General features: G+C 73.2%; 52 protein-coding genes (2 of these 52 cut by a window edge). 25 read left to right on the forward strand and 27 right to left on the reverse strand.

The features are described from left to right. The 4 genes from ACH4C6_RS17955 to ACH4C6_RS17970 form a co-directional block, all read right to left on the reverse strand. Positions 1-2,197, reverse strand: the 5' portion of a protein-coding gene (locus ACH4C6_RS17955) for an SNF2-related protein (RefSeq protein WP_398109533.1). Its footprint begins 641 nt before the window's first position; only the first 2,197 of its 2,838 coding nucleotides appear in the window; it begins with the start codon at positions 2,195-2,197; the stop codon falls past the left edge of the window. Positions 2,198-2,385: 188 nt separating this feature from the next. Continuing rightward, positions 2,386-2,967 carry a sugar kinase gene (locus tag ACH4C6_RS17960; protein WP_398109534.1) on the reverse strand — a complete coding sequence of 194 codons (582 nt, stop codon included), beginning with the start codon at positions 2,965-2,967 and terminating at the stop codon, positions 2,386-2,388. Further along, positions 2,964-4,112 (reverse strand): ROK family glucokinase, encoded by a 1,149-nt coding sequence (locus ACH4C6_RS17965; RefSeq protein ID WP_398109535.1) that lies wholly within the window; start codon positions 4,110-4,112, stop codon positions 2,964-2,966. Before ACH4C6_RS17965 ends, ACH4C6_RS17960 begins: the two co-directional genes overlap by 4 nt. A 108-nt stretch (positions 4,113-4,220) precedes the next feature. Then, positions 4,221-4,958 (reverse strand): GntR family transcriptional regulator, encoded by a 738-nt coding sequence (locus ACH4C6_RS17970; RefSeq protein WP_398109925.1) that lies wholly within the window; start codon positions 4,956-4,958, stop codon positions 4,221-4,223. A gap of 128 nt (positions 4,959-5,086) precedes the next feature. Here ACH4C6_RS17970 and ACH4C6_RS17975 point away from each other — a divergent pair, with 128 nt between their 5' ends. Then, complete coding sequence (locus tag ACH4C6_RS17975; RefSeq protein WP_398109536.1) at positions 5,087-6,094, forward strand: Gfo/Idh/MocA family oxidoreductase; 1,008 nt, start codon at positions 5,087-5,089, stop codon at positions 6,092-6,094. Positions 6,095-6,214: 120 nt separating this feature from the next. Here the strand turns inward: ACH4C6_RS17975 and ACH4C6_RS17980 are convergent, their stop codons facing one another. Further along, complete coding sequence (locus ACH4C6_RS17980) at positions 6,215-6,610, reverse strand: ribonuclease domain-containing protein (RefSeq protein ID WP_398109537.1); 396 nt, start codon at positions 6,608-6,610, stop codon at positions 6,215-6,217. 87 nt (positions 6,611-6,697) lie between these two features. Continuing rightward, positions 6,698-7,324, reverse strand: a complete 627-nt coding sequence (locus tag ACH4C6_RS17985) for a dihydrofolate reductase family protein (RefSeq protein WP_398109538.1) — start codon at positions 7,322-7,324, stop codon at positions 6,698-6,700. A 155-nt stretch (positions 7,325-7,479) separates the two neighbouring features. Between ACH4C6_RS17985 and ACH4C6_RS17990 the strand changes: the two genes are divergently transcribed. Beyond that, complete coding sequence (locus ACH4C6_RS17990; RefSeq protein WP_398109539.1) at positions 7,480-8,223, forward strand: SDR family oxidoreductase; 744 nt, start codon at positions 7,480-7,482, stop codon at positions 8,221-8,223. A gap of 482 nt (positions 8,224-8,705) precedes the next feature. Here ACH4C6_RS17990 and alc read toward each other — a convergent pair whose 3' ends face one another. Then, positions 8,706-9,821: an allantoicase gene (gene alc / locus ACH4C6_RS17995; RefSeq protein WP_398109540.1), complete on the reverse strand. Its 1,116-nt coding sequence runs from the start codon at positions 9,819-9,821 to the stop codon at positions 8,706-8,708. Positions 9,822-9,860: 39 nt separating this feature from the next. Further along, positions 9,861-11,201: an allantoinase AllB gene (gene allB, locus ACH4C6_RS18000; protein ID WP_398109541.1), complete on the reverse strand. Its 1,341-nt coding sequence runs from the start codon at positions 11,199-11,201 to the stop codon at positions 9,861-9,863. Between the two features lie 247 nt (positions 11,202-11,448). On the opposite strand from allB, the gene ACH4C6_RS18005 reads away from it, so the two are divergent. Both ACH4C6_RS18005 and ACH4C6_RS18010 read left to right on the forward strand, forming a co-directional pair. Further along, positions 11,449-12,246: an IclR family transcriptional regulator gene (locus tag ACH4C6_RS18005; protein WP_398109542.1), complete on the forward strand. Its 798-nt coding sequence runs from the start codon at positions 11,449-11,451 to the stop codon at positions 12,244-12,246. Continuing rightward, positions 12,243-12,920, forward strand: a complete 678-nt coding sequence (locus tag ACH4C6_RS18010; RefSeq protein WP_398109543.1) for a DUF6304 family protein — start codon at positions 12,243-12,245, stop codon at positions 12,918-12,920. Before ACH4C6_RS18005 ends, ACH4C6_RS18010 begins: the two co-directional genes overlap by 4 nt. Positions 12,921-12,936: 16 nt before the next feature. Here ACH4C6_RS18010 and ACH4C6_RS18015 read toward each other — a convergent pair whose 3' ends face one another. Next, positions 12,937-13,233, reverse strand: coding sequence for a DUF5955 family protein (locus ACH4C6_RS18015; RefSeq protein ID WP_398109926.1), 297 nt, complete (start codon positions 13,231-13,233; stop codon positions 12,937-12,939). A 337-nt stretch (positions 13,234-13,570) separates the two neighbouring features. On the opposite strand from ACH4C6_RS18015, the gene ACH4C6_RS18020 reads away from it, so the two are divergent. Beyond that, positions 13,571-14,185, forward strand: a complete 615-nt coding sequence (locus ACH4C6_RS18020; RefSeq protein ID WP_398109544.1) for an NTP transferase domain-containing protein — start codon at positions 13,571-13,573, stop codon at positions 14,183-14,185. Positions 14,186-14,390: 205 nt separating this feature from the next. Continuing rightward, a complete protein-coding gene (gene aceB / locus ACH4C6_RS18025; RefSeq protein WP_398109545.1) occupies positions 14,391-16,016 on the forward strand; it encodes a malate synthase A in 1,626 nt (541 codons plus the stop codon). A 10-nt stretch (positions 16,017-16,026) separates the two neighbouring features. Here the strand turns inward: aceB and ACH4C6_RS18030 are convergent, their stop codons facing one another. Both ACH4C6_RS18030 and ACH4C6_RS18035 read right to left on the reverse strand, forming a co-directional pair. Beyond that, positions 16,027-16,296: a SelT/SelW/SelH family protein gene (locus ACH4C6_RS18030; RefSeq protein WP_030242193.1), complete on the reverse strand. Its 270-nt coding sequence runs from the start codon at positions 16,294-16,296 to the stop codon at positions 16,027-16,029. After that, a complete protein-coding gene (locus ACH4C6_RS18035) occupies positions 16,293-17,207 on the reverse strand; it encodes a HipA family kinase (RefSeq protein ID WP_398109546.1) in 915 nt (304 codons plus the stop codon). The genes ACH4C6_RS18030 and ACH4C6_RS18035 overlap by 4 nt, the downstream gene beginning before the upstream one ends. A gap of 183 nt (positions 17,208-17,390) precedes the next feature. On the opposite strand from ACH4C6_RS18035, the gene ACH4C6_RS18040 reads away from it, so the two are divergent. From ACH4C6_RS18040 to ACH4C6_RS18065, 6 genes are all read left to right on the forward strand, one after another. Continuing rightward, positions 17,391-17,954, forward strand: a complete 564-nt coding sequence (locus ACH4C6_RS18040; RefSeq protein WP_398109547.1) for an MSMEG_1061 family FMN-dependent PPOX-type flavoprotein — start codon at positions 17,391-17,393, stop codon at positions 17,952-17,954. 56 nt (positions 17,955-18,010) lie between these two features. Further along, entirely contained in the window at positions 18,011-18,880 is an 870-nt protein-coding gene (locus ACH4C6_RS18045) for an ABC transporter ATP-binding protein (protein ID WP_398109548.1), read from the forward strand. Then, positions 18,877-19,860 carry an ABC transporter substrate-binding protein gene (locus ACH4C6_RS18050; RefSeq protein WP_398109549.1) on the forward strand — a complete coding sequence of 328 codons (984 nt, stop codon included), beginning with the start codon at positions 18,877-18,879 and terminating at the stop codon, positions 19,858-19,860. The genes ACH4C6_RS18045 and ACH4C6_RS18050 overlap by 4 nt, the downstream gene beginning before the upstream one ends. An 8-nt stretch (positions 19,861-19,868) precedes the next feature. After that, entirely contained in the window at positions 19,869-21,941 is a 2,073-nt protein-coding gene (locus tag ACH4C6_RS18055) for an iron ABC transporter permease (protein WP_398109550.1), read from the forward strand. A gap of 80 nt (positions 21,942-22,021) precedes the next feature. Continuing rightward, on the forward strand, positions 22,022-23,521 hold the full coding sequence (locus ACH4C6_RS18060) for an APC family permease (protein ID WP_398109551.1): 1,500 nt from the start codon (positions 22,022-22,024) through the stop codon (positions 23,519-23,521). 2 nt (positions 23,522-23,523) lie between these two features. Then, on the forward strand, positions 23,524-23,940 hold the full coding sequence (locus tag ACH4C6_RS18065; RefSeq protein WP_398109552.1) for a universal stress protein: 417 nt from the start codon (positions 23,524-23,526) through the stop codon (positions 23,938-23,940). A 34-nt stretch (positions 23,941-23,974) separates the two neighbouring features. Here ACH4C6_RS18065 and ACH4C6_RS18070 read toward each other — a convergent pair whose 3' ends face one another. Beyond that, positions 23,975-25,522 (reverse strand): IucA/IucC family protein, encoded by a 1,548-nt coding sequence (locus ACH4C6_RS18070; protein ID WP_398109553.1) that lies wholly within the window; start codon positions 25,520-25,522, stop codon positions 23,975-23,977. Between the two features lie 100 nt (positions 25,523-25,622). Between ACH4C6_RS18070 and ACH4C6_RS18075 the strand changes: the two genes are divergently transcribed. The 3 genes from ACH4C6_RS18075 to ACH4C6_RS18085 are packed head-to-tail and all read left to right on the forward strand — an operon-like array spanning position 25,623 to position 29,217. Next, positions 25,623-27,116: an IucA/IucC family protein gene (locus tag ACH4C6_RS18075; protein WP_398109554.1), complete on the forward strand. Its 1,494-nt coding sequence runs from the start codon at positions 25,623-25,625 to the stop codon at positions 27,114-27,116. A gap of 44 nt (positions 27,117-27,160) precedes the next feature. Further along, a complete protein-coding gene (locus tag ACH4C6_RS18080; RefSeq protein ID WP_398109555.1) occupies positions 27,161-28,426 on the forward strand; it encodes a VWA domain-containing protein in 1,266 nt (421 codons plus the stop codon). Further along, positions 28,426-29,217 (forward strand): hypothetical protein, encoded by a 792-nt coding sequence (locus tag ACH4C6_RS18085; RefSeq protein ID WP_398109556.1) that lies wholly within the window; start codon positions 28,426-28,428, stop codon positions 29,215-29,217. Before ACH4C6_RS18080 ends, ACH4C6_RS18085 begins: the two co-directional genes overlap by 1 nt. A gap of 63 nt (positions 29,218-29,280) precedes the next feature. Here the strand turns inward: ACH4C6_RS18085 and ACH4C6_RS18090 are convergent, their stop codons facing one another. Beyond that, on the reverse strand, positions 29,281-29,907 hold the full coding sequence (locus ACH4C6_RS18090) for a winged helix-turn-helix transcriptional regulator (protein ID WP_398109557.1): 627 nt from the start codon (positions 29,905-29,907) through the stop codon (positions 29,281-29,283). An 87-nt stretch (positions 29,908-29,994) separates the two neighbouring features. On the opposite strand from ACH4C6_RS18090, the gene ACH4C6_RS18095 reads away from it, so the two are divergent. The 3 genes from ACH4C6_RS18095 (at position 29,995) to ACH4C6_RS18105 (ending at position 32,416) form a co-directional block, all read left to right on the forward strand. Beyond that, entirely contained in the window at positions 29,995-31,203 is a 1,209-nt protein-coding gene (locus ACH4C6_RS18095) for a pyridoxal phosphate-dependent aminotransferase (RefSeq protein WP_398109558.1), read from the forward strand. A gap of 101 nt (positions 31,204-31,304) precedes the next feature. Further along, on the forward strand, positions 31,305-31,934 hold the full coding sequence (locus ACH4C6_RS18100) for a hypothetical protein (RefSeq protein WP_398109559.1): 630 nt from the start codon (positions 31,305-31,307) through the stop codon (positions 31,932-31,934). Positions 31,935-31,993: 59 nt separating this feature from the next. Continuing rightward, positions 31,994-32,416, forward strand: a complete 423-nt coding sequence (locus ACH4C6_RS18105; protein ID WP_398109560.1) for an acyl-CoA thioesterase — start codon at positions 31,994-31,996, stop codon at positions 32,414-32,416. A gap of 77 nt (positions 32,417-32,493) precedes the next feature. Here ACH4C6_RS18105 and ACH4C6_RS18110 read toward each other — a convergent pair whose 3' ends face one another. The 7 genes from ACH4C6_RS18110 to ACH4C6_RS18140 all read right to left on the reverse strand — a co-directional run bounded on the left by ACH4C6_RS18110 (position 32,494) and on the right by ACH4C6_RS18140 (position 38,243). Then, positions 32,494-33,882, reverse strand: a complete 1,389-nt coding sequence (locus ACH4C6_RS18110) for a nucleobase:cation symporter-2 family protein (protein WP_398109561.1) — start codon at positions 33,880-33,882, stop codon at positions 32,494-32,496. Between the two features lie 219 nt (positions 33,883-34,101). Further along, positions 34,102-35,481 (reverse strand): 8-oxoguanine deaminase, encoded by a 1,380-nt coding sequence (locus ACH4C6_RS18115; protein ID WP_398109562.1) that lies wholly within the window; start codon positions 35,479-35,481, stop codon positions 34,102-34,104. Between the two features lie 121 nt (positions 35,482-35,602). After that, positions 35,603-36,574, reverse strand: coding sequence for a factor-independent urate hydroxylase (gene pucL / locus ACH4C6_RS18120; RefSeq protein ID WP_398109563.1), 972 nt, complete (start codon positions 36,572-36,574; stop codon positions 35,603-35,605). 6 nt (positions 36,575-36,580) lie between these two features. After that, entirely contained in the window at positions 36,581-36,976 is a 396-nt protein-coding gene (uraH, locus tag ACH4C6_RS18125) for a hydroxyisourate hydrolase (RefSeq protein ID WP_398109564.1), read from the reverse strand. A gap of 7 nt (positions 36,977-36,983) precedes the next feature. Beyond that, positions 36,984-37,493: a 2-oxo-4-hydroxy-4-carboxy-5-ureidoimidazoline decarboxylase gene (gene uraD / locus ACH4C6_RS18130; protein WP_398109565.1), complete on the reverse strand. Its 510-nt coding sequence runs from the start codon at positions 37,491-37,493 to the stop codon at positions 36,984-36,986. Positions 37,494-37,626: 133 nt separating this feature from the next. Beyond that, on the reverse strand, positions 37,627-37,995 hold the full coding sequence (locus tag ACH4C6_RS18135; RefSeq protein ID WP_398109566.1) for a helix-turn-helix domain-containing protein: 369 nt from the start codon (positions 37,993-37,995) through the stop codon (positions 37,627-37,629). Beyond that, entirely contained in the window at positions 37,992-38,243 is a 252-nt protein-coding gene (locus ACH4C6_RS18140) for a hypothetical protein (RefSeq protein WP_369195127.1), read from the reverse strand. Before ACH4C6_RS18140 ends, ACH4C6_RS18135 begins: the two co-directional genes overlap by 4 nt. Positions 38,244-38,387: 144 nt before the next feature. Here ACH4C6_RS18140 and ACH4C6_RS18145 point away from each other — a divergent pair, with 144 nt between their 5' ends. The 4 genes from ACH4C6_RS18145 (at position 38,388) to ACH4C6_RS18160 (ending at position 42,336) form a co-directional block, all read left to right on the forward strand. Next, positions 38,388-39,209 carry a TIM barrel protein gene (locus ACH4C6_RS18145; RefSeq protein WP_398109567.1) on the forward strand — a complete coding sequence of 274 codons (822 nt, stop codon included), beginning with the start codon at positions 38,388-38,390 and terminating at the stop codon, positions 39,207-39,209. Positions 39,210-39,234: 25 nt separating this feature from the next. Next, a complete protein-coding gene (locus ACH4C6_RS18150) occupies positions 39,235-40,128 on the forward strand; it encodes a 2-hydroxy-3-oxopropionate reductase (RefSeq protein ID WP_398109568.1) in 894 nt (297 codons plus the stop codon). Between the two features lie 195 nt (positions 40,129-40,323). Beyond that, positions 40,324-41,781 (forward strand): catalase, encoded by a 1,458-nt coding sequence (locus ACH4C6_RS18155; RefSeq protein ID WP_398109569.1) that lies wholly within the window; start codon positions 40,324-40,326, stop codon positions 41,779-41,781. 318 nt (positions 41,782-42,099) lie between these two features. Next, positions 42,100-42,336 (forward strand): hypothetical protein, encoded by a 237-nt coding sequence (locus tag ACH4C6_RS18160; RefSeq protein WP_398109570.1) that lies wholly within the window; start codon positions 42,100-42,102, stop codon positions 42,334-42,336. A gap of 311 nt (positions 42,337-42,647) precedes the next feature. On the opposite strand, the gene gcl is transcribed toward ACH4C6_RS18160, so the two are convergent. Then, positions 42,648-44,432, reverse strand: a complete 1,785-nt coding sequence (gene gcl / locus ACH4C6_RS18165; RefSeq protein ID WP_398109571.1) for a glyoxylate carboligase — start codon at positions 44,430-44,432, stop codon at positions 42,648-42,650. 182 nt (positions 44,433-44,614) lie between these two features. On the opposite strand from gcl, the gene ACH4C6_RS18170 reads away from it, so the two are divergent. Continuing rightward, positions 44,615-45,295, forward strand: a complete 681-nt coding sequence (locus ACH4C6_RS18170) for a hypothetical protein (protein ID WP_398109572.1) — start codon at positions 44,615-44,617, stop codon at positions 45,293-45,295. 62 nt (positions 45,296-45,357) lie between these two features. Here ACH4C6_RS18170 and ACH4C6_RS18175 read toward each other — a convergent pair whose 3' ends face one another. The 6 genes from ACH4C6_RS18175 to ACH4C6_RS18200 form a co-directional block, all read right to left on the reverse strand. After that, entirely contained in the window at positions 45,358-46,440 is a 1,083-nt protein-coding gene (locus tag ACH4C6_RS18175; protein ID WP_398109573.1) for a lytic polysaccharide monooxygenase, read from the reverse strand. Between the two features lie 55 nt (positions 46,441-46,495). Then, a complete protein-coding gene (locus tag ACH4C6_RS18180; RefSeq protein ID WP_398109574.1) occupies positions 46,496-48,718 on the reverse strand; it encodes a glycoside hydrolase family 6 protein in 2,223 nt (740 codons plus the stop codon). Positions 48,719-49,274: 556 nt separating this feature from the next. Then, a complete protein-coding gene (locus ACH4C6_RS18185; protein ID WP_398109575.1) occupies positions 49,275-50,405 on the reverse strand; it encodes a cellulose binding domain-containing protein in 1,131 nt (376 codons plus the stop codon). Between the two features lie 293 nt (positions 50,406-50,698). Then, entirely contained in the window at positions 50,699-51,724 is a 1,026-nt protein-coding gene (locus ACH4C6_RS18190; RefSeq protein WP_398109576.1) for a LacI family DNA-binding transcriptional regulator, read from the reverse strand. A 69-nt stretch (positions 51,725-51,793) separates the two neighbouring features. Beyond that, complete coding sequence (locus ACH4C6_RS18195) at positions 51,794-53,377, reverse strand: AMP-binding protein (protein ID WP_398109577.1); 1,584 nt, start codon at positions 53,375-53,377, stop codon at positions 51,794-51,796. Beyond that, a complete protein-coding gene (locus tag ACH4C6_RS18200; protein WP_398109578.1) occupies positions 53,374-55,053 on the reverse strand; it encodes an AMP-binding protein in 1,680 nt (559 codons plus the stop codon). Before ACH4C6_RS18200 ends, ACH4C6_RS18195 begins: the two co-directional genes overlap by 4 nt. Before the next feature lie 125 nt (positions 55,054-55,178). Between ACH4C6_RS18200 and ACH4C6_RS18205 the strand changes: the two genes are divergently transcribed. Together ACH4C6_RS18205 and ACH4C6_RS18210 are read left to right on the forward strand one after the other, a co-directional pair. Further along, positions 55,179-55,997: a response regulator transcription factor gene (locus tag ACH4C6_RS18205; protein WP_398109579.1), complete on the forward strand. Its 819-nt coding sequence runs from the start codon at positions 55,179-55,181 to the stop codon at positions 55,995-55,997. A gap of 202 nt (positions 55,998-56,199) precedes the next feature. Continuing rightward, on the forward strand, positions 56,200-56,401 hold the start of the coding sequence (locus ACH4C6_RS18210; protein ID WP_398109580.1) for an AAA family ATPase. The gene runs 2,651 nt beyond the window's last position; only the first 202 of its 2,853 coding nucleotides appear in the window; the start codon lies at positions 56,200-56,202; its stop codon lies beyond the right edge, outside the window.

A 56,401-nucleotide genomic window follows, 5' to 3' on the forward strand; every position in this document is an offset into this window, starting at 1 on the left:
TGCCCTCCGCCGTCTCGATCGCGAGCATCGACTCGCGCACCACCGCCTCGTACAGCGCCGCCTGTTCCCGGGTGAGCGGCACCGGGTGGTCGGTCTCGGTCTTGGGCGGCAGCTCGGGCACGATCCCCGGGTCGGACTTCTTGCGGCGCAGCAGGAAGGGCCGCACCAGGCGGGCGAGGCGCTGGACGGCCTCCTCGTCCTCGCCGGTCTCGACGGCCCGGGCGTGCCGGGCACGGAAGGACTTGAGGGGGCCGAGCAGGCCGGGGGTCGTCCAGTCGAGCAGGGCCCACAGCTCCGACAGGTTGTTCTCCACGGGGGTGCCGGTGAGGGCGACCCGCGCGGGGGACGCGAGGGTGCGCAGCGCCTTGGCGGTGGCGGAGTAGGGGTTCTTGACGTGCTGGGCCTCGTCGGCGACGACCATGCCCCAGTCCCGGTCGGCCAGGGCGGGGGCCGCCGAGCGCATCGTGCCGTACGTGGTGAGGACGAAACCGCCGTCGAGGCCGTCCAGGGTGCGGTCGGGGCCGTGGTAGCGGCGTACGGGCACGCCGGGGGCGAAGCGGGTGATCTCGCGCTGCCAGTTGCCGAGCAGCGAGGCGGGGCAGACCACGAGGGTCGGCTCGGGGCGGGCCCGCTTGAGGTGCAGCGCGATGAGCGTGACGGTCTTGCCGAGGCCCATGTCGTCGGCGAGGCAGCCGCCGAGGCCGAGGGAGGTCATCAGGTCGAGCCAGGCCAGGCCGCGCAGCTGGTAGTCGCGCAGGGTGGCGTGCAGGCCGGGGGGCGGCTCGGCGGGGTCGATCCCGGCGGTCAGGCGGTCGCGCAGGGCGGCGAGGGCACCGGCCGGTACCGCCTCGACCGTCTCGCCGTCCACCTCCGCGGTGCCCGTGAGGGCGACGGACAGCGCGTCGACCGGGTCGAGCAGGCCGAGGTCCCGTTTGCGGGCCTTGCGCACCAGCGCGGGATCGACCAGCACCCACTGGTCGCGCAGCCGGACGACGGGGCGGTGGGCCTCGGCGAGGGCGTCCATCTCGGCGTCCGTGAGCGGGTCGCCGCCGAGCGCCAGTTGCCAGCGGAACGCGAGCAGGTCCTCGCTCTCGAAGAAGCCGGTGCCATCGGTCGCCGAGCCGGGCGCGGGACGCACCACCGCGGCCGCGGACAGGTCCTGGGCGAGGTCCCTCGGCCAGTGCACGGCGACCCCGGCAGCGGCGAGCCGGGTGGCCGCGACGCCGAGCAGGTCGCTCAGTTCGTCCTCGCTCAGGGCCAGCACGTCCGGGACGTCCTGGTCGGAGAGCCGGTCCAGCGGGGGCCAGATGCGCGCCGCCCGGCGCACGGCGAGGGCGGCGTCCACGCGGGCGCGGGGGCCGAAGGCGTCGCCGGCCTCCCCCGCCCACAGGGCCGCCGCGTCGGTCACGAGGGTGGGGTCGGCGAGGCTGTGCACCTGGACGATCGCCGCCCCGGCGCTGCGCCCGCCGCCGTCGGGGGTGTCGTCGAACAGGTCGTACGCCGAGAGGTCCAGGCGGAGCGAGATCCGCACGCCGGCGTCCATGCCGGCGGCGACCTCGGCGGCCCAGTCGTGGGCGGCGGGGAGGTGCTGGGCCTCGCGGGCGGCGAAGGGCCGGCCGGTGGTGTGGGGGGCGGCCGGGGTGCGGGGCAGGGTGTCGGCGACGGCGTCCAGGAAGGCGCGGACCAGGGCCTCGGGTTCGGGCAGCTGGAGGGGGCCGGGGCCGGGCAGGGGGACGGCGTGCCCCTCGGGGGGCAGGGCGGCGGCCACGGCGCGCAGGTGGGCGATGTCGTCCGGGTCGAGAGGGCCGGCGCGCCAGGCGTCGTGCCCGGTGGCTGTGAGCCCGGGCAGCAGCCGGCCGCGGGCGGTGAGCCGCAGGGCGTGCAGGGCGGCGGCGCCCCAGCAGGCGGTGGCGGGGTGGGCCGCCGGGTCGTGCCGGGCGCGCACGAGCAAGGGCAGGGCGGCCTCGACGGGAAGGGACAGCGCGGGGACGGTCCGCCGCCGCACGCCCGTGCCGTGCCGGCGTACGACGGTCAGCTCGGTGCCGGGGCCGGGGCCGGGCAGGGGCTCGCCCTCGGGGTCCCAGAAGGCCACGCGTCCGTCGCGAGGGAGGGGCGCGGGCAGGAAGACGGCCGGGAGCCGCACCGGAACCACCTCGTCCGCTGCCCGCTCCGTCTGCGTCACGGCCGTGTCGCCCATACGTCCTGTCACCTCCCGCCCCGGCGTCGGATCACTCGTCTCCGACTCTACGGGCGGGGTCTGACAAACGGCTCCGGGGACCGGCAGTGCTCGGGCGACCGACGGCCAACGGCTCCGTGGACCGGCAGCGCCCGGGCGACCGACGGCCAACGGCTCCGGCGACCGGGCCCCACGGGCTCGGCCCTGGGTCAGGGAACCGTGCGGGCGACGACGTAGACCCAGGGGTAGGCCGGGTTGGACAGGTCCACGACCACGTCGTGCGTGGGGGCGGGGTTCTCCTGGCGGTGGACGAAGCCGTACCAGCCGTCGCCGCCGGGGAAGCGCCAGCCGGTGATCCTGCGGTCGCGGGCGCCGATGGCGACCTCGCCCTGCTCGAGGTCCTCGCGGGTCAGGCCGAGCCCCGTGAGGTAGGCGTCCAGTCCGGCCGCGTTCGTCTCGAACTGGGCGTAGAGCCGGCTGGTCTTCCAGTTGTTGGTCTCGTAGTAGGCCACGTGCCAGGCGGGGTGCGGGATGGGCACCTGGTAGATGCGGCGCTGGAGCTTGGAGGGCCAGCCCGCGGTCAGCCCCGTCGCCGAGTACTTCGCCTCCTTGTCCTTGCCGCTGTCGCGGCTCTGGTTCGCGGAGATCACCAGGTAGCCGGCCGGGATGCCGATGAGCAGCACGATGGTCAGCAGCGTGAGCGCCCTGCGGCGGATCCGGTGGCGGCGGTCCTCGGCCGGGCGCTCCTGGCCGTCCGGCCAGGTGCCCTGGTGCGGCAGGGAGGCGGTCACAGGGTCTCCTGGCTGCTGCGGAGCGACTGCGTGTACCGCTCGTAGCGCTCGTGGCGCTCCACGCGGCGGCGCTTGGCGCGGCGGAAGCGGCGGGCGACGAGCCGGGCGAGGTCGGCGGCGCCGACCATGCCGGCCTCGGGGCCGAGCTGGGCCCGGACGATGCGGGCCTCGGGGCGGTAGCCGCGGCCGGTGAGGTGTCGCTTGAAGGCGTCGCGGGCCGGGCCGATCAGCAGGTCGTCGGCGGCCGAGACGCCGCCGCCGATCACGAAGCAGGAGGGATCGAGGGCGGCGGCGAGGTTGGCGATGCCGACGCCGAGCCACTGGCCGATGTCCTGGAGCAGCTCGATGCACATGGCGTCGCCGTCGCGGGCCAGCTCGGTGATCATCGGGCCGGTGATGTCGCCGATGCTGCCCTTGACGTGCTCGATGATGCCGTAGGCGACCGGCGAGTCGGCCGCGGCCAGCTCCCGGGCCTCGCGGACCAGGGCGTTGCCGGAGCTGTACTGCTCCCAGCAGCCGCGGTTGCCGCAGGGGCAGCGGTGGCCGCCGGGCACGACCTGCATGTGGCCGAACTCGCCGGCGACCCCGTACTTGCCGCGCTTGACCTGGCCGTCCTCCAGGATCGCGCCGCCGATCCCGGTGCCCAGCGTGATCATCACGAGGTGGTCCTCGCCGCTGCCGGCGCCGAAGCGCCACTCCGCCCAGGCGGCGGTGTTGGCGTCGTTGTCGACGAGCACCGGGACGGACAGCCGGCTGGCGAGGCGGTCGCGCAGCGGTTCGTTGCGCCAGGACAGGTGCGGGGCGAAGAGCACGCGGTTGCGGTCGGCGTCGACCCAGCCGGCGGCACCGATGCCGACGGCGTGCACGTCGTGCCGGTCGGAGAGGTCCAGGACCAGCTCGGCGATGGTGTCCTCGACGACCTTGGGGCTCTTGGACTTGTCCGGGGTCTCCGTGCGGAGCTTCTCCAGGATGTTGCCGTCGGCGTCGACGACGCCCGCCATCACCTTGGTGCCGCCGATGTCGATGCCGACCGTCGGCACCCGGGGTGCCGTCAGGTGCGAGCGGCGCTCCCGGGTGCCGACGGTGCGGAGCGCCGTGGCACGGCGGGAGCCGATGGGGGCGGTGAGGTCGCGGTAGGTGCTCATCGCCGCCGATTCTGCCTCACGGGGAGGCAGCGTGCGGAGCACAGGGGTGGTGCGGATCATCGCCGAGTGCGGGCCGGTGGGGGCTCGTCGCGCAGTTCCCCGCGCCCCCTAAGTACGCACGAGCAACTGGAATTCGAAGGAATAGCGCGTCGGGCGGTAGGTGTGCGTGCCGTACTCGACGGCGCGGCCCGTGTCGTCGAACGTGACGCGTTGCATGGTGAGCAGCGGGGCGCCCGGCTCCTCGGACAGCCGCTCGGCCTCCTCCGGGGTCGCCGCCCGGGCCCCGATGGACTGGCGGGCGCTGTGCAGGGTGATGCCGCCCGCGCGCATCAGGCGGTACAGGCCCGTGGACTGCAGCTGGCCGGTGTCGAGATCGATGAGGCCGGGTGGCAGGAAGTTGCACAGGTGGGCCATGGGCTCGCCGTGGGCGAGGCGGAGGCGTTCCACGCGGTGGACCTCGCTGTCCTCGGCGACGCCCAGGGCCGCGGCGACCTCGGCGGAGGCGGGGACGACGGTGTTGACGAGGACCTCGGTCGCCGGCCGCTGACCGGCCGCCTCCAGGTCGTCGTAGAGGCTGCTGAGTTCCAGGGGGCGCTTGACCTGGCTGTGCACGACCTGGGTGCCGACGCCGCGGCGGCGGACCAGCAGGCCCTTGTCGACGAGCGACTGGATGGCCTGGCGGACGGTCGGCCGGGACAGGCCGAGCCGGGCGGCGAGCTCGATCTCGTTGCCCAGGAGGCTGCCGGGGGTCAGCGTGCCGTGCTCGATCGCGGCCTCCAGCTGCTGGGACAGCTGGAAGTACAACGGCACGGGTGAGCTGCGGTCCACGCTCAGCTCGAGCTGCACGGTCGGGTCCACTTCTGGTTTCGGCACGGGCCGAGCGTAGCTCCGCGCGTTGTTGACGGGAAGTCGTGTAGTCAGATTGTCCGGACATACGGATTGACAGGGGCGGCCGGTGGCCGCACTTTGTTCCCATGCGCATCGGCGTCATCGGTACGGGCCGCATCGGCACCATCCACGCGAAGACCCTGAGCAGGAATCGCGACGTGGGCTCCCTGATCCTCACGGACGCGGATCCCGCCCGGGCCCAGGAACTGGCGCACCGGCTGGGCGAGACGGCGGCCCCCGGGGTGGAGGAGATCTTCCGCTGGGGGGTCGACGCCGTGGTGATCACGACGGCCACGTCCGCGCACGCCGAACTGATCGGCCGTGCGGCGCGCTCGGGGCTGCCGGTGTTCTGCGAGAAGCCGATAGCGCTGGACCTGCCGGGGTCCCTGAGCGCGATCGCCGAGGTGGAGGCGGCCGGGACGGTGCTGCAGATGGGTTTCCAGCGCCGCTTCGACGCCGGGTACACGGGGGCGCGCGAGGCCGTACGCTCGGGTCGGCTGGGGCGGCTGCACACCGTGCGGGCGCTGACCAGCGACGAGCAGCCGCCGGCGGCGGCCTGGCTGCCGCTGTCGGGCGGGCTGTACCGGGACACCCTGATCCACGACTTCGACGTACTGCGCTGGGTCACCGGCCGGGAGGTCGTGGACGTGTACGCGGCCGGGTCGGACGCGGGGCCGGCGATGTTCCGGGAGGCCGGTGACGTGGACACCGGCGCCGCCCTGCTCACGCTGAACGACGGCACGCTGGCCACGGTCACCGCGACCCGGCTGAACGGGGCCGGGTACGACGTGCGCATGGAACTCGCCGGTGAGCGGGACCAGATCGTGGTCGGCCTGGACGACCGCACACCGATCGCGTCGACCGAGCCGACCGGGCCGCCGGCCGCGGACAAGCCCTGGGCGGGCTTCCTGGAGCGGTTCGGCCCCGCCTACGAGGCGGAGCTGAACGCGTTCGTCGACGTGGTGCGGGGCGAGCGGGCCAACCCGTGCGACGGACGCGAGGCCCTGCAGGCGCTGCGCGTCGCCGAGGCGTGCGAGCTGTCCCGGCGCGAGCGCCGGCCGGTCCGCCTCACCGAGATCGCCGGCGGGGCGTGAGCGGCGGGAGCGGGACGTCGGGGACCACGCATGCACCGACCGGAAGGGGGCGCCGGGAGCCGGAAGTCCGTCTGAGAACGGCGACGGACCTCCGGCCGGGGCGGCCCGGGCGGGCCCGGTTCAGCAGCCGTGGTCGACGAGGTCGAACGACTCGTAGTGGTCGGCCGTGTAGTAGTCCTCCTGGCTCCGCTCACCGGTGACGATGCGGCGTGCGCCGCGGGTGTCGGAGCCGGGGGTGATGACGGTGTACTCGTGGTAGTAGCCAGACGACTGGCCGGGCAGGATGCCCTCCCGGTTCTGGAAGACGGTGCCGTCCTGCTCGAACGGGTACGGGCCGCCCTGCTCGATCAGGTCGAGCGTGTCGTGCGCCTGCGAGGGCAGGGCGCTGTAGCAGATGTCGCCGACGGCGGTGGGGGTGGCGCCGGCCGTGCCGGTGGAGACGGTCGTGCCGATGACGAGGGCGGTCAGGAGGGCGGCTGCTGCGCCGAGCCGCGAGGCGTGTGGGGGGAAGTTCATGGCGCTCATGATGACGCGCGTAGAGAGTGGCATGTCAATGACAAGCCAGGCGAATTTCCTGTGAAGCCCCGTGCGTTCCCGAGGAGTTCACGCGTCCTCCGGCAGGCCGAACTCGCCGTACTCCGGGCGTCCCTTCAGGTCGTACGTCTGGATCGAGACCCCGGCCCCGGTGACGCTGCCGCCGGTGTGCTCGAACGCCGTCGGCACGGCGCCCTCCGGGAACAGCCGGAACCCGGAGCCGAGCACGACCGGGAAGGTCAGCAGATGGAGGGTGTCGAGCAGGTCCAGCGCGAGCAGGGACCGGACCAGGGCTCCGCTGCCGTGCACCTGGATCTCGCCGTCGGTGCCTCCCTTGAGCGCGGTGACCTCCCCGGCGAGATCGCCGCGGAGCACGGTGGTGCCCGCCCACGCCGGGTCGTCCAGGGTCGAGGAGGGGACGTACTTGGGCAGCCCGTTGAGCTTGGAGGCGACGGGGTCGCCGGGGTCGGTCACCTTCGGCCAGTAGGAGGCGAAGATGTCGTACGTCCGCCGGCCCAGCAGGAAGGCGGCCGGGCGGGCGAAGACCTCGTTGACGAACCGGCCGAAGTCCTCCTCGGCGTAGGGGAAGCTCCAGCCGCCGTGGGTGAAGCCCCCGCGGGTGTCCTCCCGGGGGCCGCCGGGGGCCTGGTAGACGCCGTCGAGCGTGACGAAGAGGGTGGAGACGAGCTTGCCCATGGCGGGTGCCTTCCCTTCGGGTGGGTCGTGGGGCCTGGTTGCCATGGGTGCAGACCGCGCCGGCATGCGCAACTCGTCGCTGGGCCGTGAGGCGGCCGGAGTTCGGCGTCCGTTGCCCGCCGGTGCCCGGGCCGGCCGGCCGCTGGAATGGGGGCATGACAGCTCGAGGAACTCTGGACGGCAAGGTGGCTCTCGTGACCGGCGGGAGCCGTGGCATCGGCGCGGCGACGGCCCTGCGACTGGCGCGGGAGGGTGCGGACGTGGCCGTCGGGTACGTCGGCGGCGAGGAGGCGGCCCGGGCCGTCGTACGGGAGGTGGAGGCGCTGGGCCGCCGGGCGGTGGCACTGCGCGCGGACGCGGCGGACGCCGCCGAGGCGGTCGAGGTGGTGGACGCGGCGGCCGAGGCACTGGGCCGGCTGGACATCCTGGTGAACAACGCGGGTGTGGGAGTGCTCGGTCCGCTGGAGAGCCTGTCGCTCGCGGACGTCGACCGCGTGCTCGCCGTCAACGTGCGCGCGGTGTTCCTGGCCTCGCAGGCGGCCGCCGCGAGGATGCGGGAGGGCGGGCGGATCGTCACGATCGGCAGTTGCATGGCGCAGCGGGTGCCGGGGCCGGGTGGCACGCTCTACGCCATGAGCAAGGCGGCCCTGATCGGCCTGACCAGGGCACTGGCCCGGGAGCTGGGCGCTCGCGGCATCACCGCCAACGTCGTGCACCCCGGCCCGATCGACACCGACATGAACCCGGCGGACGGGCCGTACGCACCCGGCCAGGCGGCGCTGACCGCGCTGGGCCGGTTCGGCACGGCGGACGAGGTGGCCTCGACGGTGGCGTACCTGGCGGGGGCGACGTATGTGACGGGGGCGGAGTTCGCGGTGGACGGCGGCCACGCGGCGTAGCGGGCCGAGGCCCCTCCGGGGGCGAGTTTCCTCGGCGGGCCCGGGCCCGCCGCCGGGCTGCCACCCGGGAGCGGTGCGGCGACGCACCGACCGGCGGGACCGGCCACCGACCCTGCGGCGGGACCGCCTCCGGCCGGCCGCCGGACGGCCCGGCGCGGCCGCCGGCCGCTTCACCGGCGGCGCCACGCCATCCGGCGTCGAAGACCGCCCCGGCCGCCGCTTCCGGCGACCCGGCTACGCCCCGGGCGGCCCCCGGGTGACGCCGAGGGAGCAGGACCGGAAAGCCCACGGTCCTGCAACCCGGCGTCACCGACGGCGTGCAAGGAACCCGGCGTTCACCCCGGACGCCCGGTCGGGGCCACCGGAACCACCCCGCCTTCCCCGCGGGGACCGGAAAGCCCGGGGCACGGACGGCACGCTGGGAAGCCCGGCGTGCCGCCGGTGCGGGCGGTCGGCCGACCGGCCGCACCGGGGCGGGCGGGTCAGCCGCCGAGTTCCTGGTGGCGGGCCGCGAGGCGGCTCGTGCCCTCCTGGGTCAGGGAGCCGAAGAGGCGCAGGCGGGAGATGCCGCCGTCCGGGAAGATGTCGAGGCGCGCGTGCGTGCCCACGACCGGCTCCGGCAGGACGAAGCGATGGTTCGTGTCGGGCTGGAGGCGGGTGCGGGGCAGCACCTCCCGCCAGTCGCCGTCCTCGCCGTCCCTGACCGAGACCGACGCCCAGCCGGCGCTGTTGCCCTTGAGGTAGGCGGTGTCGATCTCCAGCGCGCGGATCTGCGCCTGGGCCGTCAGCCGGTAGCGGATCCAGTCGTGGCCCCGGTCGCGGCGGCGGCGGGTCTCCCAGCCGTCGTCCATCTTGTGGGAGCGGCCCGGCTGGATGGTGTGGGAGGCGGGCGAGTAGAAGAGGTCCGACGCGTCCTCGACCAGGCCGCCGTTCTCCAGGGCGACGACGTCGAACGTGCCGAGCGCTCCCAGCCAGACCGGATCCGGCACGACCTCGCCGTGCACGCGCAGGCGGGCGACACCGCCGTCGGGGTGCTGCCGGATCCGCAGGTGGGTGAAGCACTGCTCGGCGGCGACGGCGAAACCGTTCGCCGCGTGCCCGCCCACCGGGGTGCGCGGGACGAGGGTCGTCCACTTCACGTCGTCACCGAGGAGCTCGGCGGGCGACGGGGAGCCCGGCACGGCGGTGCCCTCGACGGACACGGCCTGCGGGTAGTTGCCGCGGAAGTGGGCCGTGTCGACGACGATCCCGCGGATCACGCCCGGGGCGCCGAGCCGGACCAGGGCCCAGTCGTGGTCCTCGTCGGCCGGCCAGGGGTGCTCGGCGGAGACGCCCCGGCGGCGCCGCGTCTCCCAGCCGTCCATGATCTTGCCCTTGTGTCCGAAGTGCTCGGGGTCGAACACGGCGCGCTCCGGCACCAGCAGGTTCTCGCGCTGGGCGAAGAACTCGTCGTTGGCGGCGATGACACCGGCCCCCAGCCGCCGGTCGGCGAGGTTGGCGTACGAGGTGAAGGGGAAGTCGGCGGTGCGGTAGTCCGCGTACGGGTCGCCGCCGGAGTAGGGGTTCGCGTCGCCGGTGAAGCTGGGGATCGCCGTCACGATGATCAGGTCTTCCTTTCGGGTGTCCGGGATGGGAGGTCAGTCGGTCCGGGTGAGGAGCTGCCCCTTCGGCTCGGTGAACTCGCCGTCCGCCATGATCTTCCGGCCTCGCAGCCAGGTGGCCTTCACGACGCCCTGCAGGGTCCGGCCCGCGTAGGCCGTGACGCGGTTGCGGTGCTGGAGGGCGACAGGGTCGACGGTGAAGGTCTCGTCGGGGGCGAGGACGGCGAAGTCGGCGTCGTGGCCGGGCGCGATGGCGCCCTTGCGGCCGTCCAGTCCGACCAGTGCGGACGTCCGCGCCGACATCCAGCGCACGACGTCCTCCAGGCCGTGCCCGCGCCTGCGTGCCTCGGTCCACACGGCGGACAGGCTCAGCTGGAGTCCGGAGATGCCGCCCCAGGCCGTCGCGAAGTCGTCGGTCTTGAGGTCGGCGGTGGACGGGGAGTGGTCGGTGACGACGCAGTCGATGGTGCCGTCGGCCAGCGCCTGCCAGAGCAGGTCCTGGTTGGCGGCCTCGCGGATCGGCGGGCAGCACTTGAACTCGCTGGCGCCGTCGGGGACTTCCTCGGCGGTGAGGGTCAGGTAGTGGGGGCAGGTCTCCACGGTGATGCGCACGCCCTCGGAGCGCGCCTCGGCGATCATCGGCAGGGCGTCGCTGGAGGACAGGTGCAGCACGTGCACCCGGGCGTCGAGGGCCCGGGCCTCGCGGATGAGCTGGGCGATGGCGGTGTCCTCGGCGTCCCGGGGACGGGAGGCGAGGAAGTCCGCGTAGCGGGGGCCGGGCTGCTGCGGGGCGGTGGCGAGCAGGCGCGGGTCCTCGGCGTGCACGATGAGCAGTCCGCCGAAGGCGGCGATCTCGGCCATGGAGCGGGAGAGCGCCTCCCGGTCCAGGTGCGGGAACTCGTCCACGCCGGACGGCGACAGGAACGCCTTGAAGCCGAAGACGCCGGCCTCGTGCAGCGGGCGCAGGTCCTTGACGTTGCCGGGCAGGGCCCCGCCCCAGAAGCCGACGTCGATGTGCGCCTTGTCGGCGGCAACCTGCTGCTTGGTCCGCAGGTGCGCGACGGTGGTGGTCGGCGGCAGGGAGTTGAGGGGCATGTCGACGAGGGTGGTGATGCCGCCGGCGGCCGCGGCCCGGGTGGCGGTCCAGAAGCCCTCCCACTCGGTGCGGCCGGGGTCGTTGACGTGCACGTGGGTGTCGACCAGGCCGGGCAGCAGGACGTGGTCGCCCAGGTCCTCCAGGCGGGCGGCGTCCGGCACGGGCGCGTCGTACGGGAGGACCGCGGTGATCGTGCCGCCGGCGACGGCCACCGAGGCGGGGCGCGTCCCCTCGGGCGTCAGGACACGCGTCGAGCGGAGCACCAGTTCAGCGTCGGACACCCGGACCCCTTACGTTTCACACGCTTCCGCGTACCGGAATTCAACTTTCTGTTGAAGGAGTCTTCACGCCCGCTCCGGCCCCGTCAAGGGCAGACTGGCCACGACGCCCGCCTCGGACCCACCTCTGGACGTTTCCACAAGGCGGAATTACACTTCCGGGAAGCAGAACGTAGCTCCGCACAACCGGGGAGTCGACCGACCGCCGGGTAGGCTTCAGCTCTTCCGCCAGCCCCGAAAGGAACGCGCCGTGCCGACGTCCAGCGCCAGCACCACCGACTCCGCCCGGTCCTCCTCCAACGGTGGCGTCCAGTCCCTGGAGCGCGCCTTCGACCTGCTCGAACGGATGGCGGACGCGGGCGGCGAGGTCGGGCTGAGCGAGCTGTCCGCCAGCAGCGGACTGCCCCTGCCGACCATTCACCGTCTGATGCGCACCCTGGTGGCCTGCGGATACGTACGTCAGCAGCCCAACCGGCGCTACGCGCTCGGCCCGCGCCTGATCCGCCTCGGCGAGTCGGCCTCCCGGCTGCTGGGCACCTGGGCGCGGCCGTACCTGGCGCGGCTGGTCGAGGAGACGGGCGAGACGGCGAACATGGCGCTGCTGGACGGCGACGAGATCGTCTACGTGGCGCAGGTGCCCTCGAAGCACTCGATGCGCATGTTCACCGAGGTCGGCCGGCGCGTGCTGCCGCACTCCACGGGCGTGGGCAAGGCACTGCTGGCCGGTTTCCCGCCCGAGGAGGTGCGCGCCCTGCTCTCCCGCACGGGCATGCCCGCCGCGACGGACAAGACGATCACGACGGCCGACGGCTTCCTCGCGGCCCTGGAGGACGTGCGCGCCCGGGGCTACGCGGTCGACGACAACGAGCAGGAGATCGGGGTGCGCTGCCTGGCCGTCCCGGTACCCGACTCCCCCACCGCCGCGGCGATCTCCATCTCCGGTCCGGCGGGCCGGGTCACCGAGGCGGCGACGGACCGGATCGTGCCGGTGCTCCAGCAGGTCGCCGGCGAACTGTCGCAGGCCCTCGCCAGCCAGAACCCGGCGTGAGCGGGTTACACACCTGGCCGGGCCGCTACACCGACCGGCACGGCAGCGAGGACCTCGCCTTCGAGTCCGACGGCCGGGAGCTGATCCGCACGACGATCAGGGGCGTGCTCTTCGAGGGCGGGACGATGGACACGCTCGGCGCCCTGGCCGGCGACCCGCCCGAGGCGATGTTCCGCCTCCACGACGGCGACCTGTGCTCCTGCCTGCTCGAGTGGGAGGTGCCGCTCCCGGTCGCGGCCGCGGGGCGAGAGCCCCGGACGGGCGTGCTGCACTGCGCCCTGCGGCTGGGCGAGCCGGTGGCCTCGGGCGCCCTGGACGAGGAGGGCCTGACGGTCACCCTGCGGCTCGACGGGCGCGCGTACGGCGGGGAGGACTACGGCGACTTCGAGACGGCCCTGTACGCCATCCAGCGCCTGCTCCCGCCCGGGCAGCTGCTGCGGGCGTGCATCGCGTGCGCCTGGTCCGACTACCACCCGGTGGGCCACTCGATGATGACCGGGCTGGCCTGCTTCCGGAACACCAAGGACCGCTACCGCCGGGTCGACGGCAAGCGGGGTCCGCAGGGGATCTTCGCGCTCTGGCCGCAGCTCACCGAGTTCGTGCAGGAGACGCATCTGTGCGGGGAGTTCGAACCCCGCGGCGCCCACGCGGGGTACCGGGGGACGTTCCCGTAGCGGCGGGCCGGTCCGCCTACACGGACCGGCGCACCGGCCGGCCGAAGAGGTCCACCGCGCGCCGGACGTCCGCCAGCGCGGACGACAGGGCGCTCACCGAGCCGATCGCGCCCGCGACCAGGAGCAGGGAGCGCCGCAGGCGGGCGATGTCGGGGGTGCCGGTGGCGGCCATGGCGTCCAGGGCCGCCAGTTCCTCCTCGGCGGTGCCCCGGTCCGCGAACTCGGCCGGATGGGCGGCGAGACGGCGGCGCAGCCGGGACACCGCCGCGCGCAGCTCCGTCACGCGCGGGTCCGTCACGCGCGGGTCCGTCACGCGCAGTTCTGTCACGTGCAGTTCGGTCACGCGCGCGCCCGCCTGCCCGCCGGCCGCGGGCCCCTGCCGCTCCTGCTCCACGCTCCGCAACACGGTCCTCCCCCTCGCACCTCGTCGTGCGCCTGCCTGGTGGCCCGAAGTCCCCCCGCCGCGGCCCCTGTTCGGGCATCCCGCCGGTTCGGTGCGGGCGACAGTAGACGACGCGGGCCGCCAGGCGCCAGTCCGCTGCGTCATCGACTTGCTCCGCTGCGTGACTTCCCGGCCCGGGCGCCCGCCCCGTGCGACGCGGCCGCCGCATCGCCCGTGACCCGCGCGGGGCGTGCGGTATGCAGGAGCCATGACGACACGTGAGACGACGGACGGGACGCGCGCGGTGGCCGGGCTGCTGCTGGCGGCGGGAGGAGGCCGGCGGCTGGGCGGACGCCCCAAGGCGCTGCTGCCGCACCGGGGGCGGCCGCTCGTGGAGCACGCCGTGCGCGTCCTGCGCGAGGGCGGCTGTGCGACGGTCCATGTCGTCCTGGGTGCCCGGTCCGACGAGGTGCGCGCCCGGGCCTCACTGGACGGATGCGTCCTGGTGGACAACCCGCAGTGGGAACAGGGCATGGGGACGTCCCTGCGCGCCGGGCTGGACTCCCTGGCCGGCTCCCCGGCGCGGGCCGCCCTGGTCGCGCTCGTCGACCAGCCCGGCATCGGGCCCGAGGCGGTGGCCCGGGTCCTGGGGGCGTACGACGGCGAGAACGCCTTGGTGTCCGCCGCGTACGCGGGGGTGCGCGGACACCCGGTGCTGTTCGGCGCGGCGCACTGGGCCGGCATCGCGGCGACCGCCACGGGCGACCGGGGGGCGCGCGCCTACCTGAAGGAGCACGCCGCGGCGGTCCGCCTCGTCGAATGCGGGGACGTGGCCCGGCCCTTCGACATCGACACCGAGGCCGATCTGGCACACCTGGAGTGAACGGGGTGGCACGGGGAGCCACCTTGGCTCGATCCGGAGAATCTCGACATCAACAAACGATTGAACTTCCACCATGAGGAAACTAGTATCCACTGATCAGAAGCGCCCACCCCCCTCCGGGCGCCCATCGCCGTATCCGGGAGGACTGGCACCGGGTGCCGCCCGCCGGTTCGTTGTCACAGCTCGCCGAAGGAAGTGACCGTTCATGTCCGCTCCAGCGCCGTCCCCGCTGGCCATCGTCGACGCCGAGCCCCTGCCCCGGCAGGAGGAGGTCCTCACCGAGGCGGCACTCGCCTTCGTGGCCGAGCTGCACCGGCGGTTCACCCCCCGGCGTGACGAACTCCTGGCCCGCCGCGCCGAGCGCCGCGCCGAGATCGCCCGCACCTCCACCCTCGACTTCCTGCCGGAGACGGCCGCGGTCCGCGCCGACGACTCCTGGCGGGTCGCCCCGGCCCCGGACGCCCTGAACGACCGCCGGGTCGAGATCACCGGCCCCACGGACCGCAAGATGACCATCAACGCCCTCAACTCGGGCGCCAAGGTGTGGCTCGCGGACTTCGAGGACGCCTCCGCGCCCACGTGGGAGAACGTCGTCCTGGGCCAGCTCAACCTGATCGACGCCTACACCCGGAACATCGACTTCACCGACCCGAAGTCCGGCAAGTCCTACGCCCTCAAGGCGAACGAGGACCTCGCCACGGTCGTCATGCGCCCGCGCGGCTGGCACCTGACGGAGCGTCACCTCGTCGACGCCGACGGCACCGCGGTGCCCGGCGCGCTCGTCGACTTCGGCCTGTACTTCTTCCACAACGCCCGGCGCCTGCTGGACCCCGGCAAGGGTCCGTACTTCTACCTCCCCAAGACGGAGTCGCACCTGGAGGCCCGCCTCTGGAACGAGGTGTTCGTCTTCGCGCAGGAGTACTGCGGCATCCCCCACGGCACCGTCCGCGCCACCGTCCTCATCGAGACGATCACGGCCGCGTACGAGATGGAGGAGATCCTCTACGAGCTGCGCGACCACGCCTCCGGGCTGAACGCCGGCCGCTGGGACTACCTGTTCTCCATCGTCAAGAACTTCCGGGACGGCGGCGCCCGGTTCGTCCTGCCCGACCGCAACGCGGTGACGATGACCGCCCCGTTCATGCGCGCCTACACCGAACTCCTCGTACGCACCTGCCACAAGCGGGGCGCCCACGCGATCGGCGGCATGGCGGCGTTCATCCCCTCCCGCCGGGACGCCGAGGTCAACAAGGTCGCCTTCGAGAAGGTCCGCGCCGACAAGGACCGCGAGGCCGGGGACGGCTTCGACGGCTCCTGGGTCGCCCACCCCGACCTGGTGCCCATCGCCATGGAATCCTTCGACAAGGTCCTCGGCGACAAGCCGCACCAGAAGGACCGGCTCCGCGAGGACGTCCACGTCGAGGCGGCCGACCTCATCGCCGTCGACTCGCTCGACGCCAAGCCCACCTACGCCGGCCTGGTCAACGCCGTGCAGGTCGGCATCCGTTACATCGAGGCCTGGCTGCGCGGCATGGGCGCGGTCGCCATCTTCAACCTGATGGAGGACGCGGCCACCGCCGAGATCTCCCGCTCCCAGATCTGGCAGTGGATCAACGCGGAGGTCGTCCTCGACAACGGCGAGCAGGTCACCGCCGAGCTGGCCCGCAAGGTCGCCGCCGAGGAACTCGCGAACATCCGGGCCGAGATCGGCGAGGAGGCCTTCGCGGCGGGCACCTGGCAGCAGGCGCACGACCTGCTGCTGAAGGTCTCCCTCGACGAGGACTACGCCGACTTCCTGACGCTGCCGGCGTACGAGCAGCTCCAGGGCTGAGGCGCCGCCGCTACCGCTCCGAGTGGCCCAGGGTCTTCCCCGGAGCCACTCGGTCGCGTACGGCCTTCTTCACGGCCGTCGGCTCCGGGAAGCCCTGCTCGCGCCGGTCCCAGACCACCTCGTCGCCGACGCGGACGACGAACACCCCGCCCGTGCCCGGCTTCAGCGCCAGCTCGGTCAGCTCGGCCTCGAAGGTGGTGAGCAGTTCCTGGGCCAGCCACGCCGCGCGCGGCAGCCACCGGCACTGCGTGCAGTACTCGATCTCGACACGGCCGCTCATCCCAGGTGCACCGACCAATCCTGCTCGGCCGCGGGCTTGCCGTGCAGGTCGGGCACCTGCCTGAGCCACGCGGGGCGTTCCCTCTGGTTGCGCTGCGCCCGCCGGGCCTCCTCGGCGGCGAGCTCCTCCCGGCTGGGGAAGTCGGTGGGCAGCCAGGCCGCCGACGCCTCCACGCGCGCACGCAGGTACCGGACGTACGCCTCGCGGGCCGCGTCCGGGCCGCTGAAGACGGGGTCGCCGGCGAGCCAGGGATCCGGCACCTCCGCGAGGATCCCGCGCAGCAGCTCCTCGGTGACCCGAGGGGCGAGTTCGGCGTCGGCGGCACGCACGTCCGGCCCGTAGTGGCCGAGGGCGTGGTGCCGGAAGTCGTAGGCCTTCGCCGGGTCCGTGGCGTCCCAGCGGTGGTGGAAGACCAGGGCGGCGCCGTGGTCGATCAGCCACAGGCGCGGGCGGGCGACGCCCAGGGTGGGCCAGACCATCAGGTTGGAGCTGTGCACCGTGCGGTCGACGTTCACGGTCAGGGCGTCCAGCCAGACGATCCGCCCCGCCTCCAGCGGGTCGACGGGGAAGACCCGGGCGATCTCCGGGGTGAGGTCACGGGCGCCGGGCAGGTGGTCCATGCCGAGGTTGAGACCCGCGCTGGCCGCGTGCAGGTCCCGCACCTCCTGGTGCGGCTCGTCGTCGGCGACCGCCGGGTCGAAGTGCACCAGGACCAGTTCCGGGAACCGCAGCCCGAGGGCACGGGCCAGTTCGCCCACGACGATCTCGGCGACCAGTGCCTTGCGGCCCTGCGCGGAGCCGGTGAACTTCACGACGTAGGTGCCCAGGTCGTCCGCCTCGACGACCCCGGGGACGGAGCCGCCCGAGTGCAGAGGTTCGACGTAACGGGTGGCGGTGACCTCTCTCAGCATGCTGCGAGACCTCGCAGACGGTCCACCTGGCTCTTCACGGCCCACTCCAGCGCATGGGCCCGAGCATACGCACACCGGCGGCCGGCCGCGGCGGCGATCACCGGGAGACCGGTAAGGGCACCCTAAGCAGACCCGGTTAGGCTGCGACCGACCGTCCGACAACGCACACCCCGGGAGCCGGCCTTGCCGCACACGACCGACACGGGCGCCCGCACGCCGCACGCCCCGGCCGAAACCGGCTGGAGAGAACTGGAGTCGGCCGGCGAACTGCGCCGACTGCTCGGCGAGCCCTGGCCGGTGGTGATCGAGAAGGTGCACGACCGGCTCACCGACCAGGACCGGGACATCCTGTCCCGCTCGCCCTTCTGCCTGCTGGCCACGTCCGACGCGCAGGGCAACTGCGACGTCTCGCCGCGCGGGGACGCGCCGGGGTTCACGCACGTCCTCGACCCGGGCACCATCGCGCTGCCCGACCGGGCGGGCAACCGGCGCGGCGACAGCTTCCACAACATCCTGGGCAATCCGCACGCCGGACTGCTGTACCTGGTGCCGGGCGCGAAGGAGGTGCTGCGCGTGAACGGCCGGGCCCGGATCCTCACCGACGCCCCGTTCTTCGACGCCATGGCGCAGGAGGGCGGGCGTCCGGCCCTCGCCCTGGTCCTGGAGATCGACGAGATCTTCCTGCACTGCCCCATGTCGCTGCGCCGCTCGGGCGTATGGGACCCGGCGTCGTGGCCCACCGGGTGAGTCGCGGCTCCCTACCCCTTGGCAAGGCGATATTAGGTTAGGCTAACCTTCGCGTTGTGAGATCTGGTGAAGAACCCGTGGGCGGACCGCGTCTGCGCGGGCATCAACTGTCGGCCACCGGCGTGACCGTGTCCTACGACGGCACCGACGTCGTGCACGACGCGGCGCTCGCGCTGCGGCCCGGCGAGGTGACCGTGCTCGTGGGCCCCAACGGCAGCGGGAAGTCGACGCTGCTGCGCACGATCGCCAGGTTGCAGCGGCCCCGCCGGGCGGAGCTGACGCTCGACGGCGCCACGGACGGACTCGCCCTGTCCGCCAAGGAGTTCGCCCGGTACGTGGCCCTGCTGACGCAGGGGCGGCCCACGCCGAGCGGGCTCACCGTGCGCGACCTCGTGGAGTTCGGCCGCTACCCGTACCGCGGCCGCTTCGGCCGTCCGGACCCCGACGCGCAGGCCGCCGTGGAGCGGGCGCTCGCCCTGACCGGGGTGAGGGAACTCGCCGAGCGCGGCGCCGACCACCTCTCCGGAGGGCAGTTGCAGCGCGTCTGGCTGGCCAGTTGCCTCGCCCAGGAGACCGGCGTGCTGCTGCTGGACGAGCCCACGACCTATCTCGACCTGCGCTACCAGGTCGAACTCCTCGACCTCGTCCGCGACCTGGCCGACGACCACGGGATCGCCGTGGGCGTCGTCCTGCACGACCTCGACCAGGCGGCCGCCCTCGCCGACCGCGTCACGCTGCTCGAGGCGGGCCGGATCGTCGCCGACGGCCCGCCCGAGGACGTCCTGACCCCCGAACGGCTGACCGCCGTCTACGGCATCCGCATCGACGTCGACACCGACCCCCACACCGGCCGGATACGGACCCGCCCGATCGGCCGGCACCACACCCGTTCCACCCGAAGCGAAAGGCTCGGCACCACCACATGAGACGCCTCCTGCTCACCGCGGCCACCACCACCGCCGCGGCGCTCACCCTGGCCGCCTGCGGCACCACCGAGCCCGCCGCCGACAGCTCGAAGGAGAAGCCTGCCGAGGCCATCACCCTCACGGACTCCACGGGCGCGAAGGTGAAGCTCGACGGGCCCGCCAAGAAGGTCGTCGCCACCGAGTGGAACGAGGTCGAGAGCCTCATCACGCTCGGCGTCGACCCGGTGGGCGTCGCCGACGTCAAGGGCTACAAGATCTGGGACTCCGCCGTCCCGCTGAAGAACGAGCCGAAGGACATCGGCACCCGCGGCGAGCCGAGCATGGACACCATCGCCTCGCTCTCCCCCGACCTCATCGTCGCCAGCTCCGACCTGCCGGACGCGGCCGTGAAGCAGCTGCGCAAGGTCGCCCCGGTCCTGGAGATCAAGTCGGCGGACGGCTCCGACCAGATCGGCCAGATGTTCGAGAACCTCGACCTCATCGCCAAGGCGACCGGCACCACCGACCGGGCCGAGGCGGCCCGCAAGAGCTTCGACGCCAAGGTCGCCGAGGGCAGGAAGAGCCTCGCCGACGCCGACCTGGCCGGCGCCGACGTCGCCTTCGCCGACGGCTACGTGACGTCCAACCAGGTCTCCCTGCGGCCCTACACCAGTTCGTCCCTGATCGGCTCCGTCAACGAGCGGCTCGGGCTGAAGAACGCCTGGAAGGTCAAGGGCGACCCGGCCTACGGCCTCGGCACCACCGACGTCGAGGGCCTCACCGGCCTGCCGAAGGACGTGCAGTTCGCCTACATCGGCAACGACGGCGACAAGTCCAGCAACCCGTTCTCCGGCCAGCTGAAGAAGAACGCCGTGTGGACCTCCCTGCCGTTCGTGAAGGCGGGCGACGTGCACCGACTGCCCGACGGCATCTGGATGTTCGGCGGTCCCCGGTCGATGGAGGCGTACATCGACGCCCTCGTCGACGCGCTGCAGAAGTAACGCCCGTCATGGCCGTCACCGAAGCACCCCCCGCCACCCGTCCGCCGGCGGCCGCGTCCCGGACCGGTGCGGCCGCGGTGACGGCCGGACTCGTCCTCGCGGTCGCCGCCCTCGCCGTCGTCGACATCACCCAGGGCACCGCGGCCGTCGGACCCTCCCAGGTGTTCAACGCCCTGACCGGGCAGGCCGACGCGGGCGACGCCTCCGTCGTCATCGCCTCCCGGCTGCCGCGGATGACCGCCGGCATCCTGGTCGGCGTCGTCCTCGGCATCGCCGGAGCCGTCCTGCAGGCCGTCAGCCGCAACGTGCTCGCCTCGCCCGACACCCTCGCGGTGAACGCCGGTTCGTACCTGGCGCTCGGCCTGGCCGGCGCCTCCGGCGTCTCACTGCCGCTGCTGGCCTCCTCCGGCGTCGCCTTCGCGGGCGGCCTGGCGGCGGCGGCCGTCGTGCTCGCCCTGTCCGGCCTGGGCACGGGCACCGTCCGGCTGGTCCTCGCCGGCACGGCGCTCGCGCTGGGGCTGAACTCCGTCACCGAGGGGCTGCTCCTGCTGTTCCCGCAGGAGACCGACGGCCTCTACCAGTGGAACCAGGGCAGCATCGGCCAGAACGGCTTCGACGGCGTGCTCCAGATGCTGCCCGTCGCCGTGGCCGGCCTCGCCGGGCTGCTGCTCGTCGCCCGCCGGGTCGACGCCCTCGCCCTCGGGGACGACGCGGCGCGCGGACTGGGCGTCCCGGTCACCGCCACCCGGGTCACGGTGGTCGTCCTCGCGGCCCTGCTGTCGGCGGCCGCCGTCACCCTGGCCGGACCGCTCGGCTACGTCGGCCTGTGCGCACCGGCCCTGGTGCGTCCGCTCGCCCGCCGCTTCCGGGGCTTCACGCGCGCCCGGGCGGCCCTGCCGGTGGCCGGGCTGGCCGGTGCCGCGCTGGTGCTCGGCTCGGACGTGCTGCTGCGGGCGCTCATCCCCGCCGACACCGCCGTCGCCGTCCCCACCGGCATCGTCACCAGCCTGGTGGGCGCGGTGTTCCTGGTGGTGACGGCCCTGCGGCTGCGGGACACGGCCGGGGCCGAGACCCCGGACCGGCTGCGCATCCCCAGCCGGGCGGTGTTCACCGTCACGGTGACCGTGCTGGCCGCCGCGGTCGTCGGCGTGGCCGTGGCCGGCGTGCTGCTGGGCGACAGCAAGCTCCTGCTCGGCGACGTCGCCAACTGGGCGCAGGGACGGGCCGGTCAGGCCGTGTCCTTCGTCCTGGACACGCGGGTGCCCCGGGTGCTCGCGGCCCTGTGCGCGGGCGCCGCGCTCGCCCTCGCCGGCACCCTGGTGCAGGCCGTGACCCGCAATCCGCTGGCGGAGCCGGGCGTGCTGGGCGTCTCGGGCGGGGCCGCGCTGGGCGCCGTCGTGCTGGTGACGACCGTGCCGTCCGTCGGGTCCTGGGGCATCGCCGGGGCCGCGTTCGGCGGGGCCGCGCTGTCCTCCGCCGTCGTCTTCGGGCTCGCCGCCCGCGGCGGCTACCGGCAGAACCGGCTGGTCCTGGTCGGCATCGGCATGGCGGCCGGCTCCACGGCCCTGATCAGCCTGCTCATCGTGCTCACCGACCCCTTCAACGCCGTCAAGGCGCTGACCTGGCTGTCCGGTTCGACCTACGGGCGGACCACGGCGGACGTCGTGCCCGTCGCCCTGGTGCTGGTGCTCGGACTGGCCGTGGCGGTCGCCCGCCGCACCGAGCTGGACCTGGTCTCCCTGGACGACCACACCCCCCGGCTGCTCGGGCTCGCCCTGCCCGGGGCCCGGCTGGGCTTCCTCGTGGTGGGGGTCCTGCTCGCCGCGACCGCCGTGGCCTCGGCCGGCACCATCGGCTTCGTGGGCCTGGTGGCGCCGCACGCGGCCCGTGCCCTGGTGGGCCGGCGGCACGTGCGCGTCGTGCCGGTCGCCGTGCTGCTGGGTGCCGCGCTCGTCGGGACGGCCGACCTGATCGGACGCACCGTCATCGCCCCCGCCCAGCTCGGGGCCGGGCTGATGACGGCGGTGATCGGGACGCCGTACTTCCTGTACCTGCTGGTCCGCGGCCGGAGGGCGACATAGGGCGGCACACGACGCACAATGCCTGAAATGCCCCGTACATCCCTGTTGTATGGATCCACGCACAACGGGAGTGAGGGAGCATGGCCAAGGACAGCACGGACGCCGGCCCGCCGCCGTCCGCGAGCCTGAAGCCCGACGCGATCGGGTTCCTCGACGCACTGGTCATCGGGCTCAACGCCACCTCACCGGCGTACTCGGTGGCGGCGGTCATCGGGCCGATCGTGGCCCTGGTGGGTCTCTACGCCCCCGGGGTCATGCTCGCCTCGTTCGTGCCCATGCTGCTGATCGCCTCGGCGTTCTACTACCTCAACAAGGTCGACCAGGACTGCGGCACGACCTTCTCGTGGGTCACCCGGGCCATGGGGCCGTGGGCGGGCTGGCTCGGCGGCTGGGCCATCACCATGACCGGCGTCCTGGTCGTCGGCTCGCTGGCGGACGTCGCCGTGACCTTCTTCCTGCTCGCGGTCGGTCTGGACGGCTGGGCGGACAACGACGTCGTCCGTCAGGTCCTCACCGTGCTGCTGATCGTGGTGATGACGGCCCTATGCGTGATCGGCACCGAGGTGTCGGCGAAGGTGCAGAACGCGCTGATCCTGGCGCAGGTCGCCTGCCTGCTCGCCTTCGCCGTCGTGGCGCTCCACCGCGTGTACGCCGGCACCGGCACCCTGGACGCGATCAGACCCGAGTTCGAGTGGCTGAACCCGTTCGGCGCGGGCGGTGCGCCCCTCACCGCCGCCCTGCTGCTGGGGGTGTTCATCTACTGGGGCTGGGAGTCGGCGGTCAACCTCACCGAGGAGGTCGAGGACTCGGCGACCGCGCCGGGCAAGGCGGCCGTCTGGTCGACGGTACTGCTGCTGGTGACCTACGTCGCGGTCGCCTTCGCCGTCGTGGGCTACGCCGGCACCGCCTACCTCGCGGAGAACGCCGGCGAGGAGGAGTTCGTCTTCGCGCTGCTCGCCGGGGAGGCGATGGGCGGCTGGGACTGGGTGGTGCTGCTGGCGGTGTCCACCTCCGCGCTCGCCTCCACCCAGACGACGATCATCCCGGCCTCGCGCACGGGTCTGTCCATGGCCCGGCGCCACGCGCTGCCCGCCCACTTCGGCCGCATCCACCCGCGGTTCCGCACGCCCGACGTGAGCACCTGGTGGGTCGCCGGCATCGCCATCGCCTGGTACCTGGTGCTGTACCACCTCAGCGAGAACGCCCTCTTCGACTCCCTGACCGCCCTGTCCCTGCTGATCGCCTTCTACTACGCCCTCACCGGCGTGGCCTGCGCGGTGTACTACCGCCGCCAGCTGACCCGCAGTGTCCGCGACTTCCTGCTGATCGGGCTCGGCCCGCTGATCGGCGCGGGACTGCTGGCCTGGCTGCTGGTGGAGTCGGTGACGGACATGGCCGATCCGGCCAACTCCTACAGCGGCGTCTCGTGGTTCGGGCTGGGCCCGCCCCTCGTCATCGGCATCGGCATCGCGCTGACCGGCGTGATCCTCATGATCGTGTGGCGGCTGCGGGCCCCCGCCTTCTGGTCGGAGCAGCCCGGCGTGGTCGATCCCGCCCTCCTCGACGGCAAGGAGTCCTGAACATGTCGGTGGTCCTCGGCTACGACGAGTCCCCGGGCGCGCGGCGCGCGCTGCAGGTCGCGATCGAGGTGGCGACCGCGTACGACGAACGGCTGGTCATCGTCTACGGGGCCGCGGCCCCCGGTGTCACCGGCGAGGAGTACGGCGCCCACCACGACGCCGTCCGGGAGGCCGGGACCACCGCGCTCGGCCGCGCGGTCCGGGTGGCCGAGGAGGCCGGGGTGCGCACGGAGGTCGAACTGGTCGACGAGCGGCCCGCCCAGGCGCTGCTCGGCACCGCGGCCCGGCACGGCGCACGGGTCATCGTGGTGGGCACCTGGGGGGAGAGCCCGGTGCGCGGCGCGCTCCTCGGCTCGACCCCGCACAAGCTGCTGCACCTGTCCACCGTCCCGGTGCTGTGCGTACCGGCCGAGTCCTGAGACGGGCGGGTGCCGTTGCCCTGCTGCGTCCGCGTCAGGTCCCTGCCGCGAGCGGGTTGGGCACCGGCAGGTAGCGCGCGTCGGCGCCGTCCGCGTCCGTCCAGCGCAGCAGCAGGTTGGTCTTGGCGGGGAGGGTGGGCGAGGCGAGCAGGGCGGCGACCTCGGGCAGGTCGTGGCGGGCCAGTTCGCGGCGGACGGCCGGCCAGGGGTCGAACCCGGCGTGCCGTTCGGCGAGGGCGGCGGCGACCTCGGTGAGGTGGTTGACGACCAGGCAGTACACCAGCCGCTCCCAGCCCGCCTCGCGCGACACGTCCGGCACCCGTTTCACGCCCTCGGCGTCCCGGTACAGCGCCTGCACCGGGAGGCCGGCCGCGTCCACGGCGACCAGCGTGTTCTGCAGATGGGCCTCCAGGACCACCCCGTGCCCGGCGAACGCCCACACGACCGGCGGGACCACGCACGCCAGGTACGCCGTCCACCAGCCCTCGGGGTCGGCGGTGCGTTCCAGGGGGCTCCCCGGGAATCCCTCGACGAGGCCGGCGGCGAGCAGCGGGGTCGCGCCGGGCCGCAGCCGGTCCCCGAATCCGTCGCGGACGAGGACGGCGAGCGCCTCGAAGGCGAACCCGGCCGTGCGGTACCCGCGGTCGCCGAGCCAGGCCGGGGGGCCGTCGAACGTCGCGAACGCGGCGCACACGGCCCGGTCGGTCCGGCGCAGGGCGAGCAGGTCGTGCCGCCACAGCCGGCGGACGTCGTTGGTGATCCGCACGTCCAGGCTGAACTTGAGGAACAGGTCGTGCCCGGGCGAGTACAGCGTGCGGATCGCGGCCGTGGGCCAGCTGTCCTCGGCGGCCGTGCCCAGGCGGACGAGCCGGCCGTCCGCGAAGGGGGCGGCGAGTTCCCCCGCGGCCAGGTCGAGCTGCCAGGGGTGGGCCGGCAGCAGCCGGTAGCCGGGCGGGGCCGTGCCCAGCGCGTCGAGCGCCGAGGTGTCGCCCTCCTCGACGACGAGGTCCTCGCGCACACCCAGCAAGACGGCCGGGAAGGCCGCGTACGCCTCGGGGGCGTAGGGCAGCCAGCCGGCGGCGGGGCCGCCCCCGCGGGCCTTGGGGGCGGGGTGGTGGGTGTGGCCGGTCAGGAGCGACTGCTCGGAGCGCCGGTAGGGGTCCGCGGGCGGGGCGGTCCGCGCCCGGGCGGCCAGCAGGGCGGCGACCGCGTCGCGGCTGGCGAGCATCTCGGCGGGCAGTTCGGGGTGGGACAGTCCGGTGTGCCGGCGCAGTTCGTCGGCGACGAGTTCCACCAGCTCCGCGTGGTCCAGGCGGTGCCAGCCGCCGGGCGTGCGCACCTCGGGGCCGGCGGGCCGACGCGTCCCGCGCACGCGCAGCAGGCGGTCCGCACCGGGCAGGCGGTACACCCGGTGGTCGCCGTCGCCGTCGCCGTCGCCGCGCACCGGCTGGGCCACTTCCCGCAGCAGGCAGTTCAGCAGCGGTACGGCGGCGTACGCGTCGGCGAGGCGTGCGGTGGCCGGGTCGTCGCCGTGGGCCGAGTCGTCGTCGGCGGGCGGGGGCATGAGGTCCACGCGTTCCACTCGTCCCTGTGGTCCTTCCGGCGTTCCGGGCGGAGATGATCAGTATGCCGGTCGTCGCCGTCCCGCTGTGACGCCCTATCCGTACCCGAGGAGCCCGCCCGTGCACCGTCCCCCCTGCGCCGAGACCGAGGCAGCCGAGGAGCTGGCCGCCGTGCGCCCCTCCCTGCTGCCGCGGTACGAAGCCGAACTGCCCGGTGCCCGGGCGGCCGTGCTGTCCCGCCTGTGGCGCGGGCTGGCCCATGATCCGCTGCCCTGGGCCGTGCGCCGGGAGGGCGGCGGGGACGGGCTGACCCTGCACCTGGCGGACGGGCGCCGGCTGCACGGGCCCCGCCCGGACCCCTACGCGACCGGCGCCGCCGTCACGGCCGTCCGGCTCGACGGGACGGACCACGACGACCCGGCGCGGCTGATGACGGCTCTGGACGTGCCGCACTCCGCCTCCTTCGCCGCCGAACTCGCCCACGGCGTCGCCTCGATGGCCCTGTCCCGGGCCGGGCAGAGCGGCGGCCGGGAGGCATGGCCGGAGCACGACTGGGAGTGGGAGCAGCGGATCGTCGACGGGCACCCGTTCCACCCGGCGTGCCGGTCGCGGCCCGGCTTCTCGGTGGCCGAGCAGCTCGCGTACGGGCCCGAGCACCGGCCGGTGGTGGAGCTGGGGATGGTGCCGGTGCGGGCGAGCGAGTGCCTGGTGTCGGGCGTGTGGCCGCAGGAGCTGCGCGACGGGGAGCACCTGGTGCTGCCGGTGCATCCCTGGCAGGCGGCGCACGTGCTGAAGCGGACCTGCGACCAGCGGCGCCCCGGGCATCCGCTGATGGCCCTGCGGACGCTGGCACTGCCCGGCGGGCCGCATGTGAAGACCTCGCTCAGTGCCCGGCTGACGTCCTCCGTACGGGACATCTCCCTGCCCTCGGTGGCCGCCTCCGCGCTGCTGTCGGACTTCGCCGCGGCGCCCGCGGCGCGCACGGAGGGTCTGCTGCACGTCACGCGCACGCTGGGCGCCGCGGCGGCCGGTTCGCCCGACTTCGCGGCCGTCCTGCGCGAGTCGCCGCAGACGTACGCGGCGCCCGGCGAGCGCGTCCTGCCGGTGGCCGCCCTCGCCACCACCGACCTGCCCCGCTCCCCCGCGTGGCTGGCCGGGTTCGCGCGTCTCGCCCTCACCGTCGGCCTGCGGCTGCTCGAACTGGGGGTGGCCCTGGAGGCGCACGGCCAGAACCTGCTCGTGGTGCTCTCCGCCTCGGGCGAACCGCTGCGGCTGGTCTACCGCGACCTGGCCGACATCCGCGTCAGCCCGGCCCGCCTGACCCGGCACGGCATCGAGGTGCCCGACCTGCCCGCGCGCATGGTCACCGACGACGACCGCGCGCTGCGCCGCAAGCTGTTCGGCTCGCTCGTGGCGGGCGCGCTCGCCGGCACGGCCGGTTCGGGCGGGGCGCTGGCCGCGGCGCTGGAGACGGCGGTGCGCGATCTCCCGCCCACGGCGGACCTGGCCGCGCTGCGCACCGAACCCCTGCCCGCGAAGGCGCTGACGCTGATGCGGCTCTCTCCGCGGTCCCCCGGGGACCAGTGGGCGGACCTGCCCAACCCCTTGCTGTGAGGCCCGTTTTGGAGCCCGCCCCGGGTGATCAATAGGATCCGCCGATGATCACAAGTAAACGGCTGGCGGCGGGCCTGTGCGCCCTGCTCGCCGCGCTCACGGCCGGGCTCGCCTTCCCGGCCGGGGCGGCCGCCGGCGAACCCACGGGCCAGGACGCCCCCAAGGTCGATCTCGTCCTCGACGTGAGCGGCTCGATGCGGGCGCGGGACATCGACGGCCGGTCGCGGATGGCCGCCGCCAAGCAGGCCTTCAACGAGGTGCTCGACGCGACGCCCGAGGAGGTGGAGCTCGGCATCCGCACCCTCGGCGCCGACTACCCGGGCGACGACCGCCGCACCGGCTGCAAGGACACCGCGCAGCTCTACCCGGTGGGCCCGCTGGACCGCACCGAGGCGAAGACGGCCGTCGCGACGCTCACCCCGACCGGCTGGACGCCCATCGGACCGGCCCTGCTGAAGGCGGCCGACGACCTCGACGGCGGCGACGGCTCCAAGCGCATCGTGCTGATCAGCGACGGCGAGGACACCTGCGCCCCGCTCGACCCGTGCGAGGTGGCCCGGGAGATCGCCGCGAAGGGCATCGGCCTGACCATCGACACCCTGGGCCTGGTGCCGACCGCCAAGCTGAGCCGGCAGCTCAGCTGCATCGCGGAGGCGACGGGCGGCACGTACACCTCGGTGGAGCACCAGGACGAACTCACCGACAAGGTGAGCGAGTTGGTCGACCGGGCGGCCGACCCGGTGGTGACGCCGGTGCCGGCGGAGGGTGCCGCCGCCTGTGCGCAGGCGCCGGCGCTGAAGTCCGGGCTGTACAGCGACCGTGAGGAGTTCGGGCAGCAGCGCTGGTACCGGGTGGACGTGCGGCCGGGTCAGGAGCTGCGCGCCTCGGTGAGCGTGGCGGCCGACCGGGCCGTGAACCCGGCCCACGGCGTCCTGCTGCGGGCGGTCACCGCCAAGGGCCGTGAGATCGTGCGCGGCGAGGCGGCGGGCAACGGCCGCACCGACGCCGTCTCGACGGGGCTGCGCTACCCGAAGGCGGGGAGCGACGAGGAGGACGCTCCGGCCGAAGCGGTCTGCCTGGCCGTCTCGCACTCCTTCTCGGCGGCCTCCGGTGTGAAGACCACGCCCGGTCTGCCGCTGGAGCTGACCGTGGACGTCGTGGACGCCCCGGACCCGGCGGGCGACGTGGCCGCCTTCGGTCTGGGCCGCGGCTGGTGGCTGCTCGGCGTCCTCGTCCTCGCCGGCTTCCTCGCCGGTCTTGTCTGGGGCTGGCTGTCACGCTGGCGGGTCGCGGTCTGGAGGACGAGCTGATGCGCATGCTGCGTGCGACGATCGCCGCGCTGCTGACCGCGGGCCTCGCGACCGCCCCCGCCGCGGCCGACTCCTCGCCGAGCCCTTCGCCGGACGGCTCCGGCGCGCCCTCGCGCGCCGGTACCTCGTTCCGCACCGCGACGGAGATCGAGCAGGGGCAGCGGGCCACCGCGGGCGGCTCCACCGGTGACTACCTGTACTGGTCGTTCCCGGCCGACACCGGGCAGCGACCGACGGTCCGGGCGACGGTGAAGCTCCCCGAGACCCACACCGCCCAGACCTGGCAGATCGACGTCTACGACGGTCTGCGCCGCCGCCAGGCCTGCCGGTACGGGGCGCAGACGCACACCGCCGCCGCGGACGCCACCACGGTGGAGCTGGCCTGCGCGCTGCGCACGGTGCGGGCCTGGTCCGAGCCGTGGGCCGCCGATCCCCTGCCGGGCACGTACTACCTGCGTCTGACGGCCGTCGCCGTCGGCACCGGCGACCTCGGCCTGCCGGTCGGCGCCGAGGTCCGGGTGGGCTCGGACGACGCCGGCGGCGCCGCGGCGGTGGACGGTTCGCTGTCCGAGCCGCTGGTGCCGGGGATCGCGACGGCGCCGGAGGAGGAACGCGAGGACGCGGCGGTGCTGGCCGGCCTCGAACCCGACGACGGCTGGAGCTCCGGCTGGTGGTCGGACCGCTGGGTGTGGACGGCGCTGGGCGGCGTCCTGGCCGCGCTGGCCGGCGTCGGCGGATACGCGCTGACGCGCGGCACGGGGCGGCCCTCCCGGGTCCCGCCCGGCGCGTGACACCGCGACCCTGCGTGTGAACAGAAGGCCCGCCCCGTGCGGGCCTTCTGCCGTTCCGTCGGGTCAGAGCTCCCGGAGCGCCTTGGCGAGCGCGCCCTCGCCGCCCACCTCGACGCGGCCCGCCCGGACGGCGTCGGCCAGGGCCAGCTCCCCCCTGCTCAGCGCCGTACAGGTGGCGGTGTCCAGCACCAGCCGGGCGTCCGGTTCCACGGGGGCGGGCCCGTCACCGCAGACCGGCCCCTGCGCGGACCCCGCGTAGAGGTGGAACAGGCCCTCCTCCAGGTGGACTTCGACGAGGCCCTCGCCGTCCAGCAGGCGCAGCAGGGGCAGGGCGAACCAGTGCGCGCGCACCGCGTCGGTGGGTCCACGCTCCCCCAGCGCCGCCTCGCCCCAGGCGCCGAGCGCCTGCAGCACCGGCAGCAACTCCCGTCCCCGGGGGGTGACTTCGTACACGGAGACGGCACCGGGCGGGGGCAGCCGGCGCCGGGTCACCAGCCCGTCGCGCTCCATGTCCCGCAGCCGTGAGGCGAGTACGTCCGTGCTGACCCCGGGCAGATCCGCGTGCAGGTCGGTGTAGCGGCGGGCACCGGCGAGGAGCTCCCGGACGATCAGGAGGGTCCAGCGGTCACCGACCAGGTCGAGGGCGCGGGCGACGGAGCAGTACTGGTCGTAGCGTCGGCGAGGTGGCATGCGGGGCAGTCTAGACAAGTTGTTGGACTTTCCAAGCGACTACTTGGTAAAACCAAGCAGCACCAGTCGCCAGAGGGGAAGCAGCACATGGAGTTCCGCCAGTCGAGCAAGCTGAGCGAGGTCTGCTACGAGATCCGCGGCCCGGTGATCGAGCACGCCGACGCGCTGGAGGAGGCCGGGCACAGCGTGCTGCGGCTGAACACCGGCAACCCGGCCCTGTTCGGCTTCGAGGCGCCCGAGGAGATCGTGCAGGACATGATCCGGATGCTGCCGCGCGCGCACGGCTACACCGACTCGCGCGGTGTCCTCTCCGCCCGCCGCGCGGTCGCCCAGCGGTACCAGACGCTCGGCCTGGAGGTCGGCGTCGACGACGTCTTCCTCGGCAACGGCGTGTCCGAGCTGGTGTCGATGGCCGTCCAGGCGCTGATCGAGGACGGCGACGAGATCCTGATCCCCGCCCCGGACTTCCCCCTCTGGACGGCCGTGACGACCCTCGCGGGCGGCAGGGCGGTCCACTACCTGTGCGACGAGCAGGCCGAGTGGTACCCCGACCTCGACGACATGGCCTCGAAGATCACGGACCGTACGAGGGCGGTCGTGATCATCAACCCCAACAACCCCACCGGCGCGGTCTACCCGAAGGAGGTCGTCGAGGGCATCCTCGACCTCGCCCGGCGGCACGGCCTGATGGTCTTCGCCGACGAGATCTACGACCAGATCCTCTACGACGACGCCGTGCACCACTCGGCCGCCGCGCTCGCCCCCGACCTGGTGGTCCTCACCTTCTGCGGCCTGTCCAAGACCCACCGCGTGGCGGGCTTCCGCTCCGGTTGGCTGGTGGTCACCGGCCCCCGGCAGCACGCCAGGGACTACCTGGAGGGCCTGACCATGCTGGCGTCCATGCGGCTGTGCGCCAACGCGCCCGCGCAGTACGCCATCCAGGCCGCGCTCGGCGGCCGGCAGTCCATCGGCGAGCTGACCGCGCCGGGCGGGCGGCTGCGCGAGCAGCGGGACGTGGCCTGGCGCAAGCTCAACGAGATCCCGGGCGTGAGCTGCGTGAAGCCCAAGGGCGCGCTGTACGCCTTCCCCCGGCTGGACCCGCGGGTGTACCCGATCCACGACGACGAGAAGTTCGTCCTCGACCTGCTGCTGCGGGAGAAGATCCAGGTGGTGCAGGGCACCGGCTTCAACTGGCCCACGCCCGACCACTTCCGGATCCTGACCCTGCCGTACGCCGACGACCTGGAGGCGGCGATCGGCCGGATCGGACGGTTCCTCGCCGGGTACCGGCAGTAGGCGCCGGGCCGGTGGCGGGGCGGGTGTCAGTGGCGGGCCGTAGCCTGCGAGCAGGTGGGGCGAGTGCCCCGGGGCCTGCCGACGCCGGAGAGGAGCACGCCGTGACCCGACCGCCGACCGCCGCGCAGCAGCGTGTCATCGACGCCGCCGACCCGGTCACGGGACGGCTCAGGGGCACCCCCGCGCAGCTCACGGCGCTGGTGGGGCGGGGACTGGCCTTCCGGCACCCTAGGCCGCCGCACGACCACTTCCTCACACCGGAGGGGCACCGGGTGCGCCAGGGCATCACCCAGGCACCCGAGCCGGGCGGCGCCGCCCCCGCCCCGACCGGCGTGTTCGCGGCCCGCACCGGCGGCGAGCCCGATCCGCCGCCGTCCGGGCCCGCGCGGCGCCGCGAGGTGCACAGCGCCTGGCAGGGCCTGGTGGAGCTGCGCCGGATGACCAACCCGGACGGCTCGGTGGACCGGCCGTGCGGCTGGGAGCGCACGCATCTGGTGCAGGCCGCGGCCCTGGCCCTGGAGGCGGCCGGGCACCGCCCCGCCGGCCCGGAGGACGGCGGGTACCGGGTGCGGGACACCCCGCAGCCCGAGGCCGTCGCCGTCCAGGAACCGGACCCCGGGGCCCTGGGGGCCTGCGCGGCCACCCTCGAAGGGGCGGGCTGGCAGGTGAGCGAGCACCGCGAGCCGCGCACCGGCACCCGCTATCTCCTGGCCTCGCCGCGCCGGGCGTGAGGGGCATGTCAGGATCGGTGGATCGTTGCGCAGTGCACGAGAGTTGCGAAGGGGAAGCCGTGAGCGAGCCGTTTTCCGTCCCTGTCACCGTCCGCGGGTACGAGACCGACGTGCAGGGGCACCTCAACCAGGCGGTGTACCTCAACTACGCCGAGCACGCCCGCTGGGCGCTGCTCCAGGCCGCCGGGATCACGCAGACCGCCCTCGTCGGCACCGGCGTGGGCCCGGTCGCCCTGGAGACGACCATCCGCTACCGGCGGGAGCTGCTCGCGGGTGACGAGGTCGAGGTGACCTGCGCCTTCGTGTGGGGCGGTGGCAAGACCTTCCGGATCGAGCAGGCCGTCGTGAAGGCCGACGGCACGGTCGCCGCCGAGATCTCGGCGGTCGGCGGGATCCTCGACCTCGAGCGGCGCAAGCTGGTCGCCGATCCGGCCGCGGTGTTCCGCAAGCTGGCGTCGGACCCGGGCCTGTTCGGGCTGTAGGCGCCCGTGGGCCGTGCCCCGGCCGGCGTGAGGCCGGTTCCGGGGCACGGCCCTCGGGAGCGGGCCGCGGGGCGCTCTCAGGACGCCGACGGGGCGGCGGGTACGCCCGTCAGCTCCTTGCCCGTCTCCATCGGGTGGGTCACGTCGTGCGCGTCGCGGCCGCCCCCGCCCAGGTGGTTGAAGACCAGGTTGAGCAGCACGGCCGCCACACAGCCCGTCGAGATGCCCGAGTCCAGGACGATGCGGGCCGTCTCCGGGAAGGCGTGGTAGAACTCCGGCGCCGTGATCGGGATGATGCCGACGGCCAGGGAGACGGCCACGATCAGGACGTTGTTGTCCTTGTGCAGTCCGGCCCGGACCAGCGTCTGGATGCCGCTGGCGGCGACCGAGCCGAACAGGACGACGCCCGCCCCGCCGAGCACCGGGCGCGGTACGACGGCGATCAGCGAGGCCGCCATCGGGCACAGGCCCATCAGCACCAGGAACCCGCCACCGGCGGCGACGACGAACCGGCTGCGGATGCGCGTCATGGCGACCAGGCCGATGTTCTGCGCGAAGGCGCTGCACATGAAGCCGTTGAACAGAGGGCTGATCGCCGAGCCCAGGGTGTCGGCGCGCAGGCCGGCCGCGATGGTCTTCTCGTCGGCCGGGCGCTCGACGATCTCGCCGAGGGCCAGCATGTCGGCGGTCGACTCGGTCATCGACACCACCATCACCACGCACATCGACAGGATCGCGGCGAGCTGGAACTGCGGTGCGCCGAAGTGGAAGGGGGTGGGGAAGCCGACGACGTCCGCCTGTGCGACCGGACCGAAGTCGGTGACGCCGAAGGGGATCGCGAGGAGCGTGCCGACGACCAGGCCGAGCAGGACGGCGATCTGCTTGACGAAGCCCCGGGTGAACCGGCGCAGCAGCAGCACGATCAGCAGGGTCGCGCCGGCGAGGCCCAGGTTGGTCGCCGAACCGTAGCCGTGCGCGGCCGGGTTCGGTCCCTGCGCCCAGCCGAAGGCGACGGGCAGCAGGGATATGCCGATCAGGGTGATCACGGACCCGGTGACGACCGGTGGGAAGAAGCGGACCGCCTTGCAGAAGACGGGGGCGGCCAGGAAGCCGAGAAGTCCGGCGACGATGACCGCACCGAAGATGACGGGCAGGGCGTCGGACTTGTCGTCGGTGGAGGCGACGATCGCGGTCATCGGGGCGACACCGGCGAAGGTGACGCCGTTGACGAACGGCAGCCGGGCGCCGATCTTCCAGATGCCGAGGGTCTGCAGGAAGGTGGCGAGGCCCGCGGTGAACAGGCAGGCGCCGGTGAGGAAGGTCAGGTCGGTGGCGGAGAGGCCGATGGCCGCGCCGACGATCAGGGGCGGGGCGACGACTCCGGCGTACATGGCGGCCACGTGCTGCAGGCCGGTCGTCGCCATCTTGAGCGCGGGGAGTTTCTCGTCAACGGGGTGGTCGGCCACAGCGGCGTCCCTCCGGTCGGTTACACGGCTGCACCGGAACGGCTGCCGTGGGTGTCATGGAGGTGGTGCGGGTGGTCGTGCGGGACCGGCGGACGGTGATGACCGTCCCCGGGGGCGCGCGCATGGGCGCACGCCCCTCGGAGACAGCCGCCGCGGACCCCGCTCGGGTCCGCGGCCACCGGCCGGGAGCCGTCCCTCCCGGCCGGAGTATCCGGGTGGTCAGGCCTCGGCGGCGATCCGCGCCAGGCGCCGGGCCTCGTCCCGCGTCGCGCGGGCGATGGCGTCCTCGTCGGCCGTGAGCAGCCGCCCGTCCTCGACGATCTGCCGGCCGTCCACGAAGGAGGCGGTGACCGGGGCGGCCGCGCCGAAGACCAGCGCGGTCACCGGGTCGGCGATGGAGGCGTGGGCCAGCGTGTCCATCTTCCACAGCACCAGGTCGGCGAGCTTGCCGGGTTCCAGGGAACCGGTCTCCGCCGCCCGGCCGAGCACCTGGGCGCCGCCGTAGGTGCCCAGGCGCAGGGCCTGGCGGGCGTTGAGCGCGGCCTCCTTGTGACCGCCGAGGCGGTTGACGAGGAGGGCGTTGCGCAGCTCGGTGTGGAGTTCGCCGGACTCGTTGGAGGCGGTGCCGTCCACGCCCAGGCCGACAGGCACGCCGGCGGCGAGCATGTCGGGGACGCGGGCGATGCCGGCCGCCAGGCGGGCGTTGGAGGACGGGCAGTGCGCGACGCCGGTCCGGGTGCGGGCGAAGGCGGCGATGTCGGAGTCGTTCATGTGGACGCAGTGCGCCATCCACACGTCCTCGCCGAGCCAGCCGGTGGACTCGAAGTAGTCGGTGGGGCCCATGCCGAACAGCTCGTGGCAGAACTTCTCCTCCTCCACGGTCTCCGAGCCGTGGGTGTGCAGCCGGACGCCGAGGCGGCGGGCCAGCTGCGCGCCGTCGCGCAGCAGTTCGGTGGAGACGGAGAAGGGCGAGCAGGGTGCGACGGCGACCTGGGTCATGGCGTCGAAGGAGGAGTCGTGGTGCCGGCGCACGGTCTCCTCGGTGGCGGTCAGCGCGTCGTCGAGGCTCTCCACGGCGAAGTCCGGGGGCAGGCCGCCGTCCTTCTCGCTGCGGTCCATGGAGCCGCGGGCGAGGGTGAAGCGGACCCCCATGTCCCGGGCGGCGCCGATGATCGCGCCGGACAGGTCGCCGGAGCCCCGCGGGAAGACGTAGTGGTGGTCCATGGCGGTGGTGACGCCGCCGCGGGCCATCATGGCCAGCGAGCCCTGGGCGGCCGCGCGGACCATCGGCTCGTCGATGCGCGCCCAGGTGGGGTAGAGCGCGACGAGCCAGTCGAAGAGGTTGTGGTCGGTGGCCAGACCGCGGGTGATCCACTGGTAGAAGTGGTGGTGGGTGTTGATCAGGCCGGGGGTCACGAGGTGGCCGGAGGCGTCGATGCGGCGGGCCACGTTCTGCAGGCCCTCGGGGGCGGGGCCCGCGCCGAGGGACTCGATGCGGTTGCCGGCGATGACGACGTGCCCGCGGGCGTGCTCGGTGTCGTGTCCGTCGACGGTCGCGATCGCACAGTTCTCGATGACGATGCGCCGGTCTGCTGCCATGGTTCGTCCCTTTTCACGGTGTGTGCTGAGTTGGAGAGGGCACGGCAGGACCCCGGGAGTTTGAGTGCCGTGGCCGGGAGACGGGTTCCCCCGGCCACGGGTGCCGAAAAAGAGGGGGACGTCAGAGGTTGGTGAGGTCCTCGGGGATCCGCGCCTCGCGGCCCTCCCGCAGGACCGTCGCCTCGATCAGGCCGTAGGGCCGGTCGGCGGCGTAGTACACCTCGTTGTCGTTCTTCAGGCCGAACGGCTCCAGGTCGACCAGGAAGTGGTGCTTGTTCGGGAGGGAGAAGCGGACCTCGTCGATCTCGCTGCGGTGGTTGATGATCCGCGCGCCCATCTGGTAGAGCGTCTGCTGGAGCGACAGCGAGTACGTCTCGGCGAAGGCCTGGAGCATGTGCTTGCGCACCTGCTCGTAGGACTTCTCCCAGTGGGGCATGCGCTCGTCGTCGTCGGTCCAGTTGAACCGCCAGCGGCCCGACACCTCGGTGGCCAGGATGCGGTCGTAGGCCTCTTTCAGGGTCGTGTACTTGTCCTTGACGTAGCCCCAGAACTCGGAGTTGGTCGAGTTCATCACGACCAGGTCCTTCAGGCCCGAGATCACCTCCCACTTCTCACCGTCGTAGGTGACCTGGGTGAGCCGGACCTCCTGGCCCTTGCGGACGAAGGAGTGCTTGACGTCGTCGGCGCCGATGAACCGTGAGTTGGCGTCGGAGGCCTCGATCCGCTCCCAGGCGTACTCCTCGATGCGGATGCGGGCCCGGTGGATCGGCTGCTGGCTGGTGACGAAGTGCCGGGCCAGGTGGATGCCGAACTGCTCGGCGGACTCGATGCCGTGTTCCTTGGCGAAGGCGAACACCGTGTTCTTGGTGGTGTCGGTCGGCAGGACGTTGGCGTTGGAGCCGGAGTAGTGGACCTCCTCCATGTCGCCGGACAGGGCGACGGAGACGTTGAGGTCCTTGATGTGGTGGGTGGCGCCGTCCCGCGTGATCTTGACGACTCGGTTCTCGGCCTTGCCGTACTGGTTCTGGCCCAGGATCACCGGGCGGGCAGGGCGGGAAACGTCTGTGCGGGCAGGGCGGGAAGTGTCTGCCATCTGTAGCTAGCTCCCTCGGTAAACGGAGTAGCCGAACGGGTTGAGCAGCAGCGGTACGTGGTAGTGCTCGCCCGGTACGACGGCGAACGTGATCGCCACCTCCGGGAAGAACACACCGGCGCCGCTGTCCCGGTTCGCGGGGGCGTCCTGCTGCGCATCGGCTTGCTTGTCGGTGAAGTACGGCTCCACGGCGAAGTCGAGCCGTACGTGGGTCGTTCCCTCCGGCAGGGCCGGCAGGTCCTTGCACCGCCCGTCCGCGTCGGTCGCCGAGCCGCCGAGCGCCTGCCAGTCGGCCGCACGCCCGGCGCGGGCGGACAGGTGGACGGCGACGCCCTCGGCGGGGCGGCCGGCGCTGGTGTCCAGGATGTGCGTGGACACGGACGCGGTGGCGGAGGTGCTCATGCTGCTGTCAGTCCTCTTCGACGAGTCGGGCCAGACGGATGCGGTTGATCTTCCCCAGTTCGGCGCGGACGATCTCCCGCTCCTGCTCCGGCGTGTTGCCGAGGCGCTCCCTGACCGCGTCGCGCATCTGCTCGCCGGTGCGGCCGGTGGCGCAGATCAGGAAGACGTGGCCGAACCTCTCCTGGTAGGCGAGGTTCAGTTCCAGCATCTCCGCCTTGAGCGCCTCGGAGGCGCCGGCCATGCCGCGCTGCTCCCGCGCCGAGGTGGGGTCGCCGGGCGTGGGACGGCCGATGGGCGGGTGGCCGGCCATCGCCTCGTCGAGGTCGGCGGCCGTCAGCTCCGCCGTGGCGGCGTCGCTCGCCGCGTACATGTCCTCGGGGACGAGGTAGGGGCGGGCGGCGAGCAGTCGCTTCGCCCACGCCGTGGACGCGCACGCCTCGTGGAGCGCGGCGCAGGCCGCGTGCTCCTCCAGGGCGTTGAACCGGGCCAGGCCCGGTGGCGTGGAAGTGGAAGTCACGGGAGCCTCCGTGGCCGGATAGGGCCTTCGTGCTGGACGGGCGTGCCGATAGCTAACGCCCAACCGCGACAGCACGTCAACAGTTTGTTGAAAATTCGGTGGCGCGAAACCGGACGGGCGGCGACCGCTCCCGTCAGGCCCCCTTCTCGCGGTTGAGGTAGTTGTAGACGGTGAAGCGGCTGACGCCGAGAGCGCTCGCCACCGTCTCCACGCCGTGCCGCACGGAGAAGGCGCCGCGCGCCTCGAGTATCCGCACGACCTCCTGCTTGGCCTTGCGGTCGAGGTCCGCCAGCGGCATACCCTTGCGGCGCTCCATGGCGGCCAGGATGTGGTCGAGGGAGTCGGCCAGCTGCGGCAGCCGTACGGCGACGGCGTCGCTGCCCTCCCAGGCCAGCACGACGTCGTCGGGGCCGGCCTCGTCGGGCGGGAGGATCTCGCCGCCCATGGCGTCGACCAGGGGCTTGACGGCCGCGATGAACGACTCGTGCCCCGTGCCGTTCACGAGGCGTCCCCGTCGATCACGTTGACCTGGAGCGAGACCCGGGTGGCGCCGGCCGCCAGGGCCTTGCGGAGCAGGGCGTCCACGGCGCCGAGCACCGCGTCGGCGCCGCCCTCCGCGGTGTTGCCGAACGGACCCACGTCCACGGCGTCCAGTTCGGCGGCCTCGACGACCTCGCGGGCCACCACCGCGTGCGCGGGGGCCTCGTCGAGGTCGAAGGGCTCGGTCGTGAACTCCACTCTCAGTCGCACGCGCACAACCTAACGCGCGGTGCCGACTTTCCGGCAGCCCCTCTTGACAGCCCTCGCACCCCGCAGGCAGTCTTCCGTTAAGCAGAAACAAGATTCCGCAATACGGAAATAGTCGCGGAAGACACGGAAGGGAGCGCCGCCCCGATGGGATTCGCAGACCAGCGCTTCAACGTCAACCTGTCGATCCTCTTCACGGAGCTCCCCCTGCTGGAGCGCCCGGCGGCCGCCGCGGCGGCCGGGTTCGGCGCGGTCGAGCTGTGGTGGCCCTGGGTCGACTCGCCCACGCCCCCGCAGTCCGAACTCGACGCCCTGCAACGCGCGATCGAGGACGCCGGTGTGCGCCTCACCGGCCTGAACTTCTACGCCGGCCGGCTGCCGGGCCCGGACCGCGGCGCCCTGTCCGTCCCCGGCGAGGAGTCGGAGCGGTTCCGCGCCAACATCGACGTGGCCGCGGGTTTCGCCGCCGCGCTGGGCTGCACGGCCCTGAACGCCCTGTACGGCAACCGCGTCGAGGGCGTGGACCCGGCCGAGCAGGACGCGCTCGCGCTGGAGAACCTGGTCCTGGCGGCCCGCGCCGCCGACCGGATCGGCGCGGTGCTGCTGATCGAGGCGCTGAACAAGCCCGAGTCGCCGCTGTACCCGCTGGTGTCCGCGCCCGCCGCCGTCGAGGTCGTCGACAAGGTCGACGAGGCGACGGGACTGGGCAACGCGCGCTTCCTCATGGACCTCTACCACCTGTCCATGAACGGCGAGGACCTCCCGTCGGTGATCGAGCGGTACGCCGCGAAGACCGGCCACGTCCAGATCGCCGACAACCCCGGACGCGGAGCGCCCGGCACGGGCTCGCTGCCCCTCGAAGACCTCCTCGACCAGCTGAAGAAGGCGGGCTACGACGGCTGGGTCGGCCTCGAGTACAAGCCGGGCGAGCGCCCGAGCGCCGAGGCCTTCGACTGGCTGTCCCGCTGACCCCTGCACCGAAAGGCACCCCATCATGAGCAGCACTCTCCCCAAGGTCGCCTGGATCGGCCTCGGCATCATGGGCTCGCCCATGTCCGAGAACCTGATCAAGGCGGGTTACCAGGTCACCGGTTACACGCTGGAGCGGGACAAGCTGGACCGCCTGGCCGCCGCCGGCGGCACCGCCGCGTCCTCGATCGCCGAGGCCGTGGCGGACGCCGACGTCGTCCTCACCATGGTCCCGGCGTCCCCGCAGGTGGAGGCCATCGCCTACGGCCCGGACGGCATCCTGGAGAACGCCCGCTCCGGCGCGCTGCTGATCGACATGTCCTCGATCACGCCGCAGACGTCGATCGACCTGGCGAAGGCGGCGAAGGACAAGGGCATCCGCGTGCTGGACGCCCCGGTGTCCGGCGGCGAGGCCGGGGCGATCGAGGCCGTGCTGTCCATCATGGTGGGCGGCGAGCAGGCCGACTTCGACGAGGCCGAACCGATCTTCCAGGCCCTCGGCAGGACCATCGTGCTGTGCGGCCCGCACGGCTCCGGCCAGACCGTGAAGGCGGCCAACCAGCTGATCGTCGCGGTGAACATCCAGGCGTGCGCGGAGGCCGTGGTCTTTTTGGAGAAGTCCGGCGTGGACCTGAAGGCCGCCCTGGACGTGCTGAACGGCGGCCTGGCCGGCTCGACCGTGCTGACCCGCAAGAAGGACAACTTCCTCGCCCGCGACTTCAAGCCGGGCTTCCGGATCGACCTGCACCACAAGGACATGGGCATCGTCACGGACGCCGCCCGCACCGTCGGCGCGGCCCTGCCCGTCGGCGCCGTGGTCGCCCAGCTGGTCGCCTCCCTGCGCGCCCAGGGCGACGGCGGCCTGGACCACTCGGCGCTGCTGCGGGCCGTGGAGCGCCTCTCCGGCGCCCAGATCTGACCCCTCCCCACCCGGGGTCCCTCGACTCCGGGCGGCGCCGCCCCTGACACCTGTCCTGTCGCGCCCAGAGGGGCGGCGCCGCCCGGTACCAGCCGTGCCCACTGCTTCAACAAACTGTTGACGCTCTGATTGCCCCACCCTAGGCTCCACAAAGCGGAAACACTTTTCCGCTGCCCTCTCGTACGGAAGGTCACGATGTCGCAGCGCGTGCTCACCACCGAGTCCGGCGCCCCCGTCGCCGACAACCAGAACTCAGCCTCCGCCGGCATCGGCGGCCCGCTCCTGCTCCAGGACCAGCATCTGCTGGAGAAGCTGGCGCGCTTCAACCGCGAGCGCATCCCGGAGCGCGTGGTGCACGCCCGCGGCTCCGGCGCCTACGGCCACTTCGAAGTGACCGACGACGTCACCGACTTCACCCACGCGGACTTCCTCGGCGAGGTGGGCCGGCGCACCGAGGTGTTCCTGCGCTTCTCCACCGTGGCCGACAGCCTCGGCGGTGCGGACGCCGTGCGCGACCCGCGCGGCTTCGCCGTCAAGTTCTACACCGCCGAGGGCAATTACGACCTGGTCGGCAACAACACCCCGGTGTTCTTCGTCAAGGACCCCGTCAAGTTCCCCGACTTCATCCACTCGCAGAAGCGCGATCCGTTCACGGGCCGTCAGGAGCCGGACAACGTCTGGGACTTCTGGGCCCACTCCCCCGAGGCCACTCACCAGGTGACCTGGCTGATGGGCGACCGCGGGATCCCGGCCTCGTACCGGCACATGAACGGCTACGGCTCGCACACCTACCAGTGGACGAACGCCCGCGGCGAGGCCTTCTTCGTCAAGTACCACTTCAAGACGAACCAGGGCATCCGCTGCCTGAGCAGCGAGCAGGCCGCGGAGCTCGCGGGCCAGGACCCCAACTCGCACCAGACGGACCTGCTGCAGTCCATCGAGCGGGGCGTGCACCCGTCCTGGACGCTGTACGTGCAGATCATGCCCGCGGCCGAGGCGGCGGAGTACCGCTTCAACCCGTTCGACCTGACCAAGGTCTGGCCGCACGGCGACCATCCGCTGCGGCGCGTGGGCCGGCTGGTCCTCGACCGCAACCCGGACAACGTCTTCGCCGAGGTCGAGCAGGCCGCGTTCTCCCCGAACAACTTCGTCCCCGGCATCGGCCCCTCGCCCGACAAGATGCTCCAGGGCCGCCTGTTCGCCTACGCGGACGCCCACCGCTACCGCCTGGGCGTCAACCACACGCAGCTCGCGGTCAACGCGCCCCGGGCCACGACCGCCCACAACTACGGCCGCGACGGCCTCATGGCGTCCAACCCGCAGGGCCGGTACGCCAAGAACTACGAGCCGAACTCCTACGACGGCCCGGTCGAGACCGGCCGCCCGCTCTCGGCCCCGCTCGCGGTGCACGGCCACACGGGCACCCACGCCGCGCCCCTGCACACCAAGGACGACGACTTCTTCCAGGCGGGCGAGCTGTACCGGCTGATGTCCGCGGAGGAGAAGTCCCGGCTGGTCGCGAACATCGCCGGAGGCCTGTCCCAGGTGTCCCGCGACGACGTGATCGAGAAGAACCTCGCGCACTTCCACGCCGCCGACCCCGAGTACGGCAGGCGCGTGGAGGAGGCCGTCCGCGCGCTGCGCGAGGACTGAGCTCCCCGGCCGTGTCCGACCGCCCGGGGACGACCCGGATGAGGGGTGGTCACCCCGGGCACGGACACGGTCGGGGCGAGGACCGCGGCGGCGAGCGAGCCAGTGCGGTGGTGAAGGATCCGGAAGCGGCGTCTCGACCTGAGGGAAGCCGCCCCCGGTTCCGTCGCACCCGCCGCGGTCCCCATACGGACCACCACCCCCCCCCCCCCCCCCGACCCCGTCCGGCGGCGCGAACGTCCTGTCGCGCCCAGCCTCGCGCCGCCGGACGGCCACAGCGCCCGGGATGCGCGAACGCGCCGGGCGCAGCAGCCTGAAGGCATGGCACCTCCCACCGAGCGCCCGCACGTCGTGGTCCACGCACCCGCCCTGGACGGATCCCGCCGGGTCACCCTGGGCGACGAGCCGCTGGGCGTCGCGACGCACTCCGACGACGTCGCCGAGATCCTGCGGCTGGCGGACCTGTACGTCACGGACGTCGCGGACAGCGACCTCGTCGAATGGCAGGGCGGCGGCCCGGACGACTGGCCGGGCCTGTCCGAGCACCACGAACCGTGACCGCCCCGGCGCCTCCCGTCGCAGACACCCGTACGGCACCGGTCGTACCCGCCGTACGGAACCCTCAAATGAACCTCTGAACCCGGCCCCGGGGGCTTCAACAGCCCCCGGGGCCGGGCACATTCTCGGCACACGGGACCCGCCGGCACGGGGGCGGCGGGTCCCGGTCGATCCCGGACGTCAGTCCCGCCCCGGCCCGCCCTGGCCCGCAGGGCCGGAGTGGGCGGCGGGGCCGCCAGGAGACACGGAGACATGGGAACGCCGCAGGGGCGGTCCGTCCCGGTGGACGGACCGCCCCTGCGGCTCGCGGGTCAGACCTTCAGCGTCCTGATGGACGTCGGCGCGTGCGCGGGCTCGGTGGCGAGTTCCTCGAACTCGACCACGTTGCCGATGTCGTTGGTGGTCGACATGGCGATGTTGGTGACGCGTTCCAGGATGGCCTCGACGACGACCGGGACCCGGTACTCCGCGGCGAGCTTCTTCGCCTGCTCCAGGGCACTGCCCAGCTCGGCCGGGTCGGTCACCCGGATCGCCTTGCAGCCGAGGCCCTCGGCGACCTTGACGTGGTCGACGCCGTAGACGCCGATCTCCGGCGAGTTGAGGTTCTCGAACTCCAGGTTGACCTGGAAGTCGATGTCGAACGCCCGCTGCGCCTGGCGGATCAGCCCCAGGTAGGAGTTGTTCACCAGGACGTGGACGTACGGGATCCGGTGCTGGGCGCCGACCGCCAGTTCCTCGATCATGAACTGGAAGTCGTAGTCGCCGGAGAGGGCGACGACGGACGCCTCCGGGTCGGCCTTGGCGACGCCGAGCGCGGCCGGGATCGTCCAGCCGAGCGGGCCGGCTTGGCCGCAGTTGATCCAGTGCCGGGGCCGGTAGACGTGCAGCATCTGGGCGCCGGCGATCTGCGAGAGGCCGATGGTGGAGACGTACCGGGTCTCCGGGCCGAAGGCCTTGTTCATCTCCTCGTAGACGCGCTGCGGCTTGATCGGGATGTCGTCGAAGTGCGTGCGGCGCTGGAGCGTGGCCTTGCGCTCCTGTGCGGCGGCGGCCCACTGCGAGCGGTCGGGCAGCCGCCCGGCGGCCTTCAGCTCGCGGGCGACCTCGACGAACAGCCGCAGGGCCGCCTTCGCGTCGGAGGCGATGCCGTAGTCCGGGGCGAAGATCTTGCCGATCTGGGTCGGTTCGACGTCCACGTGGACGAACGTGCGGCCCGCCGTGTAGACGTCGAGCTTGCCCGTGTGGCGGTTGGCCCAGCGGTTGCCGATGCCGAGGACGAAGTCGGACTCCAGGAACGTCGCGTTGCCGTAGCGGTGCGAGGTCTGCAGGCCCACCATGCCGGCGTTCAGTTCGTGGTCGTCGGGCAGCAGGCCCCAGCCCATCAGGGTGGGCACGACGGGCGTGCCGGTCAGCTCGGCGAACTCGACGAGCAGGTCGGCGGCGTCGGCGTTGACGACACCGCCGCCCGCGACGATCAGCGGCCGCTCGGAGGCGTTCAGCATCCCGATCGCCTTCTCGATCTGGGCGCGGCTCGCGGCGGGCTTGTAGACGGGGAGCGGCTCGTAGGTCTCCGGGTCGAACTCGATCTCCGTCAGCTGCACGTCGATCGGCAGGTCGATGAGGACGGGCCCGGGCCGACCGGAGCGCATCAGGTGGAACGCCTGCTGGAAGACGCCCGGGACCTGCGCGGCCTCCAGGACGGTCACGGCCATCTTGGTGACCGGCTTGGCGATCGAGGCGATGTCGACCGCCTGGAAGTCCTCCTTGTGGATCACGGCGGTCGGGGCCTGGCCCGTGATGCACAGGATCGGGATGGAGTCGCCGATGGCCGAGTACAGGCCGGTGATCATGTCGGTGCCGGCCGGCCCGGAGGTGCCGATGCAGACACCGATGTTGCCCGGGTGGGTGCGGGTGTAGCCCTCGGCCATGTGGGAGGCGCCCTCGACGTGCCGGGCGAGGGTGTGGGTGATCCCGCCGGCGGCCTTGAGGGCCGCGTAGAAGGGGTTGATCGCCGCGCCCGGGACACCGAACGCGTCGGCGACGCCCTCGCGCTTGAGGATCTCAACTGCCGCGCGGGCAGCGGTCATTCGAGCCATGGAACTACTCCTGGTTCGGCTGTCGGATACGCACTCCCGTCGCGCCCCGCCGCGAGCACTTTCCGCATTACGGAAACAAACTTCTACTATCTGGAAGCAATGTAGGAGGGTGCGGACGAGCCGTCAAGAGACGTCCGGGCAATGGGCCGAGCAGCGGACAGGCGCGGGCCCGCGGGTGGAGCATGGGGGGCATGTCCCAGAGCGTGTCGGTGCGCTGTCCGGCCTGTGGGCGCGCCCATCTGTTCGCCGTGCCGTCCTACCCGTGCCCCTGCGGGACGCCCGTCGCGCCACCGCTCGACCCGCGCGCGGAGCCGGCCGCCGTCACCCACCGTTCCTGGGAGGAGGAGTGGGTGACCGTGCACTGCGCGGCCTGCGACCGGCCCTCCGCGTGGCCGCGTCCGGAGCTGGGCTGTTCCTGCGGCACGGTGCTGCGGTTCCCGGTGACGGACGTGCGCGGCGCCGTGCCCGGCATCCCGCCGCGGCCGGTGCGCCCCGCCTTCCGGCCGGTCGCCATCCGCACGGCACGGGACGCGGTCATCACCGTCGCCCTCTATCTGCGCTGGCTGGGCCACCGGGGCGTGCGGCGCGCCGACCGGCGCCCTCCCTCCGGCGCGGGGCTCGCCGCCCCGGGCGTGCTGGCCTGGGTGGATCCGACCGTCCGCCCGGCGGACGCGCGGAACGTGGAGTGCCTGTGGCTGACCGCGATGACGGAGTCCGCGACCGCCTGCGTCTACTTCTCCCTCGCCGGGTACGACGACGAGGCCCGCGCCCGGGCCGACGTGCTGGGCGTGTCGCTGTTCGTGCTCGACCTGGCCGGTGCCCCGCAGCCGGTGAACGGGCCGGCCGAGGCGTTCGCCGCCTGACCCGCGGGCGCGGGACGGCGCCGGCCCCCACGTCCGGGGAGCCGGCGCCGTCGTGCACGGTGTTACGGGTTGACGCAGGTGACGGAACCGACCGGCAGGTCGTTCCCGGTCGAGGTGGCCGTGAAGCCGAACGTGACGGTGCCGTCCGGCGGGATGGTGCGGTTGTGGTCCACGTGTCTCACCGTGACCGTGCCGTCGGTGCCCGTGCTCAGGCTTCCGTTCCAGACCTGGCTGATCCGGGTGCCGGCACCCGGCTGCCAGCGCACGGCCCAGCCGTCACGCGCGGTGGTGTTGTGGTTCATCACCTCGACGGACCCCTGGAAGCCACCGCCCCAGGAGTTCGTCACCTTGTAGAGAGCCATGCACCCGGTGTGCGGGTCGGTGGGCGTCGGGGTCGGCGTGGGCGTCGGGTCCGGGGTGCCGCCCGAACCGCGGATGCCCGTCACCTCGCCGTTGCCTCCGTCGAAGACGATGTCGGAGCAGGAGAAGAAGTTCTCCTGGCTGTCCGAGCGCACCCACTGGATGAACATCATGGCGTCACCCGAGCGGCCGGACGGCAGCTTCAGGTCCCAGTAGTAGTGGCCGGAGTCGGTGCCCACCGAGCCGGACTGCGGCGGGTTGGTGACGGTCTGGATCAGCTCCAGGTCGCCCCAGCCCAGCGGCTTGGTGGGTGAGTAGCCGGGCTTGGAGACGTACACCCGGAAGTCGCCCGGGTGCGCCGCCCAGTTGCTGTGCTTGACGCGGATCGTCGCACCGGAGGTGAGGTGCGTACGGGGCCAGTCGGCGCGGGCGGCGTTGTAGCCGGTGAAGTTGTACGGGGAGCGGTCGCCGGCGCTGCACAGCTTGCCGTCCGGGACGTAACCCGCGCCGCGCCCGCCCGCGTTGGAGTCGAGCACGGCGAACCAGTTGTACAGCGCCGACGCGCCGCTCTCGGCGAGCGCGGCCCTGCACGCGGGGTTCGTCGGGTCCAGGGAGCCGGTGCTGGTCCTGGCGTCCAGCCAGCAGAGGTAGGTCCGCGAGCCGGGAGTCATCGTCACGCCGTGCGCCTGCGCACTGTTCTGGCCGATCAGGGCCAGGCCGAGCCCGCTGAGCAGGGTGGCCAGGACCGCCAGTAAGGACAGGGGGCGTCTGGTGCTTCGAGCCATGTTCTCTCCTGTGGGGGTGGTGGGTTCGGTTGTCTCCCCGGAGGTTCGGGGCGGGTCAGGCGGGTGGGGCGCCCCAGGCCAGGGTGCCGTTCAGGTAGGCGGGGATCCTCGGGGCGTCCGTGTAGGAGGCGGCGGTGGTCCGGCTGTGGTCGTCGCTCTCGTCGAACGCGGACCAGTCGGACTTGGCCAGGCGCAGCTGGAGGTCGCCGGTGTCCTTGCCGGCGGCCAGGGTGCCGCTGCGGAATCCGACCTCCAGGTAGGCGTCGGCGCCCGCGACCGGGGTGCTCAGCGGCACCACCCGCAGGGTGAGGCTGGAGCAGCCGATGGCGGCGTGGTCGCAGAAGGCGTTCACGGTGGACGAGCCGCCGTCCCGGGTGAAGTAGTAGCGGGCGGTGACCTTGCCGAGGTCCACGGAGGCGCTGCCGGTGTTGGCGATCCGCAGGCCGGGGCGGATGCCGTTGTCCGTGGCCGAGGCGTCGTTGTTCTTGTAGGTGACCTTGAGACCGCCGGCCGGGTCGGGTCCGCCGCCGCCCGCCTCCGTGGTGACGCTCAGCGCGGTGGAGGCGGCGGAGACATTCCCGGCGGCGTCGCGCGCCCGGACGGTGTAGCCGTACGCCGTGGCCGCGGTCAGCCCGATGTCGGTGAACGCGGTGCCGGTGACCGTCGAGGCGTTGACCTTGGTGCCGTTGCGGTACACGTCGTAGCCGGTGACGCCCACGTCGTCGGTGGCCGCCGTCCACGCCAGGGAGACACTGCTCGCGGTCTTCGCGGTGGCCCTCAGGCCGGTCGGCACGGTGGGAGCGGTGGTGTCGGTGGGGTCGGGCTCACCGCCGCCGTCGACGGGCACGGCCGGGTACGCGTTGCGCACCAGCATCGAGAACTGGTGGTGGAACCAGTGGCCGGCCAGCGGCGCGTCCGGCATGGCGCCGGTCGGGTTGCCGCCCGCGTTGGGCGCCGTGTAGTCCGGGTTGCACATCGGGTCGGGACGCTTGCCCTCGTCGTTCGGGATGTCCTTGCCGGCCCCGTCCGACTCCCCCGGCGGCTTGATCCACAGGAAGGCGTCCAGGTGCGAGTCCGGGTGGCCGGCGGGCGAGGCCTGCGGGGGCTGTCCGAGACCGGCGCCGTTGACGTTGCACCACAGGCCGCGGTGGGTCCGCCGGTCCACCTTGGACTGGCTGACGTAGGTGTCGAGGACGGTGCTGGTGGACTCGGCGGTCGGCCGGGCCGCGCCTCCCCAGCCGTTGCGGGAGGTGTCGACGACCATGCCGGTGGAGGCGGGCCAGCCCTGCGCCACCAGCGCGGCGTGCACGGCCTTGGTGAAGTCCGACTCGTCGAAGTTCGGGTTCCACTCGTAGTACGTGCCGGACCGGACCGGGTTGCCGCCGACCGTCCTGCTCGGGTCGGTCAGGAACGGTTCGGCGAGCGGCGTGTAGTTGGCGACGTTGGTGATCAGGCCGTCGACACTGCCGAGACCGGCCGTGGTGCCCTTGACGACGTCCGTGTACAACTGGGTGGTCTGGGCGAGGTTGTTGTCCCAGCCCAGCCACCCGGAGTGGGCGAAGTCCAGGTACGTGTACACGTTCGGGACGGCGTGCAGCTTGTTCAGGGCGTAGCGGATGGCGTCGACCTGGATGCCGCTGCTCTTGGCCTGGGCGCACTCGGGGTCGTTGAGGTTGGTGACCAGGTTCGGCAGGCCGTCCGGTTCGATGACCGTGGTGATGCGGATGTCCTGGTACTTGGGGTCGGCGAAGACCTCGGCGATCTCGTCGATGTACTCGCTCTTGTAGCGGGCCAACCCGGTTGCGGTGAGCGGCAGTTCGCCGTTGGAGGCGAGGGCGGAGCAGTCGCGGCCCGGCAGGTCGTACACGACGAAGGTGGCGGCGAGCGGCCGGCCGGGCTTCTTCTGGGCGAGCGCCAGGTCCAGGTGGTCGGCGAGGCTCTTGCGGCCCGCGTTGGCCTCACCGCCGTGGATGGCGGCGATCCGGTCCAGCCAGACGGCCGTCGGATAGCCCTTGACCTTCTCCATCCTGGCCCTGAGGGTCGCGTCGCCGGTCTGGGCGATGGACCCGTCGACCAGGCGCGCGTAGTCCGGGTTGACGTAGAACGAGGCGCCCGCGAACGGGTTGTCGACGTGCGCCTCCGCGGCGGACGCCTCGGGTGCGGCCAACTGGGCCGCCGCACCCAGCAGCAGCGTGCTCACCGCGGTGGCCAGGGCAGCCGTCCGCTTGCGGTGCGGCCAGCGCGGGCGGGTGTCCGCGCGTCCGGTCCGGTCTGACATGTGCGCTCCTCGGTGGGGGGGGTACGGGGGACGGGGGTGGCGCAGGTCCAGCGGAGCGGGGTGGCACGGGTCCGGCGGAGCCCTTCCGGAAGCGGGCCGGAGGGGCGGGAGCGGTGCGGGTTCGAGCCGAGCGGGGCATGCTGGGTGGTCCGGGCCGGAGCCCGGCAGGCGGCTCGCCTCGCCCGGGCCACCCGGAGCGAGCCGGTCGTGCGGGCCTCCGGGACGGCCCGCCCGGCCGCTCCGACCGTCCCTTCACGACCCGGGCGGGCCGAGGTGCGGAGCTCGAGCCGGGTGCGCGGCAAGGGACTCGCCGGTGAGCCGGTGGTACGGCCCGGGCAGAGCGCGCGGTGCGGCACTCGAGCGGACCGCGCCGTGCAGGAGGTGCCGGGACGGCCAGGGGCGGGCCCCCATGGGCGGCCGTGGACCAGGTCCGTACGCCCCTGGTGCGTGGCGCGGGGAAACCGGCCCTGCCGTGTCCCGGTACTGCGGGTGGAACGCTCCGGGGCCCGCCCGTTCGGCGCAGGGCGGAACCCGGAGCGGGTCGGTGCGCCGCGGGTCAGGCGACGGAGCAGGCCGTGCCGTTCAGGGTGAAGCCGGCCGGCTTGGCGAAGGTGCCGCCGTACGTGCCCTGGAAGCCGAAGCTCTGGGTGCCGCCGGCCGCGATGCGCGCGTTGTGCGCGACGGGACTCGCCGTGACGGCGCCGGAGGTACCGGACAGGGTCGCGTTCCAGGCGCTCGTGACCCGTTGCCCGGACGGCAGGGTGAAGCCGAGCCGCCAGCCGTCGACCGCAGCCGATCCGGTGTTCTTCACGGTCACGTCGGCGGTGAAGCCGCCCTGCCAGACGCTGGTCCCGTACGTCACCTGGCAGGCCGCCGCCGGGCCGCCGGGGCCGCCCGGGTCGCCGCCACCGGTGTTGACGGTGGAGGAGAAGGAGTTCACGGCGAGCCCGGCGCCGTTCTGCCAGGGCTCGAAGCCGGCCTGGACGCTGGTCAGGTACCAGTTGTTCTGCGCCATGCCCCGGGCCACGGTCTGGTCGACGAAGTCCATGACGTCGAAGCTCCAGCTGGAGACGGCCGAGGGCGCGACGAAGGAGATCACGTCGTTGGACCCGTTGCTGCCGGTCCACACCTCCCAGGTGCGCCCGCCGACGGAGGCGGTGCCGACCTGGGAGCCGATCGGCTGGATCGGGCCGACCCGGTTGAACCAGATCATGATCTCGGTGCGGTTGACGCCGTCGGTGCGGGGCGTCGGGTCCAGCCAGATGTCGTACGAGGCGTTGTACACCGCCCCCGAGACGAAGCCGTAGGAGATGCTGCTGGGCGCGCTGGAGATGGTGCTGATCTGCGCCGGCAGCTTGGTGCCGGGCGAACAGTTGGTGTAGTGGCAGCCGTTGAAGACCGACGGGTAGGACTTCGGCGCGCCGTTGGTGGGCACGGAGCCGTCGGCCTGGGTGAGCCGGAAGCCGGAGTCGGTCGCGGTGACGCACTGCGGGGCGCTGGTGCCCCAGCGGTTGTTCTGGACGACGTAGCGGCCCTGGATCACGGTCGATCCGAACTGCTCGCAGACGACCGTGTCCGCCCGGGCGGGCGCGGTGGCGGCGAGCAGCGCCGCGACGGTGGCGAGCGTGGTGAGCAGCGCGCCGAACAGGGCGCGGACGGTGCGGAGGCGGTGCGGTGACGATCGCATGGGGGGGCCTCTCTGCGGGGGGGGGGGGACGACCGGATGCGACGGACGTGCTGCGGCAGGGAGATCGGGAGCGCTCCCGCCTCCCCAGGAATGGGAGCGCTCCCACCTCACCGGTTTCGGTCGCGACTGTAGGAGCCACTCCATGCCCCTGACAAGCCGTCAGGCGCGAATCCGTCGAATGTATTTCGATGCCGCAGCTCAGCGAGGTGCCCCGGCAGCCCTCGGCAACGGGCGCGGGGCTCAGAGGAGTTGGGAGCGCTCCCGGATCGCCTCCGGCCGGTTGCCGAACGGCCTCACGCCGAGTCCCGGACCACCAGTCGCGTCCGCAGGATCACGTGCCGCCACGCCACCTCCGGCTGCTCCATCTCCTCCCGCAGCAGCCGCACCATCGTCCGGCCGATCTCCTCCAGCGGCTGCCGGACGGTGGTCAGGGGCGGATCGGTGTGCCGGGCGAGCTCGAAGTCGTCGAAGCCGATCACCGCCACGTCGTCGGGCACCCGCCGCCCCGCCGCGTGCAGCACGGCCAGGGCTCCGGAGGCCATGGTGTCGGAGGCGGCGAGGACCGCGTCCACCTCCGGGTGGCGCTCCAGGAGTTCGGCCATCGCCCGGCGCCCGCTCGCCTCCGTGAAGTCGCCCTCGACGGTCCGCGAGACGGGCGCGGGCAGCCCCGCCTCCTCCAGGGCCTGCCGGTAGCCGCGCAGGCGGCAGCGGGCGACGTACATGTCCAGCGGCCCGGTGATCGCCCCGATCGACCTCCGGCCGCCGCGCACCAGGTGGGCCACCGCCTCGCGGGCGCCGCCCACGTTGTCCGCGTCGACGTAGGTGATCTGCTCGTCGCCGGAGCGGCGGCCCAGCAGCACGGTGGGCAGGCCCGCGTCGGCGAGCATGTCGGGCAGCCGGTCCTCGGCGCGCACCGACATCAGCAGCACACCGTCGACCCGGCCGCCGCGCGCGTACTCGACGAATCGCTGCCGCTCCGCGTCGGTACGGACCAGAGTGAGCAGCAGTTGCACGGACGTCTCGGCGAGCGCGTCGCCGACGGCGGTGACCGTCTCGGAGAAGAAGGGCTCGCCGAACAGCCGCCAGTCGCGTTCCGTCATGACCAGCGCCACGGCGTCGGCCCGCCGCCCCGCCAGCGACCGCGCCGCCAGGTTGGGCACGTAGCCGAGTTCGGCGATGGCCTGCTGCACGGCTCGGCGGGTGGACTCCCGGACTCCCGCCTCGTTGTTGACGACGCGGGAGACCGTGCCCCGTCCGACGCCGGCGAGCGCGGCCACCTGCTCCAGCGTGGGTGTCGTACCGGGCCGCCGTCTGACCATGTGTCACCCCCCAAGGGCGTCGATCCTACGGGCCCCCGGCTCCGCACGACCGAACGCCCTCGCGGTCGTTCACCCGGCGTAGCGCTCGCGCAGTTCCACCTTGCGCACCTTCCCGGACACCGTCATGGGGAAGGCGTCCAGGACCTGCATCCGGCTCGGGACCTTGTAGTGCGCCAGCCGGCCCGCGCAGAAGGCCCGCAGGTCCTCCAGCACCGGCGGGTCGGCCGGGTCGCGCGGGATGACGCAGGCGAGGACCTCCTCGCCGTAGTGCGGGTGCGGGACGCCCACGACCTGGACGTCCCTGATCTTGGGGTGCGCGTAGAGGAACTCCTCGATCTCGCGCGGGTAGATGTTCTCCCCGCCGCGGATGATCATGTCCTTGATGCGCCCGACGATCTCCACGTAGCCGTCCTCGCGCATCACGGCCAGGTCCCCGGTGTGCATCCAGCGGCCCGCGTCGACGGACTCGGCGGTCTTCTCCGGCTCGTCCCAGTAGCCGAGCATCACGCTGTAGCCGCGGGTGCACAGCTCCCCCGCCTCGCCGCGCGGCCGCGTCACCCCGGTCGCCGGGTCGACCACCTTGACCTCGAGGTGGGGCAGGACCCGGCCGACCGTGCCGGTGCGGTGCTCCAGGTCGTCGTCCCGCCGCGTCTGCAACGACACCGGGGACGTCTCGGTCATGCCGTAGCAGATGGAGACCTCCGCCATGTGCATCTCGGCGACCACCCGCTTCATCACCTCCACCGGGCAGGGCGAGCCCGCCATGATGCCGGTGCGCAGCGAGGACAGGTCGTACGAGGCGAAGCCCGGCAGGTTCAGCTCCGCGATGAACATCGTCGGCACCCCGTACAGGGAGGTGCAGCGCTCCCGCTGGACCGCCTCCAGGGTCGCCTCCGGGTCGAAGGAGGGGGCGGGGATCACCATGCAGGCGCCGTGCGAGGTGGCGGCCAGATTGCCCATGACCATGCCGAAGCAGTGGTAGAAGGGCACCGGGATGCAGATGCGGTCCCGCTCCGAGTAGCCGAGCAGTTCCCCCACGAAGTAGCCGTTGTTGAGGATGTTGTGGTGGGAGAGGGTCGCGCCCTTGGGGAAGCCCGTCGTGCCCGACGTGTACTGGATGTTGATGGGGTCGTCGCAGGAGAGGTCCTCGGGGACCGGGTCGGCACCGGCCCGGGCGAGGAGACCGTCCCAGCCCGGATCGCCGAAGTACACGACCTCCCGCAACCCGGGGCAGCGGCCCCGGACCTCCTCGACCATGGCCCGGTAGTCGCTCGACTTGTGGCCGAGGGACGCGAAGAGCATCGAGACCCCGGCCTGCCTCAGCACGTACTCGACCTCGTGGGTGCGGTACGCCGGGTTGATGTTCACCATGATCGCGCCGAGCCGGGCGGTGGCGTACTGGACGAGCACCCACTCGGGGCAGTTGACCGCCCACACGCCCACCCGGTCGCCCTTGGCGACGCCCGAGGCCAGCAGGGCCGACGCCAGTTCCCGCACGGCGGCGCCGAACTGCGCGTAGGTCCAGCGCCGGCCGGACGGCACGTCCACCAGCGCCTCGCGCTCGGGCCAGGCGGCGACCGCGCGGTCCAGGTTCGCCCCGATGGTGTCACCGAGCAGGGCGGTGCCGCCGGTGCCGTGGCTGTAGGAGTTCACCGGAAGTCCTCCTCGCGGTACTCGGCGTCCGACCCGGCCGCCGTGGCCTCGCGCAGTTCGATCCGGCGAATCTTGCCGGAGACGGTCTTGGGCAGCTCGCCGAACTCCAGGCGGCGGACGCGCTTGTAGGGGGCGAGCGTCTGGCGGGAGTGCTCGAAGAGGACCTTGGCCGTGTCCGGGCCGGGCCGCCAGCCCTCGGCGAGCACCACGTAGGCCTTCGGGACGGCGAGCCGCAGTTCGTCCGGGGCGGGGACGACCGCCGCCTCGGCCACCGCCTCGTGCTCCAGCAGCGCGCTCTCCAGCTCGAACGGGCTGATCTTGTAGTCGGACGCCTTGAAGACGTCGTCGCTGCGCCCGATGTAGGTCAGGTAGCCCTCCTCGTCCCGGGAGGCGACGTCACCCGTGCGGTAGTAGCCCCCGGCCATGGACTCGGCCGTCCGGTCGGCGTCGCCGTGGTAGCCGGTCATCAGGCCGACGGGCCGCTCCGACAGGTCCAGGGCGATCTCCCCCTCCCTGGCGCCCGGGGCGCCGGAGACCGGGTCGAGGAGCTCCACGCGGTACCCCGGGCTGGGCCGGCCCATCGAGCCGGTCTTGAGCGGCTGGCCCGGGCTGTTGGCGACCTGGACGGCGGTCTCGGTCTGCCCGAAGCCGTCCCGGACGGTGACGCCCCAGGCCCGGCGGACCCGCTCGACGACCTCGGGGTTGAGCGGCTCCCCGGCGGCGACGACCTCCCGGGGCGGGGTGCGCAGCTGGCCGAGGTCGGCCTGGATGAGCATGCGCCACACGGTCGGCGGGGCGCAGAAGGTGGTGACGCCCGCCCGGTCCATCTCGCTCATGAGGCGGGCGGCGTCGAAGCGCGTGTAGTTGTGCAGGAAGACGGTCGCCTCGGCGTTCCACGGGGCGAAGAGGTTGGACCAGGCGTGCTTGGCCCAGCCCGGCGAGGAGATGTTCAGGTGCACGTCGCCCGGTTTCAGGCCGATCCAGTACATGGTCGCCAGATGGCCGACCGGGTACGAGGTGTGGGTGTGCTCGACGAGCTTGGGCCGGGCCGTGGTGCCCGAGGTGAAGTAGAGCATCAGCGGGTCGTCGGCCCGGGTCGGGCCGTCGGGCGCGAAGCCGTCCGGGGCGCCGTGGGCGTCGTCCAGCGCCGCCCAGCCGGCCGGCACGTCACCGGCGGCGCCCGCGGCGATGCGCGTGTAGTCCCCGGGGACCTCGGCGAACTTCGCGGTGTCCTCGGCACGGGCCACCACGTGCCGGACCCGGCCGCGATCCACCCGGTCGCGCAGGTCGGCCGGGCCGAGCAGCGGGGTGGCCGGGATGACGACCGCGCGCAGCTTCATCGCGGCCAGCGCGGTGATCCACAGTTCGGCCTGGTTGCCGAGCATGACCAGGACGCGGTCCTCGGCGCGCACGCCCCGGTCCCGGAGCCAGCCGGCGCACCGGGACGAGAGCCGGGACATCTCCTGGAAGGACAGCCGCGTCTCGCGGCCCTCCTCCTCGACGATGTGCAGGGCCGTGCGGGCGTTGTCCTCGGCGATCACGTCGAACCAGTCGAGCGCCCAGTTGAAGTACTCCGGCCGGGGCCAGCGGAAGCCCCCGTAGGCCGTCGCGTAGTCGTCGCGGTGTTCCAGCAGGAAGTCCCGCGCGCTGCGGAACTGCTCCGTCGCCGATGTCATGCGTCCTCCTCGGTGCCGGACCATTGCCGGGCGGCTGCGAGTCATCGTGTAATCCGTGATGCGGGTCTCACTACCCCCGAACGGGGGGTGGGGCCGCACGGAAGCCGGAACGAAGGGGCGAGCGGGTGACGGCAGACGCGTCCGAGGCGGTCGAGGTGCGGGACGCGCTGCTGCGCCTGCGGCGCGGCACGGGCCTTCCGGTCGCCTTCGGCGGGCTGCTGGAGGCGGGCTCCCGGATGCGCATCAGCGAGCTGAGCGGCACGGCGACCGGCGCGCTGCGCTCGCTGGTGGTGACGTCGGGGAACGGGCTGGGCGGGAAGGCGGTGGCGCTGTCCCGGCCGTGCGTGGTGACGGACTACTCGGTGTCCCGGCAGATCAGCCACGAGTACGACGCCCCGGTCGCCGCGGAGGGCCTGCGCTCGGTGCTGGCCGTGCCGGTGGTGGTGGGGCACCGGGTGCGCGGGGTGCTGTACGGGGCGCTGCGCACGGCGCTGCCGCTGGGCGGGCGGATGCTGGACGCCGCGGTCGAGGCGGCGCGGGAGGTGGAGCGGGCGCTGGCGGTGCGGGACGAGGCCCGCACGGTCGCCGCCGGGGCCGGGACGGGCGCGGGGTGGGAGCAGGTGCGGGAGGCACACGCGGCCCTGCGGGCCCTGGCGCCGCGGATCGCCGACGCGCGGTTGCGGGCGGAGCTGCTGCGGGCCTGCACGCTGCTGGCGGCCGACGGCGGGGGTCCCGGCCCGGCGGCCCGGGTGCGGCTCGCCCCGCGCGAGGTGGACGTGCTGGCCTGTGTCGCGGCGGGCGCCACCAACGCGGCCGCCGCCCAGCGGCTGGGCGTGACGCCCGAGACGGTCAAGGGGTACCTGCGGTCGGCCATGCGCAAGCTGCGGGCGCGTACCCGGGGCGAGGCCGTGGTGGCCGCGCGCCGGGCGGGATGGTTGCCGTAGGTTGGTGGTGCTTTCCCCCGGGTCCGGCCGCGCGGCCGGGCGGCGGTGGCCCGCGCAGGTGCGGGCGCCGTGTTCCGCGGCATTCCGCGGCCGGTGAATTCGCCCGTCCGCACCCCTGTTATTTCCCTCACCACACCGTCCCTCCGTTATTCGAAGAGCTGTTGCCTAATATTGGCCAGGACACGACACAGGGAGGGCCGCGGTGACCGTACGACGGGACTTCCAGGAGCCTTCCAGGAGCCGCCCCGACCTGGTCATCGGCCGGGAGGATCTCTTCACGTCGGCCCGGGATCAGCTCGGCCGGGGCGGCAGTGTGCTGCTCCACGGTCCGGCCGGAATTGGAAAGTCGACCGTCCTGCGGGCACTGGCCGCGGATTACGCCGGTCCGGACCGCACGGTGTTGC

Source organism: Streptomyces sp. NPDC017943 (assembly GCF_044328425.1).
Taxonomy (GTDB): Bacteria; Actinomycetota; Actinomycetes; order Streptomycetales; family Streptomycetaceae; genus Streptomyces; species Streptomyces djakartensis_A.

Excerpts from the sequence above, each read along its gene's own strand:
- ACH4C6_RS17965 (WP_398109535.1), bottom strand. The coding sequence starts at position 4,112 with ATGAGCACCTACCGCGACCTCACCGCCCCCATCGGCTCCCGCCGTGCC.
- ACH4C6_RS17985 (WP_398109538.1), bottom strand. The coding sequence starts at position 7,324 with ATGGGCAAGCTCGTCTCCACCCTCTTCGTCACGCTCGACGGCGTCTAC.
- ACH4C6_RS18020 (WP_398109544.1), top strand. The coding sequence starts at position 13,571 with ATGACGACACGTGAGACGACGGACGGGACGCGCGCGGTGGCCGGGCTG.
- ACH4C6_RS18190 (WP_398109576.1), bottom strand. The coding sequence starts at position 51,724 with ATGGTCAGACGGCGGCCCGGTACGACACCCACGCTGGAGCAGGTGGCC.
- ACH4C6_RS18175 (WP_398109573.1), bottom strand. The coding sequence starts at position 46,440 with ATGGCTCGAAGCACCAGACGCCCCCTGTCCTTACTGGCGGTCCTGGCC.
- ACH4C6_RS18090 (WP_398109557.1), bottom strand. The coding sequence starts at position 29,907 with ATGCCACCTCGCCGACGCTACGACCAGTACTGCTCCGTCGCCCGCGCC.
- uraH (WP_398109564.1), bottom strand. The coding sequence starts at position 36,976 with ATGAGCACCTCCGCCACCGCGTCCGTGTCCACGCACATCCTGGACACC.
- ACH4C6_RS18185 (WP_398109575.1), bottom strand. The coding sequence starts at position 50,405 with ATGCGATCGTCACCGCACCGCCTCCGCACCGTCCGCGCCCTGTTCGGC.
- ACH4C6_RS18065 (WP_398109552.1), top strand. The coding sequence starts at position 23,524 with ATGTCGGTGGTCCTCGGCTACGACGAGTCCCCGGGCGCGCGGCGCGCG.
- ACH4C6_RS18050 (WP_398109549.1), top strand. The coding sequence starts at position 18,877 with ATGAGACGCCTCCTGCTCACCGCGGCCACCACCACCGCCGCGGCGCTC.
- gcl (WP_398109571.1), bottom strand. The coding sequence starts at position 44,432 with ATGGCTCGAATGACCGCTGCCCGCGCGGCAGTTGAGATCCTCAAGCGC.
- ACH4C6_RS18085 (WP_398109556.1), top strand. The coding sequence starts at position 28,426 with ATGCGCATGCTGCGTGCGACGATCGCCGCGCTGCTGACCGCGGGCCTC.
- ACH4C6_RS18160 (WP_398109570.1), top strand. The coding sequence starts at position 42,100 with ATGGCACCTCCCACCGAGCGCCCGCACGTCGTGGTCCACGCACCCGCC.
- ACH4C6_RS18155 (WP_398109569.1), top strand. The coding sequence starts at position 40,324 with ATGTCGCAGCGCGTGCTCACCACCGAGTCCGGCGCCCCCGTCGCCGAC.
- ACH4C6_RS18150 (WP_398109568.1), top strand. The coding sequence starts at position 39,235 with ATGAGCAGCACTCTCCCCAAGGTCGCCTGGATCGGCCTCGGCATCATG.
- ACH4C6_RS18035 (WP_398109546.1), bottom strand. The coding sequence starts at position 17,207 with ATGCTGAGAGAGGTCACCGCCACCCGTTACGTCGAACCTCTGCACTCG.
- ACH4C6_RS18115 (WP_398109562.1), bottom strand. The coding sequence starts at position 35,481 with ATGGCAGCAGACCGGCGCATCGTCATCGAGAACTGTGCGATCGCGACC.
- ACH4C6_RS18145 (WP_398109567.1), top strand. The coding sequence starts at position 38,388 with ATGGGATTCGCAGACCAGCGCTTCAACGTCAACCTGTCGATCCTCTTC.
- aceB (WP_398109545.1), top strand. The coding sequence starts at position 14,391 with ATGTCCGCTCCAGCGCCGTCCCCGCTGGCCATCGTCGACGCCGAGCCC.
- ACH4C6_RS18095 (WP_398109558.1), top strand. The coding sequence starts at position 29,995 with ATGGAGTTCCGCCAGTCGAGCAAGCTGAGCGAGGTCTGCTACGAGATC.
- ACH4C6_RS17975 (WP_398109536.1), top strand. The coding sequence starts at position 5,087 with ATGCGCATCGGCGTCATCGGTACGGGCCGCATCGGCACCATCCACGCG.
- ACH4C6_RS18080 (WP_398109555.1), top strand. The coding sequence starts at position 27,161 with ATGATCACAAGTAAACGGCTGGCGGCGGGCCTGTGCGCCCTGCTCGCC.
- ACH4C6_RS18180 (WP_398109574.1), bottom strand. The coding sequence starts at position 48,718 with ATGTCAGACCGGACCGGACGCGCGGACACCCGCCCGCGCTGGCCGCAC.
- ACH4C6_RS18200 (WP_398109578.1), bottom strand. The coding sequence starts at position 55,053 with ATGACATCGGCGACGGAGCAGTTCCGCAGCGCGCGGGACTTCCTGCTG.
- ACH4C6_RS18170 (WP_398109572.1), top strand. The coding sequence starts at position 44,615 with ATGGGGGGCATGTCCCAGAGCGTGTCGGTGCGCTGTCCGGCCTGTGGG.
- ACH4C6_RS18060 (WP_398109551.1), top strand. The coding sequence starts at position 22,022 with ATGGCCAAGGACAGCACGGACGCCGGCCCGCCGCCGTCCGCGAGCCTG.
- ACH4C6_RS17980 (WP_398109537.1), bottom strand. The coding sequence starts at position 6,610 with ATGAACTTCCCCCCACACGCCTCGCGGCTCGGCGCAGCAGCCGCCCTC.
- ACH4C6_RS18030 (WP_030242193.1), bottom strand. The coding sequence starts at position 16,296 with ATGAGCGGCCGTGTCGAGATCGAGTACTGCACGCAGTGCCGGTGGCTG.
- pucL (WP_398109563.1), bottom strand. The coding sequence starts at position 36,574 with ATGGCAGACACTTCCCGCCCTGCCCGCACAGACGTTTCCCGCCCTGCC.
- ACH4C6_RS17990 (WP_398109539.1), top strand. The coding sequence starts at position 7,480 with ATGACAGCTCGAGGAACTCTGGACGGCAAGGTGGCTCTCGTGACCGGC.
- ACH4C6_RS18055 (WP_398109550.1), top strand. The coding sequence starts at position 19,869 with ATGGCCGTCACCGAAGCACCCCCCGCCACCCGTCCGCCGGCGGCCGCG.